The 57671-nt window shown below is 68.7% G+C and carries 43 protein-coding genes, 1 tRNA gene, 1 pseudogene and 1 CRISPR repeat array (1 of these 46 cut by a window edge); of the genes and pseudogenes, 20 read left to right on the top strand and 25 right to left on the bottom strand.

Features of this window, described 5'->3' with window-relative positions; translation table 11 throughout:
* Nucleotides 1-1380, top strand: a 1380-nt coding sequence (locus tag PKD89_RS01065; RefSeq protein ID WP_289012564.1) for a LytR C-terminal domain-containing protein, incomplete at its 5' end; no start/stop codon positions are given.
* Nucleotides 1377-1745, top strand: coding sequence for a ribosome silencing factor (rsfS, locus tag PKD89_RS01070; protein ID WP_289012563.1), 369 nt, complete (start codon nucleotides 1377-1379; stop codon nucleotides 1743-1745). The genes PKD89_RS01065 and rsfS, both read left to right, overlap by 4 nt.
* Before the next feature lie 46 nt (nucleotides 1746-1791).
* Here rsfS and PKD89_RS01075 read toward each other — a convergent pair.
* Nucleotides 1792-1864, bottom strand: a tRNA-Ala gene (locus tag PKD89_RS01075).
* 87 nt (nucleotides 1865-1951) lie between these two features.
* Between PKD89_RS01075 and PKD89_RS01080 the strand changes: the two genes are divergently transcribed.
* The 6 genes and pseudogenes from PKD89_RS01080 (at nucleotide 1952) to PKD89_RS01105 (ending at nucleotide 12338) form a co-directional block, all read left to right on the top strand.
* Nucleotides 1952-3649: an AMP-binding protein gene (locus PKD89_RS01080; protein ID WP_287389487.1), complete on the top strand. Its 1698-nt coding sequence runs from the start codon at nucleotides 1952-1954 to the stop codon at nucleotides 3647-3649.
* 98 nt (nucleotides 3650-3747) lie between these two features.
* Nucleotides 3748-5931 (top strand): ABC transporter permease subunit, encoded by a 2184-nt coding sequence (locus tag PKD89_RS01085; protein WP_324332219.1) that lies wholly within the window; start codon nucleotides 3748-3750, stop codon nucleotides 5929-5931.
* Complete coding sequence (locus PKD89_RS01090; RefSeq protein WP_289012561.1) at nucleotides 5928-8990, top strand: MFS transporter; 3063 nt, start codon at nucleotides 5928-5930, stop codon at nucleotides 8988-8990. The genes PKD89_RS01085 and PKD89_RS01090 overlap by 4 nt, the downstream gene beginning before the upstream one ends.
* The gene (locus PKD89_RS01095) at nucleotides 8987-10735 is read left to right on the top strand and encodes a hypothetical protein (RefSeq protein ID WP_289012560.1); all 1749 of its coding nucleotides are present in this window, start codon (nucleotides 8987-8989) and stop codon (nucleotides 10733-10735) included. The genes PKD89_RS01090 and PKD89_RS01095 overlap by 4 nt, the downstream gene beginning before the upstream one ends.
* A 23-nt stretch (nucleotides 10736-10758) precedes the next feature.
* Nucleotides 10759-10965 (top strand): annotated as a pseudogene (locus PKD89_RS01100) (DMT family transporter); the annotation flags it as partial.
* 122 nt (nucleotides 10966-11087) lie between these two features.
* Nucleotides 11088-12338, top strand: coding sequence for an ArnT family glycosyltransferase (locus tag PKD89_RS01105; protein ID WP_324332220.1), 1251 nt, complete (start codon nucleotides 11088-11090; stop codon nucleotides 12336-12338).
* 83 nt (nucleotides 12339-12421) lie between these two features.
* Here PKD89_RS01105 and PKD89_RS01110 read toward each other — a convergent pair whose 3' ends face one another.
* From PKD89_RS01110 to PKD89_RS01125, 4 genes are all read right to left on the bottom strand, one after another.
* A complete protein-coding gene (locus tag PKD89_RS01110) occupies nucleotides 12422-13297 on the bottom strand; it encodes a M15 family metallopeptidase (RefSeq protein WP_289012558.1) in 876 nt (291 codons plus the stop codon).
* Entirely contained in the window at nucleotides 13291-13977 is a 687-nt protein-coding gene (locus PKD89_RS01115; RefSeq protein ID WP_289012557.1) for a hypothetical protein, read from the bottom strand. Before PKD89_RS01115 ends, PKD89_RS01110 begins: the two co-directional genes overlap by 7 nt.
* Nucleotides 13978-14070: 93 nt before the next feature.
* Nucleotides 14071-14958 (bottom strand): PAC2 family protein, encoded by an 888-nt coding sequence (locus tag PKD89_RS01120; RefSeq protein ID WP_287389480.1) that lies wholly within the window; start codon nucleotides 14956-14958, stop codon nucleotides 14071-14073.
* The gene (locus tag PKD89_RS01125) at nucleotides 14955-16058 is read right to left on the bottom strand and encodes a phosphotransferase family protein (RefSeq protein ID WP_289012556.1); all 1104 of its coding nucleotides are present in this window, start codon (nucleotides 16056-16058) and stop codon (nucleotides 14955-14957) included. The genes PKD89_RS01120 and PKD89_RS01125 overlap by 4 nt, the downstream gene beginning before the upstream one ends.
* Before the next feature lie 113 nt (nucleotides 16059-16171).
* Between PKD89_RS01125 and PKD89_RS01130 the strand changes: the two genes are divergently transcribed.
* The 6 genes from PKD89_RS01130 to holA all read left to right on the top strand — a co-directional run bounded on the left by PKD89_RS01130 (nucleotide 16172) and on the right by holA (nucleotide 21867).
* On the top strand, nucleotides 16172-16879 hold the full coding sequence (locus tag PKD89_RS01130) for a tetratricopeptide repeat protein (RefSeq protein ID WP_287377633.1): 708 nt from the start codon (nucleotides 16172-16174) through the stop codon (nucleotides 16877-16879).
* Nucleotides 16880-16898: 19 nt separating this feature from the next.
* A complete protein-coding gene (locus PKD89_RS01135; protein ID WP_289012555.1) occupies nucleotides 16899-17219 on the top strand; it encodes a hypothetical protein in 321 nt (106 codons plus the stop codon).
* 90 nt (nucleotides 17220-17309) lie between these two features.
* Nucleotides 17310-18329: a helix-hairpin-helix domain-containing protein gene (locus tag PKD89_RS01140; protein WP_289012554.1), complete on the top strand. Its 1020-nt coding sequence runs from the start codon at nucleotides 17310-17312 to the stop codon at nucleotides 18327-18329.
* Complete coding sequence (locus PKD89_RS01145; protein WP_289012553.1) at nucleotides 18326-20107, top strand: ComEC/Rec2 family competence protein; 1782 nt, start codon at nucleotides 18326-18328, stop codon at nucleotides 20105-20107. The genes PKD89_RS01140 and PKD89_RS01145 overlap by 4 nt, the downstream gene beginning before the upstream one ends.
* 45 nt (nucleotides 20108-20152) lie before the next feature.
* A complete protein-coding gene (locus PKD89_RS01150) occupies nucleotides 20153-20869 on the top strand; it encodes a hypothetical protein (RefSeq protein WP_289012552.1) in 717 nt (238 codons plus the stop codon).
* On the top strand, nucleotides 20866-21867 hold the full coding sequence (gene holA / locus PKD89_RS01155) for a DNA polymerase III subunit delta (RefSeq protein ID WP_289012551.1): 1002 nt from the start codon (nucleotides 20866-20868) through the stop codon (nucleotides 21865-21867). Before PKD89_RS01150 ends, holA begins: the two co-directional genes overlap by 4 nt.
* 13 nt (nucleotides 21868-21880) lie before the next feature.
* Here the strand turns inward: holA and PKD89_RS01160 are convergent, their stop codons facing one another.
* From PKD89_RS01160 to PKD89_RS01175, 4 genes are all read right to left on the bottom strand, one after another.
* On the bottom strand, nucleotides 21881-22849 hold the full coding sequence (locus PKD89_RS01160) for a nitronate monooxygenase (protein WP_287389469.1): 969 nt from the start codon (nucleotides 22847-22849) through the stop codon (nucleotides 21881-21883).
* Between the two features lie 9 nt (nucleotides 22850-22858).
* A complete protein-coding gene (locus tag PKD89_RS01165) occupies nucleotides 22859-24136 on the bottom strand; it encodes an NAD(P)/FAD-dependent oxidoreductase (RefSeq protein WP_287389468.1) in 1278 nt (425 codons plus the stop codon).
* Between the two features lie 55 nt (nucleotides 24137-24191).
* Entirely contained in the window at nucleotides 24192-25616 is a 1425-nt protein-coding gene (locus PKD89_RS01170) for a wax ester/triacylglycerol synthase domain-containing protein (RefSeq protein WP_287389467.1), read from the bottom strand.
* Between the two features lie 91 nt (nucleotides 25617-25707).
* Nucleotides 25708-27339, bottom strand: coding sequence for a VanW family protein (locus tag PKD89_RS01175; RefSeq protein ID WP_289012550.1), 1632 nt, complete (start codon nucleotides 27337-27339; stop codon nucleotides 25708-25710).
* 145 nt (nucleotides 27340-27484) lie between these two features.
* Here PKD89_RS01175 and PKD89_RS01180 point away from each other — a divergent pair, with 145 nt between their 5' ends.
* The gene (locus tag PKD89_RS01180; RefSeq protein ID WP_289012549.1) at nucleotides 27485-28333 is read left to right on the top strand and encodes a MaoC family dehydratase; all 849 of its coding nucleotides are present in this window, start codon (nucleotides 27485-27487) and stop codon (nucleotides 28331-28333) included.
* 26 nt (nucleotides 28334-28359) lie between these two features.
* Here PKD89_RS01180 and PKD89_RS01185 read toward each other — a convergent pair whose 3' ends face one another.
* On the bottom strand, nucleotides 28360-29709 hold the full coding sequence (locus tag PKD89_RS01185) for a class I adenylate-forming enzyme family protein (protein WP_289012548.1): 1350 nt from the start codon (nucleotides 29707-29709) through the stop codon (nucleotides 28360-28362).
* Nucleotides 29710-29831: 122 nt separating this feature from the next.
* Here PKD89_RS01185 and PKD89_RS01190 point away from each other — a divergent pair, with 122 nt between their 5' ends.
* Entirely contained in the window at nucleotides 29832-30245 is a 414-nt protein-coding gene (locus PKD89_RS01190; protein ID WP_287389462.1) for a GNAT family N-acetyltransferase, read from the top strand.
* Nucleotides 30246-30259: 14 nt separating this feature from the next.
* Here PKD89_RS01190 and PKD89_RS01195 read toward each other — a convergent pair whose 3' ends face one another.
* From PKD89_RS01195 to PKD89_RS01245, 11 genes are all read right to left on the bottom strand, one after another.
* Nucleotides 30260-30757, bottom strand: coding sequence for a DUF4190 domain-containing protein (locus tag PKD89_RS01195; protein WP_324332223.1), 498 nt, complete (start codon nucleotides 30755-30757; stop codon nucleotides 30260-30262).
* A gap of 318 nt (nucleotides 30758-31075) precedes the next feature.
* A complete protein-coding gene (nucS, locus tag PKD89_RS01200) occupies nucleotides 31076-31735 on the bottom strand; it encodes an endonuclease NucS (RefSeq protein WP_289012546.1) in 660 nt (219 codons plus the stop codon).
* Between the two features lie 88 nt (nucleotides 31736-31823).
* Complete coding sequence (typA, locus tag PKD89_RS01205) at nucleotides 31824-33710, bottom strand: translational GTPase TypA (RefSeq protein ID WP_349257304.1); 1887 nt, start codon at nucleotides 33708-33710, stop codon at nucleotides 31824-31826.
* Between the two features lie 299 nt (nucleotides 33711-34009).
* Nucleotides 34010-35797, bottom strand: coding sequence for an HNH endonuclease signature motif containing protein (locus tag PKD89_RS01210; RefSeq protein ID WP_289012545.1), 1788 nt, complete (start codon nucleotides 35795-35797; stop codon nucleotides 34010-34012).
* 217 nt (nucleotides 35798-36014) lie between these two features.
* Nucleotides 36015-40709: direct repeats of the CRISPR family, unit length 36 nt; unit sequence GCCGCAACGGAGCCCCGGCCTGATGGCCGGGGAGGG.
* A gap of 170 nt (nucleotides 40710-40879) precedes the next feature.
* Nucleotides 40880-41173: a CRISPR-associated endonuclease Cas2 gene (locus PKD89_RS01215; RefSeq protein ID WP_324332224.1), complete on the bottom strand. Its 294-nt coding sequence runs from the start codon at nucleotides 41171-41173 to the stop codon at nucleotides 40880-40882.
* Nucleotides 41174-41179: 6 nt separating this feature from the next.
* Nucleotides 41180-42826, bottom strand: a complete 1647-nt coding sequence (gene cas4g/cas1g, locus PKD89_RS01220) for a CRISPR-associated endonuclease Cas4g/Cas1g (RefSeq protein WP_289012543.1) — start codon at nucleotides 42824-42826, stop codon at nucleotides 41180-41182.
* Between the two features lie 3 nt (nucleotides 42827-42829).
* Nucleotides 42830-44353 (bottom strand): type I-G CRISPR-associated protein Csb2, encoded by a 1524-nt coding sequence (gene csb2, locus PKD89_RS01225; protein WP_289012542.1) that lies wholly within the window; start codon nucleotides 44351-44353, stop codon nucleotides 42830-42832.
* Complete coding sequence (cas7g, locus tag PKD89_RS01230) at nucleotides 44350-45324, bottom strand: type I-G CRISPR-associated RAMP protein Csb1/Cas7g (RefSeq protein ID WP_289012541.1); 975 nt, start codon at nucleotides 45322-45324, stop codon at nucleotides 44350-44352. Before cas7g ends, csb2 begins: the two co-directional genes overlap by 4 nt.
* A 46-nt stretch (nucleotides 45325-45370) precedes the next feature.
* Nucleotides 45371-47728, bottom strand: a complete 2358-nt coding sequence (cas8g1, locus tag PKD89_RS01235) for a type I-G CRISPR-associated protein Cas8g1/Csx17 (RefSeq protein ID WP_289012540.1) — start codon at nucleotides 47726-47728, stop codon at nucleotides 45371-45373.
* Nucleotides 47725-50205: a type I-G CRISPR-associated helicase/endonuclease Cas3g gene (cas3g, locus tag PKD89_RS01240; protein ID WP_289012539.1), complete on the bottom strand. Its 2481-nt coding sequence runs from the start codon at nucleotides 50203-50205 to the stop codon at nucleotides 47725-47727. The genes cas8g1 and cas3g overlap by 4 nt, the downstream gene beginning before the upstream one ends.
* 490 nt (nucleotides 50206-50695) lie before the next feature.
* Nucleotides 50696-52009 (bottom strand): acyl-CoA dehydrogenase family protein, encoded by a 1314-nt coding sequence (locus PKD89_RS01245; RefSeq protein ID WP_287377305.1) that lies wholly within the window; start codon nucleotides 52007-52009, stop codon nucleotides 50696-50698.
* Between the two features lie 100 nt (nucleotides 52010-52109).
* Here PKD89_RS01245 and PKD89_RS01250 point away from each other — a divergent pair, with 100 nt between their 5' ends.
* Nucleotides 52110-53387, top strand: coding sequence for a DUF445 domain-containing protein (locus PKD89_RS01250; protein WP_289012538.1), 1278 nt, complete (start codon nucleotides 52110-52112; stop codon nucleotides 53385-53387).
* Between the two features lie 21 nt (nucleotides 53388-53408).
* On the opposite strand, the gene PKD89_RS01255 is transcribed toward PKD89_RS01250, so the two are convergent.
* Both PKD89_RS01255 and PKD89_RS01260 read right to left on the bottom strand, forming a co-directional pair.
* A complete protein-coding gene (locus tag PKD89_RS01255; protein ID WP_287389458.1) occupies nucleotides 53409-53804 on the bottom strand; it encodes a type II toxin-antitoxin system VapC family toxin in 396 nt (131 codons plus the stop codon).
* Nucleotides 53791-54021 carry a FitA-like ribbon-helix-helix domain-containing protein gene (locus tag PKD89_RS01260; protein ID WP_289012537.1) on the bottom strand — a complete coding sequence of 77 codons (231 nt, stop codon included), beginning with the start codon at nucleotides 54019-54021 and terminating at the stop codon, nucleotides 53791-53793. Before PKD89_RS01260 ends, PKD89_RS01255 begins: the two co-directional genes overlap by 14 nt.
* 95 nt (nucleotides 54022-54116) lie before the next feature.
* Between PKD89_RS01260 and PKD89_RS01265 the strand changes: the two genes are divergently transcribed.
* Nucleotides 54117-54395 (top strand): hypothetical protein, encoded by a 279-nt coding sequence (locus PKD89_RS01265; protein ID WP_289012536.1) that lies wholly within the window; start codon nucleotides 54117-54119, stop codon nucleotides 54393-54395.
* Entirely contained in the window at nucleotides 54392-54703 is a 312-nt protein-coding gene (locus PKD89_RS01270; protein ID WP_289012535.1) for a type II toxin-antitoxin system PemK/MazF family toxin, read from the top strand. Before PKD89_RS01265 ends, PKD89_RS01270 begins: the two co-directional genes overlap by 4 nt.
* A 5-nt stretch (nucleotides 54704-54708) precedes the next feature.
* On the opposite strand, the gene PKD89_RS01275 is transcribed toward PKD89_RS01270, so the two are convergent.
* On the bottom strand, nucleotides 54709-56349 hold the full coding sequence (locus PKD89_RS01275) for an ABC1 kinase family protein (RefSeq protein WP_289012534.1): 1641 nt from the start codon (nucleotides 56347-56349) through the stop codon (nucleotides 54709-54711).
* Nucleotides 56350-56420: 71 nt separating this feature from the next.
* Here PKD89_RS01275 and PKD89_RS01280 point away from each other — a divergent pair, with 71 nt between their 5' ends.
* The gene (locus PKD89_RS01280; protein ID WP_289012533.1) at nucleotides 56421-57185 is read left to right on the top strand and encodes a 3'(2'),5'-bisphosphate nucleotidase CysQ; all 765 of its coding nucleotides are present in this window, start codon (nucleotides 56421-56423) and stop codon (nucleotides 57183-57185) included.
* Nucleotides 57186-57262: 77 nt separating this feature from the next.
* On the opposite strand, the gene PKD89_RS01285 is transcribed toward PKD89_RS01280, so the two are convergent.
* Nucleotides 57263-57671: the 3' portion of a DUF6544 family protein gene (locus PKD89_RS01285; protein WP_287389452.1), read on the bottom strand. It continues 356 nt past the right edge of the window; only the last 409 of its 765 coding nucleotides appear in the window; the start codon falls outside the window, past its right edge; its stop codon occupies nucleotides 57263-57265.

The raw sequence follows: 57671 nt of genomic DNA on the forward strand, positions 1-57671 counted from the left end.
TATGACGCCGGTGACTATGACGCCGGTGACTATGACGCCGGTGACTATGACGCCGGTGACTATGACGCCGATGCCTATGACGCCGACGACTATGACCCTGCGCTCGAGGAGCCGGAGGATTTCGTGTCCACCGCTGGCGCCCCGGCGGTGGGTGCAGGCCGGCACGCTGTCAGCCGTGACGCTGACGCTGAGTCGTGGGTGCCCAAAGCCCGACGCCAGATCGGTTCCACACGGCGCTTTCTCGCCCTCAGCGCCACCTTCGCCGCATTGCTCGTCGTGTTGGTGTTCACCGGGTACCGCAGCTCGCTGCGTATGACGGGCGGGGCGTCGATCAGCCCACAACAGCGCTCGCCGAGCGAGCCCGGCTACGAGGCGGCCGTCAAGCCGACGCCGGTGACCTTCCTGGCGGTCGTCAACGACGACGGAGACCTGCGGGCGCTGTCGTTCGTCACCCAGGGCTCGGGCGAGGCGGGCGGCACGATCATCACCGTTCCCCTCAGCCTCCTGCTTGCGAACGATGACGGAGCCATGCGAATCCCGAACTACATCGAGGCCGAGGACGGCATGGACGAGCTACAGACGGAGCTCGAGAAGGCCCTCGGGTTCGGCATGACCAAGCAGTTGATCGTCACGCAGTCCGAGATCGAGGATCTGCTGGGGGGCGAGCCTCTGAAGGTCCGCAACCCGGAACAACTGCTCATCGACTTCCAGGGAACGCTCGTGCCGCAGTTCGAATCAGGCGACCTGGCCCTCGATCCCGACGGGCTGATGTCGTATGTCAACTATCTGGGGCCCGAGGAGTCCGAATACAACCGCCTCAACCGGCAGCAACTGGTGTTCGAGCAGTTGCTGGCGCTGAGCGAGCAGGGCTTTGAGCCCTCGAGCAACGACGAGAACGTCACCGCTCTCGCCGAATTGCTGACCGCAGTTGGCGCTGGGGAGTCGTCCGTGACCCAGCTACCGGTCACCGAGGGTCGCATCGGTGGACGCGAGGATGGCGGCGAGGGCCAGGGCGCCTCGTTTACCGCCCCGGACACCGAGGCGATCGATGCCACGCTGGGCGACATCATCCCCTTCCCGGTCTCGGGCTTCCCCGGGCAACGCCTGGGCGTCAAGTTGTTGAACGGCACGACCGAGCCGCAGCTGGAGCTGCGGCTGGCCGGCCAGGTCGTGGGTGCCGGCGGCGAGGTGCGGGTGGTGGGCAACGCGAAGAAGCTCGACCAGGCCCGGACGACGGTGGCGGTTTCGCGGGATGCCACCGAGGACGAACGCGCTCAGGCTCAGCGGGTGGCCGATGCATTGAACGCCGAGCTCACCGAGACCGACAACCTGGGTGAGGAAGTGCGCGCGGTGGTCGTCGTGGGCCAGGATCAGGCATGAGCCCTGGCCTGGACGTCGAGACCGCTTCGTTGGCCGCCGTTGCGGCTCGGGCAGCCGAGAGCAAGGATGGCGAAGCGATCGAGGTGCTCGACGTGTCGGGCGTCTTCGTCATCTGCGATGCGTTCGTGCTGGTGACCGGTCGCACCGAACGGCAGGTCAAGGCGCTCGCCGATGAGATCGAGTACCAGGTTCGCGAAGAGACCGGGCGAACCCCCAGGTCGGTCGAGGGGCGCGACACCCTCCGGTGGGTGTTGATCGACTACGGCGACGTCGTCATCCACATCCTGATCGAGGAGGACCGCGGCTATTACCGCCTGGAGCGACTCTATGGGGACGTGCCCCGGGTCGACCTCGCTCGGTCCTGAGCGCTCCTCAGAAGGAACGTCTCCGCCGCCCGAGCGTGGTGTGAAGTGGAGCTGATCGGAATCGAACCGACGACCTCATCCATGCCATGGATGCGCTCTACCAATTGAGCTACAGCCCCGTTGGGGAAGGTTCCACATTAGCAGTGTTTCCCCCGGCGGCGTCCAACGGGGCGGCGGCCGGACCTGCCGCCCGGCCGGTGTAACCGGTGGCCGCTCGGTCGGGTCTCATCGGCGTGCACACCCTGATCGGAAGAATCGAGCGAGCCGCCCGCAGCGGGGCGACGCTGACCCTGGCCACCCCCGAGGGATACGACACGACGACCTGGGGGGAGACCCACGCCGCCGCCCGCTCGCTGGCGGCGGTGCTGCAGGCACGTGGTGTGACGCCCGGAACCCACGTGGCCATCCTGGGGCCCACCACCCGGCCCCTGATCACCGCCATCCAGGCCACCTGGCTGACCGGTGGATGCCTGGTGATGCTGCCCCTGCCGATGCGCCTCGGATCGATCGAAGCGTTCGTCGACCAGACCCGCAGCCGCATCGCCGCCGCCGACTGCTCCCTGGTGCTGATCGACGACCAGCTCGCCCCCTTTGTCGAACGCACCGACGACGACCCGCCCTTCGCTGTGCTGCAGGAGCTGGTCACCGAGTCGGCCGAGGTCGATCCCGCAGACTGGATCCGACCCCCGGAGGACCCCGACGCCCTGGCGGTGCTGCAGTTCACCTCCGGATCGACCGCCGAGCCCAAGGGCGTGATGCTGCCCCACCGGACGATCTGCGCCAACCTCGACGCCTGCTGCGAGGCGGGCGGCCTGATCGACGACGAGACCTTCGTCTCGTGGCTGCCGCTGTACCACGACATGGGCCTGGTCGGCCTGTTGACGATCCCGATGACCACCGGGCGCAACCTGGTGCAGGCCGCCCCGCAAGACTTCTTGTCCCGACCGTCCCGCTGGATGCAGTGGATTTCCGATCATGGCGGCACGATGACCGCCGGCCCCAACTTTGCCTATGCGCTCGCCGCCCGGGCGCTGCGCCGGGCCGAGGACCTCGACCTGTCATCGCTCGAGGTGTTGCTCAACGGCGCCGAGCCGATCGACGCCGAGGTCTTCCGCCGGTTCATGACCGCCGGCGAGCGCTTCGGGCTTCGACCGGGCGCGGCCTTCCCCGCCTTCGGCATGGCCGAGCTTGGCATCGGCGGGTCCTTCTCCCAGCGCTGGGACGGGTTCCGCACCGACGTCGTCGACGCCCGGGCGCTCGAGCACGACCACCTCGCCGTCCCGGTCGACCCCCAGCTTGTTGATGATGTACCCGACACCCGGGAGCTGGCCCTGCTCGGCCAACCGGTGCCCGGCCTCGAGATGCGCGTCGTCGATCCGAAGACCGGGGCCCCACGGAGCGACCGCGAGGTCGGCGAGCTGTTGATCCGGGGTACTTCGGTGACGCCCGGCTACTACAAGAACCCGGAGGCGACCGCCGAGCTGCTTCGAGACGGTTGGTTGCGCACCGGTGACCTGGCCTACCTGCTCGACGGCGACCTGGTCATCTGCGGGCGCATCAAGGACGTGATCATCGTCGGTGGTCGCAACATCTATCCCCAGGACATCGAGCGTTCGGCATCGGCCGTCGCCGGCGTTCGGCCGGGCAACGTGATCGCCTTCGGGGTGGACGGGCGGGCCGGTGCCCAATCGATCGTCATCGTCGCCGAGCTGGGCGACGCTGATGCCGAGGCGGTCCGCAGCGAACTCGCCGACACGGTCACCCGCGACATCGGAGTGCCGCCGCGCCAGGTGGTCATGGTGGCCAAAGGGTCGGTGCCCAAGACCAGCTCGGGCAAGTTGCAGCGTTCCCTGGCCCAGTCCCGCTGGGAGAACGACGAGCTCGAGCTGGTCGACCCGGCGTAGCGTGTCCGGGCCGGCGTCGACCGGCGAGACATCGTCGCCCGGCGCTGTGAGGCGTTTGTGTACAGTGCCACAACACTCGACGATGGGGGCTGGGCGAGGTGGTAGCCGGGGGGCAGAGCGCTGCTGGCGGGGGGCCGCGAATCGCCTCAGCCGGAGGGTACGACGGGGCTGAGTGGCGCCGTCGCCTGACCCCCTACGCCGCCCCTGCGGCCCTGCTCGTCGCCCAATTGGTGTTGCTGCCCGTCCCTTTGGGAACGTTCGCTGCTGGGGCGCTGGCCGGGTTGATCGCGTCGCTCGCCGCGGTGGGCTTGGCGCTCGTGTGGCGGGCCAACCGGGTGATCAACTTCGCCACCGGCGACCTGGGCATCGTCCCGGCCACCCTGGCGGTGTTGCTCGCCGATCAATGGGGCTGGAACTACTGGGCCTGCGGCGCCGCCGGACTGGCCGCAGCGGTCGTGTTGGGCGTGGTGGTCGAGGGGCTGATCATCCGACGGTTCTTCGAGGCGCCCCGCGTGTTGCTCACGGTGGCGACGATCGGCCTGGCCCAGCTGTTGGGCTTCGGCGCGCTGATCCTGCCTCGGGCCTGGGGGGCGTCGCCGTCGGTGCGGACGCTGCCTGTGCCGTTCGAAGCATCGATCGAGATCGGCGGCACGATCTTCGACGGTTCCGACCTGATGGCGTTGGTGCTCGTGCCGGTGATGCTCGTCGTCCTCGTGCTCTGCCTCAACCGAACTGCCCTCGGGGTGGCGGTGCGGGCGTCGGCCGACCGGACCGCTCGTGCGCTCACGCTGGGTGTTCCGGTGAAGCGGCTGCACAGCCTCATCTGGACGATCGTCACCGTCGGGGCCTTCGCTGCGTTGTTCTTCACCGCCGGTACCGGGGGGCTGGGCGTCGGCTACGGCACCAGCCTGGGCCTGTTGCTGCGGGCGATCGCCGCGCTGGTGCTGGGCCGCATGACGCACCTGGGTGTGATCGTGTCGTCCTCGATCGTGCTTGGCGTCCTCGAGTTGGCGGTGCGGTTTCAAACCGGTGACGGGGCCTTGGTGGCACCGCTGTTGGCGGCGATCATCATCGGCGCCCTGTTGCTGCAGCGCCGGGGCATCACACGGGCGGCCCGCGACGACACGTCGTCGTGGAAGCTGGCCTCCGACGTTCGCCCGATCCCGGCCGAGCTGGCCGGCCGGTGGGAGGTCGCTGCGGTGCGGCTGGGGCTGATCGTCGCCGGGTTGGCGGCGCTCACCGCGTTTCCGCTCGTGTTGTCGACCGGCGCCATGTTGAAGCTGGGAGCGGTGCTCGTCGTCGCCAGCATCGGCGTCTCACTGGTGATCCTGTCCGGCTGGGCCGGTCAGCTCAGCCTGGGGCAGATGGCCTTTGCCGGTATGGGCGGGGCCGTGTTCGCCTGGGCCACCCAGAACCACGCCGTCGATCCGCTGCTCGCCATCGGCCTGGGAGCGATCGGGGGCGCCGCCGCTGCGGTCGTCGTCGGCCTTCCGGCGCTGCGGATCCGAGGGGTGTACCTGGCGGTCACCACGCTGGCCCTGGCGCTCGCCTTTTCCAACGGTGTGTTCGACAACGGCTACGTCGACTGGATCCCGACCGCCTCCTTCGCCGGCGACCGGCCACCGTTGTTGGGGCGGATCCCGATGGAGACCCCCGCCCAGCTGTACCTGCTGGCGCTCGGCTTGTTGGTGCTCTCCCTGCTGGCGGCGTCCACGTTGCGGCGCTCCCGCTCGGGCCGCGTGCTGATCGCCATCCGGGAGAACGAGGATGCCACCCGGGCTTACGGGGTGGGGGTGACCCAGGCCAAGCTGGCGGCCTTCGGCCTGTCCGGGGCGATCGCCGGCGCCGCCGGTGCGGTGTACACGTTGCATCAGGGGGCGTTCAAGCAGGCGCTGTTCCTGCCCGAGGAGAGCGTGGCCACCTTCATCGGCGTCGTCGTCGGTGGCCTGGCCAGCCTTCCGGGTGCGGTGATCGGGGCCTTCATTCTGCGGGGCACCGGTTGGCTGCTCCCGCCGCCGTGGAACCTGTTTGCCACCGCGACGGGCGCGCTGATCGTGCTGCTGGTGATGCCCGATGGGGTGGGCGGGGCGCTGGTGCGCTGGCGCGACCTGTTGTTGGCCAACCTGGCCCGCCGGCGGGGCATCATCGTGCCGTCGTTGTCCGAGCTGGGCGACCCCGACGCCCTTGAGCACCCCGTCGAAACCGAATCAGCCCCGGAACCTGAGGCCGAGCCCGAGACTGAGCCCGAGCCCGAGCCCGAGCCCGCCGAGGTGTCCCCATGAGCGGTCAGCCCGAAGCCGCGACCGCCAACGCCGGCGCCGAGGATGTGGGGTGGGCATCGCTGCTCGGCGAGTCGGTCAGCACGGTCGTCCAGCCGTCGCGCTGGTGGCCGTCGCTGCGCCACCCTATTCAGGGCCTGCGCCGGGCGGTCGGCGACGGACCGCTCAACGCGCTCGTCATCCTGTTTGGCCTCAACGCGGTCGATGAACTGGACCGCACCGGCTTTGGCATTCTCATCCCCAACATTCGCGACGACCTTCACATGTCCAACGCCGGCATCCTGTCGGTGGTGGCGCTCAGCCTGCTGGTGGCATTTCTGTTGCAACTGCCGATCGCCGTGGCGGCCGATCGCTACCCGAGGGTGCCGATCGTCATCGCCGGTGCGCTGTGTTGGGGCGTGTTCTCGCTGTTCACCGGCCTGGCGGTCGGTGCTGTGATGCTGGTGATCGCCCGCTCGGGCGCCGGCATTGGCCGGGCGACGGTCGACCCGACCCACAACTCGCTGCTCGCCGACTACTACGCGGTCGACCGGCGGTCGTCGGTGTTCTCGATCCACCGCGGCGCCAACGTGCTCGGACAGTTTGCCGGGCCCCTCCTCGCCGGCGGGCTGGCCGCCGCCACCGGCAGCTGGCGCACCCCGTTTTTCGTGTTCTTCATCCCGACGGTGATCTTCGCCATCGCAGCGTTTCGGTTGCGCGAGCCGGTGCGTGGCGGCCAGGAGCGCAAGGCTGCGGGCGGCGACGCCGAGATGATCGCGCTCGCCGAACCCAAGGCGTCCTTCGAGGAGGCCTTCCGGCTGTGCAACGAGATTCCGTCGCTGCGGCGGCTGTGGTATTCGGTGCCGTTCCTGTCGGTGTCGCTGATCGGCTTCGTCAGCCTGGCAGGCATCATGTACGAGCAGACCTACAACCTCGACGAGCTGCAGCGGGGCTATCTGGCGGCCTCGGTCGAACCGTTCCAGTTCATCGGCCTGGCGATGGGCGCAGCGATGGGCACCAAGTTGTTCCTGCGGGACCCGGCCCTCGTGTTCAAGTTTCTGCGGGTGGTCGCCATCGCCGCCGGCGTGTTTGCGGCGGCGTTTGCACTGGCGCCCACCGTGTGGCTGACCGTCGTCGCCAACATCGCGCTCACCTCATGTTTGGCGATCATCCTCCCCGGGCTGTTGGCCAGCCTGTCGGTGGCCATCCCGGCCAGGGCGCGGGCGGTCGGCTTCGCCATCGCCAGCTATTGGGCAATACCTGGGCTGTTGGTGCTGCCGCTGATCGGCTGGGTGACCGACCGGTTCGACGCCCGGGTGGGCATGTTGGTGATGGCGCCGGTGCTCGTCATCGGCGGGCTGATCGTGTCGACCGTGTCCGCCACGATCCAGGGCGACATAGCCGATGTGTGGGTCGGGTCGCTGGCCCGGGCCGAGGACGCCAGCGAACGGGCGTCTGGACGGGCCAAGTTGCTCGTCGTGCGCGACCTGCACGTCAGCTACGACAACCTGCGGGTGCTGACCGGCCTGTCGATGGAGGTGGCCGAGGGCGAGGTGGTGGCGCTGCTCGGCACCAACGGCGCCGGCAAGTCCACCCTGCTCGGGGCGATCGCCGGCTCGGTGCACGCCCACCGTGGCGCGGTCGTCTTCGATGGGCGCGACATCACCCACGCCCCACCCCAGGAGATTGCGCAGCTGGGCCTGGGCGAAATGCCGGGGGGCAAGGGAACGTTCCCGTCGCTGAGCGTTGCCGACAACCTGCGCACCGCCGGCTGGATGTTGCGCCGGAAGCCGGGCGAGTTGGCCCGGCGCATCGAAGAGGTGTGCGCACCGTTCCCCGTGCTCGGCGAGCGGATGGGCGAGCCGGCCGCCAACCTGTCCGGTGGGCAACAACAACAGCTCGCCCTGGCGATGGCACTGTTGGCCCGACCTCGGCTGTTGATGATCGACGAACTGTCCCTCGGCCTGGCACCGGTCGTCGTCGAGGAGCTGGTCGCTCTGGTGCGCGACGTCGCTGCGTCCGGCACGACGGTCATCCTGGTCGAGCAGTCGGTCAACGTGGCGTTGACCCTGGCCGACCGGGCACTGTTCATGGAGAAGGGCCAGCTGCGCTTCACCGGGCCGACCGCCGAGCTGTTGAAGCGCCCCGACCTGTTGCGCTCGGTGTTTCTCGGTGCCGAACCCGCCGAGCACACCGAGCACACCGAGCACACCGAGCCCGCCGTACCCCGTGTCTCGTCCCCGCCCCGCTCACCGCAGAGCCCGGCGCTTCGGGCGACCGATCTGGTGTGTCGCTTCGGGGGGGTCCGCGCGGTCGACGGCGTGTCGCTCAGCGTCGTACCGGGCGAGATCGTGGGGCTGATCGGCCCCAACGGCGCAGGCAAAACGACCGTGCTCGATGCGATCTCGGGCTTTGTCCCCACCGAAGCGGGCACGATCACGCTCGGCGAGGTCGAGCTGACCGGCGCCCCGGTCGCCCGCCGGGCCTGGGCCGGCCTGGGGCGGTCCTTTCAGGACGCCCGACTGTTCCCGGGCCTCACCGTCGCCGAGGCGCTGGCGCTGGCCCACGAGCGCTGGGTGGAGGTCCGTTCGACCGCCGACGCGGTGCTGCGAACTCCGCCGTTGGTGATGTCGGAGTGGAAGGTGCGCCGGGACACCGACGTGTTGATCGAGCGCTTCGGTCTGGGCGACTATCGCAACAAGTTCGTCGGCGAGCTGTCGACCGGCTCCCGCCGCATCGTCGACCTGGCCGCCGTCGTCGCCCAGCGGCCCAAGGTGGTCCTGTTGGACGAGCCCTCGTCGGGCATCGCGCAGCGAGAGACCGAGGCACTGGGCCCATTGCTCCTCCGGCTGCGAAACGAGCTGGGCTGCGCCATGGTGATCGTCGAGCACGACATGGGCCTGTTGGCCCAGGTTGCCGACCGCCTGGTCGCCCTGGAAACCGGCCGGGTGATCGCCGAGGGCCGACCGGCCGAGGTGCTCGGCCATCCCACGGTCGTGGCCAGCTACCTGGGAAGCAGCGCCGAGTTGGTGGCCCGGTCGGGGCCCCGCGTGCAAGCGACCGATGCAGGAGGGTTGTCGTGAGTGGAGATCGTACGGAGGGGCCCGGCCCGATCGCCCGCTGGGGCCCCATGGTTGCCATCCTGGGGGCGATCGCGCTTCTCGTCGGCGTCGTGTTGGTCGCCGAGCCGATCGCCGACGCCCGGGCGACCGGACCGTCGAGTGCGCCCGAACGCGGGGCCGGCGACACGACCGAGATCGAGCTGCCGCCGGGGGTGATGACCTTTGAGCAGGCCAAGGCCAAGGGCACCCTGGACGACTACGACTTCGGTGATCGCTGCGATCCGGCCACCGGCACGCTCGCCCTGCCGCTCGCTCCGCAGCAGAACTGCTTCGCCAAGTTCTCGGGCGACAACGGCGGCGCCACCGCAACCGGGGTGACCGCAGACAAGATCAAGGTGGTCGCCTACCTCAACCAGCCCAACGACCCGATCCTCGAGTTCATCTACGGACAGATCGGCCTGGAGACCAAGCCGGGCGAGGCCGAGAAGGCCTACGACAACTTCAACGAGATCTTTGCCTCCTACTACGAGTTCTATGGTCGCGAGGTGGAGATCATCCCCTACATCGCCACCGGCAACATCCAGGACTCGGTGGCCGCCACCGCCGATGCCGAGACGATCGCCCGCGACATCAAACCGTTCGCCGTGATCAACGGGCCCCAGCTGTCCAACGCCTTCGCCGACACGATCTCGGCCAACGGCATCGTGTGTATGGGCTGCACCTCCACCGGCGACGACGAGTTCTACGGAGAGCGTGACCCGTACCAGTGGGGCGTGCAGAAGACGCCGACCCAGAACCTGGTGCTCGTCGCCGAGTACCTGGGCAAGCGGCTCATCGACCGCCCGGCCAAGTGGGCGGGCGGCCCGCTGAAGGACAAGCCCCGCAAGATAGCCATGATCGCCGCCGAGGGGACCGAGCAGAACGACGCCCCCATCGAGATGTTCACCAGCATCCTGGCCGAGGACTACGGCGCCGAGCTGGCCAACATTCAGCGCTACGACGACCCGCTGGCGCTCGGCACCACCGGCCGGGCCATGCTCAGCCAGTTCAAGAGCGAGGGCATCACCTCGATCGTGTTCGTGGGCGACCCGATCGCCCCCCAGACGCTGACCCGCATCGCGTCCGAGCAGGATTACCACCCGGAGTGGATCACCAGCGGGTCCTCGCTGGTGGAGAACAACGTGTTCAGTCGCACCTACGACCAGGACCAGTGGGCCCGCGCCTTCGGCCCCACCAGCCTGTTCCCCCGGGTCGACGGCGGAATCGGCACCCCGATCGGCCTGCACAAGTGGTACTTCGGCACCGAGCCGCCGGGCGGCGCCGCCGCCCTGCTCACCGTGCCCAACCTGCAGGTGTTGTTCGGTGGGCTCCAGGGCGCCGGGCCCGACCTGACCGCCGAACACTTCCGCGACGCGCTCTTCACGGCACCGATACTGGCCGGATCGCCGATCGCCCCGCAGATCAGCTTCGGCAACCGGGGCTTCTTCCCCAACACCGACTACGTGGCCCTTGACGACATGACCGAGATCTCGTGGGACCCCGACGTGATCGCACCCGACGAGGGGGGCAAGGAAGGCAAGGGTGGTTGGCGCTACTCCGACGGCGGCAAGCGCTATCTGCCTGGTGAGTGGCCCGACGACGAGCCCCACGTGTTCGATGCCGAAACCGGGGTGACCAACTTCGAGGCATTCCCCACAACCGCCGAGGAGCCGCCCGCCGACTGGGCGCCGGTCTCCGGACCCCGCAAGGGCAAGACCTACCCTTAAGCCTCACCATGGGCATCAACTGGGTGTTTCTGCTGTTCCAGGCGATGGGGGGCGAGGGCGCCATCCCGGTCGGCACCGCCTATGCGGTGTGGGGAGCGATCGGCGCCATCGGCACGGTCATCGCCGGGATCGTGTTGTTCAACGAACCGGTCACGTTCTGGCGGATGTTTTTTCTGTCGACGCTGGTCGTTTCGGTCGTCGGCCTTCAGGTCGTCAGCGGCGAGTCGTGAGCGCTGGTCGAACAGCCGTGAACCGAGAATCGCATTCGCCCGAGCGCCCGTCGGTCACGCCGAACGCGCGTGCGTGGGAGAGCCCGCGTGGGTGGGCGCTGAGCCTCGCCCTCATCTCGACCGTGGCGGTTGCCGCCCGGGTGGCTTATGTGCTGTGGGTGCTCGGTCCGGTCCGCTCGGGCCTGGACGCCATCTGGTACCAGTTGCAGGGCGGCTCGATCCTGGCGGGGACGGGATATGTGGTGCCGACATCGCTGTTCGAGGGCGAGCTGACCCCGACGGCCGCTTTTCCGCCCGTGTACCCGGCGTATCAGGCGCTCTGGCAGTGGATGTTCGGCCCGGGCGCAACGGCGGTTCGCATGGCCGGGGTGGTACCCGGGGTCGTCACGGTGGTGCTGGTCGCCATCCTGGGCCGCGCACTCGCTGACGCACGGGTTGGGCTGCTCGCAGCCGGAGCGGTGGCGCTGAGCCCGACGCTCGTTGCCGCCGACTCCTCGACGATGAGCGAGAACCTCACGGTGCCCTTGGTGTTGGCAGCGCTGGTGCTGGCGCACCGGGTGCTGACCAAGGGGATCGGCTGGACATCGGTGATCGCCCTCGGTGCGGTGTGCGGCGTGGCCGTTCTGACCCGCCAGGATCTTGCGCTGATCGTGGTGCTCGTCGCCCTTCCAGCGGTGTTGGCGAGCGCCGGCACGGGGATGCGAGCCAGGCTGTCTGCGGCTGCGCTGGTGGTGCTGGTGGTGGTGGCTGTCGTGGGGCCATGGATGTGGCGCAACCATCGGGCGGTCGGCACCTACGCCGTGTCGACCATTTCGCCGAGCAGTGCGTTGGCGGGGTCGAACTGCGATGCCACCTTCGGCGGACCCGGTCTGGGCAGCTGGAGCTTCCCGTGCGTCGTGGACGCCACACCCACCGGAGGGGAGCCGGAGGTGGAGGTGGCCGATGCCCAACGCACGCGAGCCACCGAATACGTCAGGACTCACCTGTCCGGCGTGCCGCTCGTGTTGGCGGCGCGAACGTCCCGGGTGTGGGCAGCCTGGGATCCGCGGGATCTCGCCCGCCGTGACGCGGACGAGACCCGTCGCTACGGGTGGCAGGTGGTGAGCCGTCCGCTCGACGCCGTGCTGGCCGTGGTCGGGGTCATCGGCCTGGTGCGCCTGGGCAGGCGCCGGGCGTGGGGTTGGGAGTGGCTCATCGTGGCGGCACCGTTGGTGATGGTGTCCGTGAGCGCTGCGGCGAGTTACGGCAACCCGAGGTTCAATGTGACGGCTCTGCCGGTGTTATCGATCGGCGCGGCGTCCCTCCTGACAGGCCTGATCGACGCCAAGCGCTCCGACGCTGCGGTTCGGGACGATCCGGTCAACCGCCCTTAACCTCCCGGTCCGCCGGGGGTCAGAGCAGGGTTGCCAGGGCGCTCGATCCTCGGGGTCGCGGTCTCTGCCGTTCCAGGCGGGTCCTACCTGCCGTTGACCGAGAAGTGCTGGTAGTCGATGACGCCCGACCAGTTGCCACCCCACTGCCATCCGGCCTTGGCGAACGCCGCCTCGACGCCCCCGCCGGAGCTGATCACCCCCTGGCCGTCCTCACTGCGGTCGAGGTACGGCTCGCTCTTCGAGTGTGAGGTGGTACCGGTGGCGGTGACGTAGGGGTTCTCCAGCGGGTTCAGGTCGAGTGCTGTGCCGTAGGAGTGCTGGGAGAACTCACCGCCCCCCGTGCGCTGGCGGCAGTTGAACGCCGAGGTGTTGTCCGCCTCGATCGAAGCGTAGTCATCGGCGCCGTCCTCCGGATTGCCGGTGCCACCGAAGGTGTGAACTGGCACCATCTGGCGGATGGCGAAGCCCTGCTCGAACAAACGCCGGAATACCCCGGCCAATCCATCGGCGACGTCGCGGTGCACGATCAGGGTGCCGACGTCGGTCGTGCCGTCGAAGGTCCAGTGGGTCACGGTCAGCCGACGTAGGTCCTCGAGTGGAACAGGACAACCCGGCCGCCACGACACACCGGTCATAGCTGATCCCAGCTCAGGGTCGATTGGGGCCACGTTGGAGGAGAAGGTCGGGCCCGGCTCGCTGGTCGGTGCCGCACTGCTGCTCGCTGCGATGCTGGTGGTCGGCTCGATGGTGGTTGCCGTTTCGACGGTGAGAGCCGAGCCTTCGGCTTGGGCCTCGGGGGTGAAGTCGGGTGCCGACGCGACCGGGGGATCACCGACGTCGCCAGCCTCAGTCGTTGTGGTCCGACCGCAGCCGAGAGCGGCCGGCGCGGTCGTCAATGCGAGGGCGGCCAACAACGCCGCGGCGGCGCTCGGCCGCCTCCGCAGTCGCCGGATCAGCACGACACGGTGATGTCGGTCGGCGACCATCCGGGGGCATCGAGAAACGCCATCGCCAACCAGTGCCCGTCGGTCGACCTGGCCCAGACGTCGGTCGAGGATCCCAGCACTGAAGACTTGACCGACTCGCCCCGCTGCTGGCATTCGATGGTCACGGTGTCGTTCTCGTACAGCCGACCGAGTTCAGACCCGTTCGAGGAGGGGCCGGTGCGAAGGGACACAAAGCAGTCGCCGGTGCCGTCTGCACCGCAGGTGCGGCTGACCCTCGCCGTAATGGCCGGTGGTTGAGTCGGAGGCGGCGCTGTGGAGGGGACGGTCGGTGGGGGCAGCGTGGGGGCAGCGGCGGTGGTCGGGGAGGCCATTGTCGAGTCCGGCGATTCGATCCTCTTCCCGGTGGCTCCGGAGCCGTCATCCTCGGTCGAGCGTCCCCCGAGCTCAGCCTTGCCGGTCTCGGTCTCGGTCTGGTTCTGGGCGGCGGTCACGCTTGGCTCGGGGTCGGATTTGGTCAGCACGAATGCCAAAAGCGCACCGCCACCGATCAGCAGCACGCCGGCGCTGATCCCCAGCGCGATCCAGATTCCGCGACCCGACCGACCACCGGTCGGCGGAGTGGATGCCGGGTACGCGATCGTCGGCTGGTCGCCCGAGGTCCCGCCGGATGGGTGCAGGGGTTGCGGCGACATCGGCGACGGTGATGTCGCACGGGCCGATCGTTGCTGGCGGGAACCGGGCATGCAACATTGTGTTCACACCTCTTGGCTCATGACCAGGTCAAATCAGTCCTCGGGGTCGCGGTCGCGCAGAAACTCCTGAAACTCGGCGGCCAGTTCCTCGCCGGAGGGCAGCGGACCGTCGAGCGACGTGAACGCGGCATCGGCGCTTTGACCCTCGTCCCACGCCTGTTCCAACTGCTCGACCAGGGGTTGATGCTCGGGGTTGGACTCCAGCAGGGCATCCAAGCGCAGACGGCTGGCCTTCACTTCGCCCCCGAGGCCCTCGAGCGTGAAGCTGAGACCCGCGTACTCCATCACACCCTCGACCAGTGCCCTCGCCGCCGCCGGTGAGGGCAGGTTGGAGGCGTAGTGGGGCACCTGGGCCCACAGCCCGAACGACGGGATACCCGACGCGTTGAACTCCTCGTCGAGTGCGGCGAACACGCCGGCGGGCACCTCGAGGGTGCCGCGCTGAAGCCCGGGGAGCGTGTCGGAGACCTCCTGTGAGGAGGTGGTGATGCTGAGCCGGCTGGCACGGGTGTGGGGCACCGGCGCGGGGTAGGCACCCAAGCCGATCACGCGCTTGACGTCGAAGCTGAGCGCCAGCTCGACCGTCGTGGCGATGAACGAGCGCCACAGGCGGTCGGGCTCGGCCCCGGTGAGGAACAGCACGTCGTTGCCGGCGGCGTCGGTGCCGCCGCGCAGCTCCAGCTTGGGCCAGTCCAGGTCGGTGACCACCCCGGCGAGCAGGTGCATCGTGGGGCGGCGGGCCCGGTAATCGAGCAGTTCATCGGAGGAGAAGGTGGCGAGCGTTGACACGCTTGCCTGGTCGGACATGACCTCGGCGGCGGTGTCGGCCGCACCCCCGGCATCGATCCAACCATCGAGCGCGATGATCAGGGTCGGGTCGTTCAACTCCGGTCGAAGGAGGATTTCCACCAGTTCACTCATGATGACGCCTCCAGCGATGAGGATTCCAGGGATTGATACGCCAGCTTCTCGATGCCTTCGATCATGGTTCGGAACCCTTCGGCCCCTTCCCGGCCGGCGTCGCCCATGGCGCCGCCGGCGTACCTGGCGTACACGCCGGCGATGATGCAGGCGAGCTTCCAATAGCCGAAGGCGATGTAGTAGTCGATGCCCGACAGGTCCAGGCTGGACCGCTTGGCGTAGGCCGCCAGCAGATCCGCCCGTCGGGGAAACCCGGGCAGGGACACCGTCGACACCTGGGGGAGCGCTGCCGCATCCCCCGGGTCGGGCCAGTAACACATCAGCAGGCCGACGTCGGCGAGGGGGTCGCCCAACGTGCAGATCTCCCAGTCGAGCACGGCGATCACCGAACCGTCGGGGCCGAGCATGCAGTTGTCCAGGCGGTAGTCGCCGTGGACGATCGAGTCCTGTTGCTGGGGCGGCACCGCCAGGGCCAGCCGGTCGTGCAGGGCGCCCAGGTCCGGCAGCGCACCCTCGGCGACCTGGGTGCGGCTCTGTTCGAACTGGCCGTTCCACCGCTTCAGCTGACGTTCGAGGTAGCCCTCCCGACGGCCGAGGTCCCCGAGGCCCACGGCGTCGATGTCGACCGAGTGGATGCGGTGCAGCACCTCGACCAGGGAGGCGCCCGCCCGGGCGCGCTGATCGGGTGTCAGGTTCGTGGCGGTCGCCTCGTCGCGGGCGACGACGCCATCGACGTAGTCCATGACGTAGAACGGAGCGCCGTTGACCGAGTCGTCAGCGCTGAGGCCGACGATGCCGGGGACGGGCACGTCGGTCGGGGCGAGCGCCGAGATGATCCGGTGCTCGCGTCCCATGTCGTGGGCGGTGGCCAGCACCTGGCCCAGGGGCGGTCGGCGCAACACCCAGTGCCCGTCGGCAGCATCGGTGACCGAGTAGGTCAGGTTGGAATGACCGCCGGTGATCAGCGAGAAGGCGAGCGGCGGGGTGAGCCCCTCGATGTGCTCAGCCATCCAGGCCTCCACCGCAGCCGCATCGATGCCCTCGGGCACGGTGCTTTCCGCTGCAGTGCGGTCTGTCGGTGCACGGTTCTCGTCGCTCACGGTGACCTTTCCGAATTTTGATGTTCCCCGGCCACGCTACCGCTTGGGACCCGAGCCCACCGATGCGCTCATATGCTGGTGAGCCCGTCCGGCAAACAAAGCGAGCTGTCCCCATGGTCGACGTCACCGATGCCACCTTCGAGACCGAGGTGCTGGCACGTTCCGAGCAGGTTCCGGTCGTCGTCGACCTGTGGGCGCCCTGGTGCGGGCCGTGCAAATCGCTCGGCCCGATCCTCGACAAGGTCGTCGGCGAGCTGGGCGACAAGGTGGCGCTGGCCAAGATCAACGTCGACGAGAACCCGCAGGCCTCGCAGGTGTTTCGGGTGCAGTCGATCCCAGCGGTGTTCGGCCTGGTCGATCGCCAGGTGGCCAACAGTTTCACCGGCGCTCAGCCGGAGGCCAAGGTGGCCGAGTTTGTCCGCAGCCTGTTGCCGCCGGATGAGGCCGAGGCGGTGAACGCGCTGGTCGAGCTGGGCGACGAGGCGTCGTTGCGCACCGCGCTGAGCATGGATGCAGTCCACGAGGGCGCTCGGTTGGCGCTGGCCAAGCTGCTCGTCGCCGACGGGCGAGCCGAGGAGGGCCTGGCCCTGATCGATGGCATGTCGGATGCCAACCTGGAGGTACGTCACGTGCGGGCGTTGGCATCGGAGGGCGGAACGGTGTCGGTCGCCGGCATCGAGGCTGAGCTCGGATCCCTCCTCGACCGGGTGAAGGCCGACGATGACGCCCGCTCGCGGTTCCTCGAACTGCTTGAGTTGTTGGATCCCGACAGCCCCGCCACCGGAGAGTGGCGACGCAAGCTGTCCGCCCGGTTGTTCTAACGATGGAGCGGGTCTCACCGTGAAGCTGGTGCGCCGCCCCGGGTACTACGCGCTGGAGGGCGGCCCGGTGCCCCCGGGCTCCGCCGCCATCACGATTGGTCCGGTCGTGTCGATGCGCAGCGACGTGGTGGGCCACGAGCGGCTGGAGGCCCACGAGGCCGTGCACGTTCGCCAGTGGCGGGTACGGGGATGGCTCGGGTTTCTCGTCGGGTACCTCGGCGAGTACCTGCGGGGTCGCCTGATCGGCCGACGTCATCACGACGCCTACCTGCATCTCAGCGCCGAGTGTGAGGCGGAATGGGAGGCACAGCGCCTGGTGCGGGGCCTGCCCATCCGCTGATCGACCGGGCTGCCGGGGCTGCCTCGGGGAGCGCGGCCCGGGGCGAGATCCCCAGTGTCAGCGGCGGTCGGTTTTTCTAGGTTGGGCGCCATGGACGATCCCTTCGACGCGTTGGCGCCCCCAACAGGGCGCAACCGGCGGCAGGGAAGCGGTGCGGCCGACCGCTTCGCCGCCTGGTGGGACCGCGTGCGCCAACGCTCGGGGGCCGTGGGCGGCGTGTCGGCACATGATCCCGGGGCCAACCCAGTGCGGACCAACCCAGTGCGGACCAACCCACTGTTGGCACATGCCCTGGTGATGAGGATGCTGGCGACGCTCGGCATCGTCGGGGTGCTGGCGGTCGGGGCGTGGTGGCTGTCTCAGGGTCGGGCTCCGCCGGTCGAGCTGCCCAGGGCACCGTCGGCGGCCGCTTCGGCCGAGGCCGCTGGCTCCGCACCCGTCAGCTCGCTTCCCGCTGGGGGCTCAGGTGGTGCGGTGCCCGCCGGCGGCTCGGCCACCCCGCCCGGTCCGGCAACCCCCGGCAACTCGGCGGCCCCGGTCTCCTCGACAGCCGAGGGTGCGGACACCGCCAACTCCCTGACGCCCCAGGAGGTGGTCGTGCACGTGGCCGGCCAGGTGCATCACCCCGGCTTGTACACGGTGAACGTCGGCGGCCGGCTGGCCGACGCGATCAGCGCCGCCGGCGGTGTCACCGCCCAGGCCGACCTCGATCGGGTCAACCTGGCCGAGCCGCTGATCGACGGAGCGCGCACCTACATCCCGGCGGTGGGCCAGATCGATGCCCCCGCCACCATCCCCCAGGGAGGGCAGCATCCTCCGGGAGCACAGCGTCCTCAGGAGGGAGAGGGCGGGCCCGGAAGCCCGTCGGGGACGCCGGGAGCGTCGGGCGAGGGATCGGCCGGCGCACCGGGCGAGGGTGCCCTGGTCAACATCAACACCGCCGACGAGGCGGCGCTCGACGAGTTGCCCGGCGTCGGACCGGTGACCGCCGAAGCCATCGTCGAGTACCGCAACCAGGTGGGCAGCTTCTCCCAGGTGGAGGACCTGCTCGAGGTGCGGGGCATCGGTGACGCCAAGCTGGAGGCGTTGATCGATCTGGTGACCGTGTGACGCCGGAGCCCGCCGAGGTGGAGCCCGGGTCCGCCGGTCGTTCGTCGGTGGGCGAGCGGCTCGCCGACGCCCGCGCGCCGCTGGCGGTGGCGACCGCTGCGCTCGGCGGGGCTGCGTTGGGCCCGTTTGCCCGCCGAACCCTTGGGGCGGCATCCCGGTCGGCGGCGATCGTCCTGCTGATCGTGGCCGCCCTCGTGTTGCTGTGGGCCTGGCGGCGCCGGGTGGCGGCGGGTGTGGCGGTGGCGGCGGCGTTGTGCACGGTGGGCCTATCGATTCGTGCGCTCAACCCGCTCGACGACCTGCGGCCGGGGAGGGTGGAGGGCCCGGCGGTGCTGCGCAGCGATCCCAGCCCATTCTTCGGAAGCGTCGAGGTGGTGGTTGCCCTCCGGGGCCGCCGACTGCTCGCCAGCATCGAGAGCCCCTCCGCCGGCGAGGTGGCCGGGTTGCAGGTTGGCGACACCCTGCGGGTCAGCGGACGGACCAGCCGCTTCGAGCATCCGACCGGGTGGCACCGCTCCCGACACCTGGCCGGGGAGCTCCACGTCGATTCGGTGTCCGACATCGAACCGGGGCGAGGCGGCTTTGCGCTGGCATCGGGCGTGCGTGAACGCATCCGTGCGTCGGTGGAACCGCTCGACCCCGACGCCCAGGCGCTGGTGCTCGGTGCTGCTCTGGGTGATGACCGGTCCCAGTCCGATGCTCAGCGCGATCGATTTCTGCGCTCCGGCTTGACCCACCTGCTCGTCGTCTCCGGGCAGAACGTGGCACTGATGCTGGTGCTGTGCGCCCCGTTGCTGGCCCGGGTGCCGGTGTCCCGTCGGCCATGGGCCACCGCGGCCGCCGTCGGCTGGTTCGTGCTCATCGTGCGGCCCGACCCGTCGGTGCTGCGGGCCGCGGCGGCGGCGCTGGTCGTCGCCATGGCCACAGGCCGGGGCCAACGGTTGAGCGCACCCACCGTCCTGGCCGGGGCGCTCACCGCAGTGGTGCTCGTCGACCCGCTGGTCGTCGGGTCGCTGGGATTCTGGCTGTCGGCCGCCGCCACGATGGGGTTGGTCGTCGGCCTCGGGAGTCATCGGGGCAGCGACTGGAATCCTGCGGCGGTCGGCCGGGCCACCCTGGCGGCTCAGGTGGGGGTGGCGCCGGTGCTGGCGGTGGCGGGCCTGGCCGTGCCGGTGGCCTCGTTTCCCGCCAACGTCGCTGCCGGCGCCCCGGCCGGGTTGCTCACCGGGTGGGGCATGACGCTCGGGCTGGTCGCCGGCTCGCTGCCGGGGCCCATCGCATGGGTCGCCCGCCTGCCCGTCGTCGTGGCGGCGTGGTGGGTGGACAGCGTGGCCCGCTGGTCGGCCCGGCTGCCGCTGGGCCGCTTCACCCCGGGTGAGATCCTGGCCGTCTTCGTCGTGGCGGCGCTCAGCTGGGCGACGTGGCTCTCGGTCGGCCGGCTCCGGCATCGCCGGCTGGTCCTGGCCCCGTTGGTCGCACTGGTGTGCTGGGCCGGCTGGCCACGGACGGTGACCGGCGGCGCAGTACCGGGCGGCTGCCTGCTGGCCGACGAGGCAGCGACCGTCCTCGTGCTGCGTCAAGCGCCGCCCACGCGTCGCCTGCTTCAGGCGCTGGCCGAGGCAGAGGTGCGCCATCTCGACGTGATGCTCGTCGCAACGGGAGGGCTGCGCCTGGCCGAGACGGCCGTCGCGGTGCGCGACGCTGTGCCGGTGGGTGAGGTGCGGGCCCTCGACGAGGGGTTGTCCGAACCGGCGTGCCCGGACGCCGTCGACGGGTGAACCGCCTGCGGGTGGTGGCGTTCCTTCGGGCTACGGTGCAGCACCGTGGCAGCAGGCGAGAAGGCACCCGTCGTGGGCACGAACACGCTGATCGCCACACCGCTGGCGCGCCCACCGTGGAGCGCCGCCGCCGACGCTCGGGTGATCGTCTGGAATGATCATCCGACCGGATCCGACCCGGCGGTCATCGCCCAGGTGAGCGACGTCGGGTCGCTCGCAGCGGCGCTTGGCTGCGGGGTTGCCGCGGTGTGGGTGGGGCACGACGTCGGCCCCGCCGCAGCGATAGACGCATTGGGCCCACCCGGTGCGCTCGGTGCGCAGTACCCGAGCACCATTCAGCTGATCCTCGAGGTCGGGGTCCACGACAACGGCAACGACAGTGACAACGGTCCCGGCGTCAGCGTCGAGGAGGAGTTGGCCGGTCTGGCACGCCTGGCGGCGGCGCAGGGCCTGGCACCCGGCCGGCTGGTTCCGGCGGTCCGCGCCCAGCCCCGTGTCGACCTTCCCGCCGCGTTGGCGTCGTGGCGGGCCGACCCCCACCTGCGACGCCACCCCCTGATCGTCGTCATCCCGACGGCGACCCCCCCGGCCACCGGCGCAGGGCTGGTCGCCGCAGCGGTGATGGCCGGGGCGGCGGTGGCGACCGACGATGTGCGCGCCGCCAGCAGGGTGCTCGAGGTGTTGCTGGCCATCGAGCAGCACCGACACACCGATAGGCCCGGCGACCGTGCCCGGCCCGACGACGAAGGAGAGCTGCGATGACCACGACGCCCCCACCGGTGTGGCTGGTACGCGGCGACGACACCGTGCTGGTCGAGGATGCCGTCACCAAGCTGGTCGACCGGCTGATCGGCGACGACAACCGTTCCGAGACCCTCGACGTGTTTTCCGGGACCGATTACGAGCTGGGGGCGGTGGTCATGGCCGCCGAGACGCCCTCGATGTTTGGCCGGCGCGTCCTGGTGGCCCGGGAGGCCGGTCGCTTCGGCACCAACGAGGACGTTGCCGAGCTGTTGCGCTACCTCGACTCGCCGTCGGATCAGTCGGTCATCGTGATCGCCTGGGAACGCCCTGCGGTTGCGGGGTCACGTCTGGCCACCACGCCCCGCAAGCTGCTCAGCGCGGTCAAGGCCGCCGGCGGCCTGCTCGAGACCAAGGCGCCTGGGGGCGGCAGGGCCCGCTCCCAGTGGGTGGGGGAGCGCCTGGCCGATCTGCCGGTCCGCCTCACCCCCAAGGCGAAGTCGCTCGTGCAGTCCACCTTCGGTGAGGACCTTGGCCGGCTGGTCGGCCTAGGCCAAACCCTCCGTGGCGTCTTCGGTGAGGGAGCGCTGGTCGACGAGGCCGATCTGGTGCCCTACCTGGGCGAGGCCGGATCGGTGCCGCCGTGGGACCTCACCGATGCCATTGACGCCCGTAAGTCCAACGTCGCAGTCGAGAATCTCAACCGGATGATCCAGGGCGGAGATCGGCACCCGCTGCAGATCATGGCCTCGCTGACCACGCACTATCAGCGCATCGCAGCCCTGTCGGGCGCCGATGTGCGCACCGAACGCGACGCCGCCGACCTGCTCGGGATCAAGGGGTCGACCTTTCCCGCGAAGAAAGCGCTCACCCAGAGCCGGCGGTTGGGGCCCGATGGTGTGGCCCGCGCCATCGCACTGCTCGCTCGCGCCGACGTGGACCTCCGGGGGGCCTCCGGCCTGGAGCCGCAGACGGTCATCCAGGTGTTGGTGGCCCGGTTGAGCCGGTTGGGGCGCTGAGTCGTCCGAGTCGTTAGGCAAGCAGCCTCGACGCTCGCCCGAGGATCTCCTCGGCATCGACGACCATTCCGGTGACCAGGTCGGCGGCGGGCACCAACTCGGTGAGCGATCCGACGCCCTGGCCGCAGGGGAAGAACTCGCGCTCGGGGTCGACGCCCTCGGTCTCGGGGCCGCCGCCCAGGTGGTTGGCGCCGTCCTCGAGCGACTTGAGGAACTGGCCGGGGAAGGGTTCGGCCACCCCTCCCTGCTCCTCGAAGCCCTCGGTGTAGCGGTTGCGCACCACCCGGCAGGTCTTGCCGGTGTAGGCCCGGGTGACCGTCGTGCCATCCTCGCCGGTATTCAGCAGCGTGTCCTTGTAGCCGCTGACCGCCCGCGCCTCGGGCGTGGCGATGAAGCGGGTGCCGACCCACACCCCGTCCGCACCCAGCGCCAGGGCGGCGGCCAGGCCCCGTCCGTCGACGATGCCGCCGGCGGCGACGACTGGCACCTGATCGCCCACCGCGTCGACCACCTGTGGCACCAGCGCCATCGTGGCCACCCGGCCGGTGTGGCCGCCGGCCTCGGTGCCCTGGGCGACGACCAGGTCGCAACCGGCGGCGACCGCGTCGACAGCGTGGCGCACCTTGCCGCACATGTTGACGACGAGCAGGCCGGCGTCGTGGCACTGCTCGACCACGTCGCGGGGCACACCCAATCCGGCGACAAACACGCTGGCACCACCGGCGATGATCGCCCGCACCTTGTCGGTCATGTCCCCTGCGGCGGTGAGCAGATCGACGCCGAAGGGTTTATCGGTGGCGGCGGCGGTGCGGGCGATCTCCTCGACCATCACCTCGTCGGACATCGTCGAGGCGCCGAGACAGCCGAAACCGCCGGCGTTGGACACGGCCGCGGCCAACTCGTGGTAGCTCACCCCACCCATGCCGGCAAGCATGACGGGTGCCTCGATGTCGAGCAGTTCGGTCAGTCGAGTGGAGATCATCGCCTGAATTTAGCTGCGCTGGCCCGCCGGTTCCTTCGGGTCTGTTTCCGGATGACGGTCGTAGGCCCCGTCGGGGGTGAACATGCCCCGTCGCCAGCGGCGGGGGGTGGCCAGCAGCGCACGGGGGTAATCCTCGAACAGCCAGCGGGCGAAGTTGCGGCGGGTCCACCCGGAGAGGCCGGCCAAGGCGATGGCGGCCCGAGCGCCCTTGCGGTGGGTGAGCGCCCGCGAGAGGGTGACCGACATGCGGTGGTCGGCGACCAGCGAGGCCCGGGCAGCGGCCTCGTAGGCCGCCTCGGCCCCTCTGCCCGCCGGGTGGTGAGCGGTTCCGAGGATCGATTCGGCGGCAAGGCGGCCGGTGATCAGCGCCTGGCCGATGCCCTCCCCGGTCAGCGGATCGCCCACAGCGGCGGCGTCGCCGACGTACAACACCCGGTCGCCGGTGAGGGCCGGGCCGCCGATGCGGGCCGGGATCGGCCAGGCCCGGTGCGGTGACTCGGGCGTGGCGTCGGGGCCGAGCAGCTCCCGGATGTGGGGGCGCTCCAACAGCGCGGGCCACGTTCGGGCCATATCGGGGACCCTCGACAGCTTGTTGCCCGGGGCGACGCCATCGTGGCGCATGATGCCGAAGCCCACGTTGGCCCGGCCGTCGCCCAGCGGGAACGACCAGAAGTAGCCGGGCAGAATGTCCGCTTCGAAGCTGACCCACAGCTCGGTGGCGGCCGGCCCGGTCACGCCGGTGAAGTACTGGCGAAACGCATGCCAGTCGCCCCGGTACTTGGGCAGCACGTCGCCGGCCAGCTTGCGGGTGGGGGACCACATGCCATCGGCGGCGACGACGTAGCCGGCGTCGATCCGGCGTCCGGTGCTCGTCGTCACGGCCACGCCGTGGGAGGTGCGCTCCAGCTCGGCGATGCCCTCGCCCTCGATCACTTCGATGTCGAAGGTGCGCGCGTGGTCGAGCAGAGCGGCATCGAGCTGTTCGCGCCGGGCGACGACCGCATGAAGGCTGCGGTCCCGCGGCAGCGGAAAGCGCACGCTGTTACCGCTGGGGGATCGAACGACAACGTCGTCGACCGGCGTCCAGCTGGGCACTCCGTCGGGGCGAAAGCCTAAGGCCTCCAACTCCCGCAGGGCACTGGTCGTCAGGCCGTCGCCGCAGATCTTGTCGCGGGGAAAGGTCGCCTTGTCGACGAGGGCGACCCGAGCGCCGGACCGGGCCAGGGTGATGGCGGCTGAACACCCGGCGGGGCCGGCGCCGATGATGACGGTGGGCTCGGTTTGCACCGGCCCAGGCTACAAGCGCCTTGGTCGGCAACATCCCCGCCCCGACCTGGTGGCCTCACTCCGCCGCCGCTGAGGGGACGACGGAAAAGATCTCTTCGAAGCCCAGCTCGATGCACTGCATCAGGACGTCGGGGTCGGGCACGGCCACCGGGTCGATGTTGACGCCGATGAAGCAGTCGTCCGCATAGCTGACCAGCGTGAAGTTCATCGCCGAGCCGGCGTTGGGGCCGAATGCGTACTGGGACAGCATCCGTTGGCCGACGAGGTAGAGCGGGATCGGCGCACCCGGGACGTTGGAGGCCGTGAAGTCGTTGCCCTTCAACATGGCGCCGAACAGCGCCGACGTCATCGAGGTCGGCAGCCGGTTGAGCCCGTTGGACAGCAGCTCCATCAGGTCGTTGGCCGGCTCGTCGCGGGCGTGGAGCACCACGGATCGCAATTGCTTCATCATCTCGATCGGCTCGTCGGGGTGCATTGGCACCTCGACCCGGGCCGGGATGAAGGCGTTGCCGGCGGTGTTTCCAACCGTCTGGTTGCGGACGTTGATCGGCATGTTCATGCGCAACGACTCGACGTTGCGGGCGTGGGCCTCGTGGTAGCGACGCAGCCCCAGCGCCAGTCCGCCGATGAACGCGTCGTTGAGGCGGCCGTGGGCCGCCTTTGCCGCCGCCTTGGCGATCGGCAGCGGAAACTGCAGGGTGGCGAAGCGAACCGAGAGCGACCGCTCGGTGATCAGCGGGCTGAGCGGCGACGCCGGCTTGACCAGGCGAAACACCGATTCGGTGAGCTCCTCGGCCCCGGCCAAGGCTCCGACCGGGTCGGTGATGACCCCCATCGCCCCTCCCAGGCCGCGCTTGGCCCAGGAAGCGAACAGCGAGGCACTGCGCTGGGTTTCGTAGGTGACCGCATCGGCCACCCGCTCCGGCTGGCTGAGCACATGGATGTCCGGAGCGTCGGGCAACTCCGGCTTGGGGTCGTCGGGTGCGAGGTCGAACAGCGCCAGCTGCAGCTTCATCCCGCCGACGCCGTCGGTGATCGAGTGGTGGATCTTGAGGATCAGTGCGGTGGTGCCGTCCGCCAAACCATCGACGATGGTGGCCTCCCACAGTGGCCGTGCCCGATCGAAGCCCTGCATGCCGGTCGGCTCGGCCATCGTCAGCACGTCGGCCAGGGTCGCTCCCTCGGACACGGTGACGAAGCGCAGGTGGTAGGAGAGGTCGAAGTACGGGTCGAACTCCCAGCGGGGCGGGGCGATCGACAGGGGGTTGGCCCGCACGCGTTGGCGGAACCGGGGGATCACACGGCTGAGGTAGTCGATCTGGTGGCGCACCCGATCGTGGTCCAGTCGACCCTCGAACGTGCTGACGGTGACGATCGTCGAGCGCAGCAGTGGATCCTTTTCTATGCTCCACATGAGCGCGTCGCTGTCGCTCATCCGGTCGTCGAACTCGAAGGACTCGATCTCGTTCAGCTGAAGCACGGCACCTCACAAACCTGGGTAGAACAGCGCGGGAGTGCGCTCATCCTGTCGGAATGTGGGACCGGTGTCACATGCGAGGCGGACAGCCGAGTCAGTCGGCGGCCGTCTCGGGCTCCTTGCACACGTAGCTGGCGTTGAACGTGTCGTTCGACTTCGCACCGGTTGCGATGACCGTCTTGGTGCGCGTCGTCGTGATATTGCCGCAGCGCAGCCCACCCTCGCCCGGCTTCTCGCCGGTCTGACCGGTCTGGTCGGCCTGCACCCACTTGGTGGAGTACAGGTCGACCGTGATCGACGTGTCGGTGTAGGACGGCCAGATCATCACGCCGTAGGGACTGGGGTTGGTGATCTTCAGGTCGACGCCGGGGTACGACAAGGTTGCCTCGCGGCCGAACGGGTACCGCGAGATGAAGACCGAGTGGGCCTTGTACTTCGGGATGTCCATGCCCGCGAAGAATGAGGCGTTGAACAGGGTGGTCGCGAACTGGCTGACGCCTCCGCCTGTGTCCTTGGTAAACACTCCGTCCGAGATCACCGGGGCTGACACGAAGCCCTTCGCCTCGGTGCGTTCGCCGACGAAGTCGTTGATCGAGAACGATCCGCCCGGCGGGATGTAGACGCCGCGCGTCAGGTCGGCGATGCGGTGGATGTTCTGCACGCGGGGCTGCCCGCCGGGGTGCTCGGTGGTGAAGGAGGACACCACCTCCTTGACGCCGGCCTTGGATGCCTCGTCCACGCCCTGGGCGGCGCTGAACTTGGTCGTTGGCAGCTTCACTTCGTGTTCGGCCTTCTCGATGGCCTGGGCAAGTACGGTGCCGGCCGTCTTGTCGCAGCAAACCACGGCGTCGGTGCCGGCCACCGGCGTGGGTCCGTTGGGGCCCAGCGTGAACTTCACCCCGGTCGGGTTGGACGGCGTCGGCAGTTGGTCGGCGACCACCAGCCCTGCGACCTTGGCGTCGACGGTGAGCGTCGGGACGTTTTTGACTTCCTTGACCGAGAGCATCGGCACGATGTCCTCGGCGTTCAGCTCGGCGCTTTGGTCTCCTGCTTTCAGCGTGAACGGAGTGCCGAGCACGTTGTCCAGGTGCCCCTTGAGGAAGGCGACGACCTGGTCGCTGATCGGGGTGGGGATCGTCTCGCGGTCGGCGGTGAGCTCGATCGTCTCGCTCAGGCTGTCGAGGGATCCGGACAGTTGGCTGGTGATCGACGAGGTATCAATCTTCCGTCCCGGGATGCCGGGGATCATCTGGGCGGTCGCATCGGTGAACTCAATGCGCGGGTTGACCGGATCGGTCCGGCGGTCGCCTTCGAGGGCGACCACGGTGGAGTTCAGCTTGTCGACGTCGGTCGTCAGCGCCACCGGCAGCTCGTAGGAGTCGAACAGCTTCGACAGCCAGCGGACCGCCTTGGCCGGGCTGTAGCCGGCGTGGCCCTGGGCGAGGGCACGGTCGACGGTGGCGTCGACGTCGATTTCGTAGCCCAGGTCTCCGGCGGTGGTCTCGATCGACAGGTCCTCGGCGCTGATCGTCACGGGTGTGTCCGGGAAGTCGGCGGCGAGTTCGTTGACCTTCACTTCAAGTTCGGTCCGGTTCAGCCCGCCAACGGATTCGCCGGCGACCGAGACGTTTCGTGCCACGCGACCGTTTTGCGCCGCTCCGTCGACCAAGTAGGCCGCCGACAACAGCGCCATGGCGATGAGCGGAATGATGCTGGCGATTAACACCGCTCGTCGAGAAAGACCCACTGCACCACTATCGCGGATGGGAGGGCAAAAGTGGCGTCAATGGGCGCCCTGACCTGAGAGAATGGCGGTTCATTGAGCACTCCTCCGAGGGCATCTCGGAGGTCGAGTGGATCAGGGGGGCCTGATGGCCATCAATCCGAGCGCAGTGGGATCGACCAGCGCGCCGACCGAGTCGTCGTGGACGACGAAGGACTCGCTGCTGTACGCGGTGGGGATCGGGGGCGGCACCAACGACTTGGCATTCACGACCGAGAACTCGATGAACGTCGACCAGCGGGCGTACCCCACCCAGGCGGTGGTGTTGGGCGACGCCTCCGGGGCCTTCGCCAACATCGGCAGCTTCAATCCGGCGATGCTCGTCCACGGCGAGCAGGCGATCGTCCTGCACCGGGAGTTGCCGGTCGAGGGGACGGTTTTCACCGTCGGCGAGGTGACCGCCGTCTGGGACAAGGGGTCGGGTGCGGTCGTCGAGGTCACGTCCCGATCGTCGACGGCTGACGGCGAGGCGCTGTTTGACAAAGTGATGTCGGTGTTCATCCGCGGCGAGGGGGGCTTTGGTGGTGAGCGCGGCCCGTCGGGTCCCCGCAACGCCGCCCCTGAGGGTGTCGCTCCCGACGAGGAGGTGACGCTGGCGACCCGGGAGGATCAGGCACTGATCTACCGGCTCTCCGGCGACCGCAACCCGCTGCACTCCGACCCGGGCTTCGCCCAACTCGCAGGCTTCGATCGGCCGATCCTGCATGGCCTGTGCACTTACGGTTTCACTGGCCGTGCCCTGCTCGATCGCCTCTGCGACGGCGACCCTTCCCGCTTTCGGTCGATGGAAGGCCGCTTCACCTCGCCGGTGTTCCCCGGCGAGCCGCTGACCATTCGGATGTGGCGAAGTGGTGCCGACGCAGCACTGTTCACCACCCACGGCGGGGACGACCGCGTTGTGCTCGATGCCGGCCGGGTGAGCTTCGACCCCGCCTGAGTTCTGGCGCTGATCGAGGTGGTGGCTCAGGGCGCCGACGGCAGGTCGTCGGCCAGGGTCGATCGGCGCAGCTTGCCGGTCGAGCTGACCGGCAGCGCATCGGCCACCAGCACCCGCTTTGGGCGCTTGTAGGCGGCCAGGGCCTGGGTCGCCCGGTCGATGACCGCTGCCGCCAGCGCCTCGGGATTGCCCTGGGGGTCCTCGGGAACGATGACGGCGGTCACCGCCTGCCCCCACTCGTCGTCGGGCGTGCCGAAGACCACCACCTGGTCGACGCCGGGCACCCCTCGCAGCTCCCGTTCCACCTCGGCCGGGTAGACGTTGACCCCGCCCGAGATGATCAGGTCGTCACGGCGTCCGTCGAGGTACAGGTGGCCGTCGACCATCCGGCCGAGGTCGCCGACGGTGAACTCCCAGCCCGTCGGCGTCGGCCGCCAGGCTTCGGCGGTGCGCTCGGGGTCGTCCCAGTAGGTGAAGTGCGCCCATCGCGGCGTTTCGCACCAGATATGACCCGCGTCATCGACGCTCAGCGATCGGTTGGGCCGGGCCCGTCCCACCGAGCCGGGGGCGACGCGACGATCCTCGGGTGACTGGACGGTGAACTGCCCCTCGGTCGAGCCGTAGAACTCCCACACCCGATCGTCGCCGAAGCGGCGACGCGCCTCGGCGGACACCTCGGGGGGGCACGGGGCGCCTGCGTGGGCGACGAGGCGCATGCGGGTCCAGCGGCCGTCGGCGTCGGCGGTGAAGAGGCGCTTGAGGTGGATCGGAGCGGCGAACGTTGCCGTCGGGGCGTGCTCGAGGATCGCCGCCAGCGTCCGCTCGGCGTCGAACGGGCCGGGGACGACCACCGAGCCGCCGGTCAGCAGCGCACAGGCGGCGAAGCGCAGCGGTGCGGAGTGGTAGAGCGGCCCGATCTGCACGTAGGTGTCGCCTGGCCCGAAGCCCCACAGGTCGATCTCCTCGGTCCACAGCGCTTCGGCATCGGGCTCGGAGAGCACCCCGGAGTAGACACCCTTGGGACGTCCGGTCGTGCCGGAGGTGTAGGCCATCGGGCGGCCGAGCGGCCAGCGGGCCAGAGAGGATTCCCGATGGTGGTGCGCCGCCTCGCCCACTTCGGCCTCGCCCATCACCAGCGTCGGTCGGCAGTCGTCGAGGATGTAGGCACGCTCGTGCTCGAGCAACGACGTGTTGATCAGCACCGGGATGATTCCCGTGCGCAGCGCACCGATGGCGACGGCCAGGTAGTCGAGGCTGCTCGGCGCGATCATCGCCACCCGGTCGCCCGTCGTCGTTCCGGCATCGGCCAGCCAGGCGGCCGCCCTGGCCTGGGCACGGGTGGCCGTTGCGCAGTCGGCGAACACCTCCCTCGTCATCGCCTCAGGCTGCTCGCCCGGGCGCACACCGTCAACCTGCCCGGGTCCCCGTCGACACACCGAGCTCAGCCGGCTGATGGATCGCGCCGAGCGGCCCGGCCAACGTCGTACGCTCGACGCCCATGGAGCTCCGCCCTCTGACCATCGACGACGTCGACGCCGTCCTCGCCGCCGGGCATCTCTTCGACGCCCCTCCCACCCGGGAGTGGACCCGCCGGTTCCTCGAGCGAGACGGGCACCACTTGGTGCTCGCCGAGGAGGACGGGCGGGCGTTGGGGTTCGTCAGCGGCATGGAGATCACCCATCCCGACAAAGGCACCGAGATGTTGTTGTACGAACTCGGGGTCGATGGCGCGGCGCGGCGTCGTGGGGTGGGTCGGGCGCTGTGCGAGGCGCTGGCCGAGCGGGCGCGAGCGGTTGGGTGTTACGGCATGTGGGTGCCGATGAGCACGACCAACGAGGCGGCGGCGGCGACCTATCGTGCCGCCGGGGCGCAACCGGCTCAGGAGGCCACGATCGCCGTTTGGGAGTTCTGAGCCGACGGCCGTCGTTAGTATCCGGATGTGCCGGAGTAGCCGAGCAGGACGGCGAAGAGCACCGCCATCGCTGCGGCGCCCAGCGTGCCGATCCACCCGACGATGACGCCGGCCAGGGCCAAACCTCGGCCCGATTGGCCCGAGGTTTTGATGCGCTTCAGCGCCACGTGGCCGGTGATGGCACCGGCGGGCGCGAGCACGGCCAGGAAGAAGCACAGGAAGATGCTCAGCGTGCCGACGATCGACAGCACCAGCGAGGTGATCGCCAGGTTGTTGGTCGGGGAGGTCTGCACGTACCCACCCGGCGTCCCCGGCGGGGCGTAGATGGTGGCGCCTTGAAACCCGGGCTGTGTTGAGGCACCCGGGTATTGGGACGGCGGCGGGTAGTGGGGCGGTGGCGGGTAGTGGGGCGGCGGTGCCTGACCCGGCCCCGAGAGTGGAGGTCCCGAGGGCGGTGGGCCAATGAGGCCCTGCGGGCTGGCGTAGCCCGACCGGTCGGCCTGGGGTGGCATCGGTCCCGGATGCTGGGTTCCCGGTAGCGGTGCTCCGGGAGGTTGCATCCCAGACGGCGGCGTCGTTCCAGGCTGCGCGGTTTGGGGTAGGGGAGCGATGGTGAAGTCGTCCAACTGGGCGCCGCATACCGAGCAGGCGCTCGCTTGGTCCAGGTTGGCGCTCTGGCAGTGACGGCACGTTTGCATGGTGACCTCAGTTGCGAGCGGCCGACCCTACTGGCCCATGCAGCGAGCCTCACGGTTCCAACGCCGTGTTCGGCTGCATTCAGGAGGTCATCGGCCGTGAGGGCATCGCTGCCGTGAGAGCAGCGCCTGCTGCTAGAACAGCGCCTGCTGGGGCGATTCGATGCCTCGCAGCGCGTCGTAGTCCACTTCGACGCAGCCGATGTCACGCGAGGCTGCCAGCACCTTGGCCTGCGGCTTGATGCTCTGGGCGACGAAGATGCCCCGCAGCGGGCGCAGCGTCGGGTCACGCTCCATGCGGGACAGATACCGGGTCAGCTGCTCCACGCCGTCGATCTCGCCGCGACGCTTCACCTCGATGACCACCGCCACCCCCTCGAGGTCCCGACACAGCAGGTCGACCGGACCGATGTCGGTGGAGTGCTCCCGACGTACCAACGTCAGGCCGTCCTCAATGCGGGTCGGGTCTGCTGCCAAGAGTTCTTGGAGGTGGGCCTCGACCCCGTCCTTTTGCAGCCCGGGGTCCACCCCGAACTCCCATGAGGAGTCGTCGATCACCTCATCGACCGTGATGCGCAGCGTGTCGCCCTTGGGGTTGGTCACCCGCCACTCGCCGGGTTCCTCGATCAGGCGGTTGGGGGCGTTCATCCAGTTGAGTGGCTTGTAGGCGCCGCCGTCGGCGTGGATCGCCACGCAGCCGTCGGCCTTCACCATGATCAGCCGGACAGCGCTGGGAAGGTGCGCGCTGAGGCGCCCTTCATAATCGACCGAACAGCGTGCGATGACCACCCTCATGGGTGCCCTGACCTCATGGGTCAACCGTACCGTGGGGAGCGGGTCGGGTCAGGCGTCCGCTGTGCTCCTCAGGCGTGCGCTTTGCTCCTCAGGCGTCCGCCTTGGCCTTCTTGGCGGCACGGGCCCGGATGTTGGGGTCGAGTTCGACCTTGCGCAAGCGGATCGACTCCGGGGTCACCTCGACGCATTCGTCGGTGGCGATGAACTCGAGTGCTCGGTCGAGGCCCATCGGCATGGGCGGCGTGACCTTCTCGGTGTTGTCCGAGCCTGAAGCGCGCATGTTGGTCTGCTTTTTTTCCTTGCAGATGTTGACGTCCATGTCGTCGGGGCGGCTGTTCTCGCCGACCACCATGCCCTCGTACACCTCAACGCCGGGTGGCACGATCAGGGCTGAACGCTCCTGGATGGCCACGATGGCGTTCATCGTCGTCGGGCCGCGCCGGTCGGCCACGATCGAGCCGGTGCCCCGGCTGCGGATCTTGCCGGCCCACTTCTCGTAGCCCTCGAACACGTGGTTGAGAACGCCGGTGCCCCGGGTCTCGGTGAGGAACTTGGTGCGGAAGCCGATCAAGCCGCGTGCCGGCACGATCCATTCCTGGCGCACCCACCCGCTGTCGCCGTGGCTCACCTCGTTCATGCGCCCGCGGCGCTCGGACAGCAGCTGGGTGACGGTGCCGGAGAACTCTTCGGGCACGTCGACGGTCAGTCGTTCGAAGGGCTCCTCGCGGACGCCGTCGATCTCCTTGATCAGCACCTGCGGCTTGCCGACGGTGAGCTCGAAGCCCTCACGGCGCATCGCCTCGATCAGCACGGCCAGCTGGAGTTCGCCGCGGGCCTGAACCTCCCAGGCATTGGGCGCCTCGGTGGGCAGCACCCGCAAGCTGACGTTGCCCAACAGCTCGGTGTCGAGGCGGTTCTTCACCAGGCGGGCGGTCAGCTTCGAGCCTTCCTTGCCCGCCATCGGCGAGGTGTTGATGCCGATGGTCATCGACAGGCTGGGCTCATCAACCGTGATCACCGGAAGCGGACGGGGGTCGTCCGGGTCGGCGATCGTCTCGCCCAGGTTGATGTTCTCGATGCCCGAGACGGCCACCAACTCGCCCGGCCCGGCCGAATCCACCTCGACGCGCTCGTGGTTCTCGGTGACGAACACCGAACCGGTGCGAGCCGAGACGATCGTGCCGTCGGCCTTGCACCAGGCGACCGGCTGGTTCTTTTTGATCGTGCCAGACACCACCCGGCACAGCGCCAGGCGACCGACGAACGGGTTGGAGTCCAGGTTGGTCACCCAGGCCCGCAGCGGGGCGTCCGGATCGTGGCTGGGTGGCGGCAGGTGATCGACCAGCGTGCGCACCAGCGGCTCCAGGGAGTCTTCCTGGGTGGTGGGATCGAGCGAGGCGGTGCCGGCCTTGGCGTTGGTGTAGACGATCGGAAACTCGAGGTGGTGCATTTCGGCCTCAAGGTCCAAGAACAGCTCCTCGACCTCGGAGACCACCTCAGCCACGCGTGCGTCGGGGCGGTCGACCTTGTTGACGACCACGACGGCGGGCAGGTCGAGCTCCAGCGCCTTGCGCAACACGAAGCGGGTCTGAGGCAGCGGGCCTTCTGAGGAATCGACGAGCAGGAGGACGCCGTCCACCATCGTCAGCGCACGCTCCACCTCGCCGCCGAAGTCGGCGTGGCCGGGGGTGTCGACGATGTTGAGCTTGACCTCGCCCGCCTTGCCGCCGCCGTGCTCCGCTGACAGCGGCCAACGCACAGCGGTGTTCTTGGCCAGGATGGTGATGCCGCGTTCGCGCTCCTGGTCCATCGAATCCATCACCCGGGTGGCGTGGCCGTCGGCGGCGTCGCTCTCATCGGGCTTGTGGTGCGCTGACATGGCGCCGGCCTGGCCGAGCAGGGCGTCGACCAGCGTGGTCTTGCCGTGGTCGACGTGGGCGATGATGGCGACGTTTCTGAAGCCCTCGACGGGCACGGAGCCTTCGTCGGTGCGGGAGAGGGCAGGGGACGGTGAAATAGACACGGGGCCTCGACTGTGGAGAGACGTCGCCGGCCGGTTGGCTGCGCGTTGCGGGGCGGTGAAACCGATGGTGGACTGCGGCGCGCACGACGTGAGATTTGGGGGGTGTCCATCCTACCCGCTGATCGCCACGCGTTCGCGTCGGTTTCGTGATGGTCGTTCGTCACCGGGGTTGGATGGCAACACGCTTCGCTTGGTGCAACCGAGACATCGCCGCATCCCTGAGGTTGATCGCCCAGACAACGCCGCTGCGGCTACTCCCTGAGAATCAGAGGTCGCGTGTCGAACGTTGGTGGGTCGAGTACCCACCAGGGTCGCGGTAGGTCGTGGGGTCGCCGCGATTCGGCTGCGGGCTGCGTGGCAGCTTCGGCAGTGCCGTTGCCAGTGCCAGTGCCGTTGCCAGTGCCAGTGCCAGTGCCAGCGGGGGCTCCGTCGCCCGAGTGGTGCGGGGTGCCGCCGAGGATGGGGGAGAGGTCGGGCGGCCTGGCCGGTACCGGGCTGGGACCCGGGAGGATCGACCATCGTTGCAAACGTTCGCCCGTTGCCCCGAAGCGGTGGGTGGCGGGATCTCCCATACCCGCGTTGCGGGCCGTGTCGGTCAACGCGCCGGTGTCGGTGCTGGACGGGGCCTTCGCCGGCCGGGCGCAGAGCGGGGTTCCGTCGGCGTTGGTGAAGCCCAGGCCGCTGTACGGATCGCCGGTGATGTGGACGAGCCCGTGATGGTGTGCGCGGTGATGGGCCTTGCACAGGGCGGCGAGGTTGCCGGCGTCCGTCCGGCCGCCGTCTTCCCAGTGGATCAGGTGGTGAATCTCCAAGCCCCGGGTGGCCCCGCAGCCGGGGATGACACAACACCGGTCCCGGCGCAGGATGAGGCGTCGCAACCGCCGGGAGATCACCCTCGTTTGGCGTCCGACGTCGACTGGGCGGCCATCGCGAAACCCGATGCCGACCAGGTTGGTGTCGCACAGGATCTGGCGGCGGAGCACATCGGGAAGGGGCTGGGTGGATCCTTCGGCGTAGAGGTGGCCAAGTTCGTAGTGGTAATGCACCAGGGTGCGGTCGGTCGGCTGCCCGCCTGCGGTGTCGGCGTCGGCGTGATCGAGGGCACGCCGTGCCACGTCGACCAGCGCGTCGGCCCAGGTGAGGCGAAGGCGTTCGTCTGGATCCTCGGCTGCCTTGAACGCTCGGTCGCGTGCCTCCTGGAGGGCGGTCTCGATGAGTGCGCCGTCCTCGGGGCTCAGGTTGGCGTTCAGCGACCAGCGGCCGTCGTCTCGCTGCGTAAACCCGAGACGGGGTGGCGGGTTGGCGCTGGTCGGCTCGTCGGCGGTCGTCTGGCTGGCCTTGTCATCGCCGGAGGCGTCGTCCTCTCCGGCCTTGTCGGCCTGCTTGTTGGGCCCGCTGTTGGGCGGGGGACGGACCGCATGGGTGCACGTACGGAGCTGGTCGAAGGTCATGTTGATGGCGTAAGCGACGTACGTGGTCTGGTACTCCGACGGGATGCGTCCGCAGATCAGGTGGGCGGCCTCAAGGCTGATCATGCCAGCGACCAGAGCATCGACGACCTCGGGGTAGGTTTCTGCCTTCTTGGCCACCGCGATCACCCGGCTGATCGTCGCGGTATTGGTGGCCCAATGGATCGCCAGCCACTGGCGGGCCGACAGGACGCCGCCGCCCTTCCACCAGCCGGTTTCGAGCACCCGACACACCGACAACACCATGCGGCCGTGCGTGGCGTTGATGATGCCACCCAGGCTTCGAACGGCGTCGTCGAGCCGGCTGCCCTCCAGTTCGTCGATGATGCCCTCGGGGCCGGCGAGCGCCAGCGCCTCGTCGGCGCGCAGGCGGGCTTCGACCGAGGCGACCATTCCGCTCGGCGGGGCGGCAGCCTCGATGAGCGCATCCGCCCCGCCCGTGGCGTTCGCGGTGGGACCGGACGCTGCCGGCCCCGTCCGGAGGTGCGTCGGAGCGGCGGGTGGTGGCGTGTTCGCCTTGGGCGCAGAAGTGACCGCCGAGATTTCGCCCGGTACGAGTGACTCGTACATATGTTCGATTATCCGCCTCGAACGGGCACTCGTCAAGCAATTTCCGAACGGATATTGGCGGGCCGAGGGCACCCTGGGAAGCTGACCTAAAGCGGCGGCGCTCGTGGTCTGTCAGCTCGACCTCAGCGTGGCTCTTTTGGGCGCATGATGTGTTTCTGGAGGATTTTCGAGTGTCGTCGAGGCCTCAACGTGATGAGTAGGCGAGCATATGAGCATCGCTGCAATGGAGCCCCGGCCTGATGGCCGGGGAGGGCGGCGCTGGGGATCTACCTGGTCGTGAAGTTCATCGGGCCGCAATGGAGCCCCGGCCTGATGGCCGGGGAGGGAAGTCCTAGCGAACTTCCGGGACACGTTCATTCTCGCGCCGCAACGGAGCCCCGGCCTGATGGCCGGGGAGGGCCGAGCTGATCTGGGGTGTCCCCGGTCTGGAGAAATCGGCCGCAACGGAGCCCCGGCCTGATGGCCGGGGAGGGATCCATTCGAGGGCAGCGATGTCATCGGAGCCGAACTGCCGCAACGGAGCCCCGGCCTGATGGCCGGGGAGGGCGGGAACCCAGGTCGTCCACTCGGCCTCGAGCTGCCGGCCGCAACGGAGCCCCGGCCTGATGGCCGGGGAGGGCCTGGACACGCAGCGACGCTCCGATCGCCGCAAGGGGGCCGTAACGGAGCCCCGGCCTGATGGCCGGGGAGGGAGCCAAGCTCACCCAGGACCAGGTCGTCGAGCTACAGGTGCCGCAACGGAGCCCCGGCCTGATGGCCGGGGAGGGACCCTGACCATGTTGATCGCCGACGACGGGACGACACGATGCCGCAACGGAGCCCCGGCCTGATGGCCGGGGAGGGGCTTGCGCTTGCCTCGGGCGTCGAAACCCAGCCGCTCACGCCGCAACGGAGCCCCGGCCTGATGGCCGGGGAGGGAGGACACACGTCGGCAGCGCACTGCCCGGTCGAACTGCTGCCGCAACGGAGCCCCGGCCTGATGGCCGGGGAGGGCAAGGTGTGGGCGTGTGCCCGCACCACCTCCCCGTGGTCGCCGCAACGGAGCCCCGGCCTGATGGCCGGGGAGGGCCACGAACTCATCCGTACCCATCTGGAAGATCAGATGGCCGCAACGGAGCCCCGGCCTGATGGCCGGGGAGGGGTGAGGAAGTCATCGTGGGCTATGCGTTGGGAGGTATCGCCGCAACGGAGCCCCGGCCTGATGGCCGGGGAGGGCACCGAGCTGGGCGCCCGCCTGGGAGAAAGGCTGGCACGGGCCGCAACGGAGCCCCGGCCTGATGGCCGGGGAGGGTACCGCCGCCGGGCGCTGTGTGGCTCGCTTCGCAAGACTGCCGCAACGGAGCCCCGGCCTGATGGCCGGGGAGGGACAACAGCGAGGCGATGCCGACCGTGTACTTGTCACCCCAGCCGCAACGGAGCCCCGGCCTGATGGCCGGGGAGGGTTCGGATGGTGCGGATATCAAACTGCATCAGGAGTGGTGGCCGCAACGGAGCCCCGGCCTGATGGCCGGGGAGGGGAGTAGCGCTCGATTCTCGTCGATGCCGGGAGCGAGGCCGCAACGGAGCCCCGGCCTGATGGCCGGGGAGGGCCATTGAACAACGCCAGCACTCCCTGCTTCTGCTGGTCCGTGCCGCAACGGAGCCCCGGCCTGATGGCCGGTGAGGGGATGGATGGGGAGACGGCCGCCATGGGTGAGGCGTTCTCGCCGCAACGGAGCCCCGGCCTGATGGCCGGGGAGGGAGCCCTTCCGGGTTGGAGAGCGTCCGGCCCGCCATCGCGCCGCAACGGAGCCCCGGCCTGATGGCCGGGGAGGGTTCGCTGCGATCATGGGCGGCACGATCATCACGTCGCTGCCGCAACGGAGCCCCGGCCTGATGGCCGGGGAGGGCTGCACACCATGATCCGGACAACCCGAGAACAGCTGGCCGCAACGGAGCCCCGGCCTGATGGCCGGGGAGGGCAGGTGATGCAGTCACACTCGCCGCAGTCGCAGTTTGTCGCCGCAACGGAGCCCCGGCCTGATGGCCGGGGAGGGGGCTCGGGTGGTTCAGGTGGCGTCCATGAAGACAGCGGGCCGCAACGGAGCCCCGGCCTGATGGCCGGGGAGGGTCAGACCGAGCCCGAGCCCGCACCAGAGCCGAAGGTCGCCGCAACGGAGCCCCGGCCTGATGGCCGGGGAGGGAACCAGTATTCCGCCGCGAATACCAGCACGAGGTCGACTCCGCCGCAACGGAGCCCCGGCCTGATGGCCGGGGAGGGAGCCCGACGTGACCACCAAGGGTGCCCAGTACAGCGCCGCAACGGAGCCCCGGCCTGATGGCCGGGGAGGGGCCGCACCAGCCGTCGACCATGCCGCTTTGAGCCGTGCGCCGCAACGGAGCCCCGGCCTGATGGCCGGGGAGGGCATGACATGGAGCACCCCGCCTATCTGGCCACCTCGGAGCCGCAACGGAGCCCCGGCCTGATGGCCGGGGAGGGGCTTCCCAGCTAGGCCACCACCAACCCGCTATTCCTGCCGCAACGGAGCCCCGGCCTGATGGCCGGGGAGGGCGACGCGCCGCCGGTCGAGATGCTCGCGGTGTGCCACTGCCGCAACGGAGCCCCGGCCTGATGGCCGGGGAGGGTTGATGTTCTGGCCGCAGCACTGGCTGACCAGCTTCCAGCCGCAACGGAGCCCCGGCCTGATGGCCGGGGAGGGGGTACTTGGGCGAGGTCATGCCTGGCGACATGCTGGACGAGCCGCAACGGAGCCCCGGCCTGATGGCCGGGGAGGGGTGGGCGATCGTCGAGATCGCACCGGACACCCGCTTGCCGCAACGGAGCCCCGGCCTGATGGCCGGGGAGGGCGGCTCACCAGCTAGGAGCCATCACCATGCCAGTCGGCAGCCGCAACGGAGCCCCGGCCTGATGGCCGGGGAGGGCCGTTGAATGAGGTGGTCGGGTCCGATGACGTCGAGGCGCCGCAACGGAGCCCCGGCCTGATGGCCGGGGAGGGTGAACGCGGTCACAGAGCAGGAGCGGGTGGTGCAGTTGCCGCAACGGAGCCCCGGCCTGATGGCCGGGGAGGGTTGTGGGCGCCGACGACCTCGAGCTGGACGTGATGCGGCCGCAACGGAGCCCCGGCCTGATGGCCGGGGAGGGGCACAACCAGCAGCCGATGCCCAAACCGATCGCCTGGCCGCAACGGAGCCCCGGCCTGATGGCCGGGGAGGGCGGCTCATGTTCGGTGGTGCAGCGGATGGCGGCAAATGCCGCAACGGAGCCCCGGCCTGATGGCCGGGGAGGGCCGCCGTCCCGTCGAAAGATGTGATGCCCGTGCTGAAGCCGCAACGGAGCCCCGGCCTGATGGCCGGGGAGGGGGACGGCAAACAACCCGCACCGACAGGAGCGCACGTCGTGCCGCAACGGAGCCCCGGCCTGATGGCCGGGGAGGGACGACCCTGGCCCCAGCGGCGCCCGTCGTTGTGACCGTGCCGCAACGGAGCCCCGGCCTGATGGCCGGGGAGGGATGCCGAGCTCGATCGCGTTCGCTTCGATCTTCCCGGTGCCGCAACGGAGCCCCGGCCTGATGGCCGGGGAGGGAAGATCACCGAGACCACCGACCGCATCAAGACCCAGCTGCCGCAACGGAGCCCCGGCCTGATGGCCGGGGAGTGACGTCCACAAACGGCGGCCGTCCCGCTGGTAGGTCGGGCCGCAACGGAGCCCCGGCCTGATGGCCGGGGAGGGTCTGCGATTGCGATGAGTGGTTGGCAGAGCGCGACGCGCCGCAACGGAGCCCCGGCCTGATGGCCGGGGAGGGGTGGCGTTGGCCATGGAGGTCGTCCCGGCTGAACCACCGCCGCAACGGAGCCCCGGCCTGATGGCCGGGGAGGGCACTGCCGGGTCGAGGGTCATCCGGCGTTGTCGGAAAGTGCCGCAACGGAGCCCCGGCCTGATGGCCGGGGAGGGACGATCACGTCGACGGGGCCGTCGGCGTGCGGTGGAGCGCCGCAACGGAGCCCCGGCCTGATGGCCGGGGAGGGCCGGCGGTCACCCCGTACTCGTCGGCGATCCATTGCAGCCGCAACGGAGCCCCGGCCTGATGGCCGGGGAGGGCCATCGACGCGTGCGCGCCACCGGCGACCCGTGCCGCGCCGCAACGGAGCCCCGGCCTGATGGCCGGGGAGGGCACGATCGACACGTGCGCCGCCGCTGAGGAAGGCTAAGGCCGCAACGGAGCCCCGGCCTGATGGCCGGGGAGGGAACAAAGTCGCCGACCTGGGACGCGACTACATCAAAGCGCCGCAACGGAGCCCCGGCCTGATGGCCGGGGAGGGTCGCCGGTGGCCACGTCGCCGATCACGAGGTCGTAGACGCCGCCGCAACGGAGCCCCGGCCTGATGGCCGGGGAGGGCCAAGGCACTCCTTGAGGCGGTCAAAGCGGTCGCCGTCGCCGCAACGGAGCCCCGGCCTGATGGCCGGGGAGGGTCCCAAGCATCGGATGCTGCACGGTCGTGTCCACGGTCGCCGCAACGGAGCCCCGGCCTGATGGCCGGGGAGGGGCTACGGCGGCGCTGATCATCTCCGGCTCGAGGGCGTCGCCGCAACGGAGCCCCGGCCTGATGGCCGGGGAGGGAGGTGCAGAACGCCAACCTCACGAGCACTGGTATGACGCCGCAACGGAGCCCCGGCCTGATGGCCGGGGAGGGGCAGCAATCCGCGGCGACGGCGGCTGGTGCATCGTCACGCCGCAACGGAGCCCCGGCCTGATGGCCGGGGAGGGGTGGGGCTGGGCCCTCGTAGTTGGGGGCGATCGTGTCGCCGCAACGGAGCCCCGGCCTGATGGCCGGGGAGGGCCCACCGATGTTCCCATGGCGGCGCACCCTCCTCAACGCCGCAACGGAGCCCCGGCCTGATGGCCGGGGAGGGGGCCCCTGTTGGGGCCCTATGGGACGACTGGCATCCCGGATGCGATTTCGAGCGGTTCGTAACTAGACCTGCGATTAGGGCAGCTTCAGTTGTCAAGGATCAGATGGGCTCCAGTCACGGCTTGGCTTTCGAGCGCTGCGGGGCCTGCCCGCCATGACTGGAGCGCTCGACTAGAAGATGACAGGTCCGCTTTGCGGCATGCCCCTCGATCTTCCCATGAACTCCACACTGGATGCGCCCCTAGACCCCACGGCTCCTAGATCGGCGAAGCAGACCGAATCTTCCCGGTGGTGGATCTGCGCGTCTAACAGATCCTGTAGGCGGACACGCTCGACGTCGTCGAGGTCGCAGAGGAACACCGAGAGCTGAATCCACTCACCGTGACCTTGCATGATCTTGTACACCTGCCTCCATCGAACCGGCGAAGCGATGTCGTAACACACCACGTAACGGCGACGTCCCACACTTCCTCATCTCGTCACGAACGGCTCGTAGCGTTCGATCTCATCCATGAGCCATCCGGCGAACAGGCGAACCTGAAGCTCGATGAGTCGTCGGTACGCCACCTTGTAGCCGAAAATCGGATGAGTGACCTCCACATCCATTCGGCGTTCGTAGGCGGCGATCAGCTTCCTTCGCCCCTCTGCGGTCAAGGCCACCCCGCCACCGCGGACCAAGAAGTGGTGTGGCTGGATCTCCTCGTTGTTGATCACTGAGATCACTACCGAGTCACCGACAAGCGGGCGGAATTCTTCGGCGAGATCCAGAGCCAACGACGGTCGGCCAAACCGGGGCTGGTGGTAGAGGCCACAGTAGGGGTCGAGTCCTACGACCGTGATGGCCCCCACCAGGTCGCGCACGATCAACCCATAGACGAACGACAACAGCGCGTTGACCGGGTCCTTGGGCGGCCGCCGGTTTCTACCCCGAAACTCGAATGTCCCGCCCGGAAGTTCGCGTGGTGTCAGCATGTCCGAGAAAGCGGAAAAGTAGACGCGGGCGGCATTGCCCTCGGCACCCAACAGCGCATCCTGGCTCTCGACGGAGCGCAACGAACGCACCATGCGGGCAAGCTCCTTGAGTTCTGGACCAACATCGGAGCGGGCGTTCCGCCGAAGCAATGTGCGGCAATTGGAGATCTTGCCGCGCACCATCTCTCTCGCCGGCTGCAATGGTCGTCCTTCTGCAGCGAGCACCTGGCGCCGTCGTAGCTCGACCGAACCGCTCCAGCCACTGGTTCCTACGCCGTCGAGCCAACCGCCGGTGGAGAACCAGCCAACGGTGACGTCCCGGCGCATCAAGGTGCGCAGGAGTTGCGGCGAGATGGATATGTTGCCGTGAAAGGAAACGGAGGCCACGTCTATGAGGCGGATCGACCCCAACTCGTCTTCCCCCCGTCGCACGACCAGACGCTCACCCTTCTTCGTGAGCTGGGCGCCTTGTTCCGTGACGTGCAGCGGTCGGGCAGATGGGGCACGAGCCAGGTAGCGGCGAGTGGGGGTGGCTTGGCGGCCCGACAACATGTTCTTCTCGTCGGGTAGGCAGATCGACACGAGTGAACAGCGTGGACACTTGGGGCTGTCGACCAACGGAGGCGGCGGGATCGGTTCGCTGGCGGTCTCACGTAGATCGAGAATCATCCTGAGTGTGACTGCCACCAGGTCGTCGTCGATCTCGACGACGACGCGTCGGCGCACGGCGGCGTAGTACAACTCGCCGACGTCGCAGCGGTAGCCCTGGTCGCGCAAGATGAGGGCCTGCACGCAGATCTGCACCCGATCGGTCAGCCAAGCGGATTCTTCGTAGTGATCGGGCGGGGGCCGACCCTTCTTGGTGTCGATAGGTCTCACGCTGGAGCCGTCACCCTGGAGGAGGTCGATGACTGCGGTTAGGCCCAGCCGATCTGAGGTGACGCTCAGGGAGGTGGCAGAAAAGGGCAGACCATCTCCGGCAACCTTGCCGCGGGGGCGATCAACACGGCGATGCTGGCGGTCTCCGTCTGCCGTGTCTGCGTTGTCGGCCCACTCCCGGCCGACCCATTCGAGATGAAAGAGCCGTGGGCAGTAGGCAAACTCGTTGACCATCCGCGCTGGAATGACCTCGGGCAATATCCCCATGGCTCAGCCAGCCTCTCCCACCGGGAGGAACAGCCCCATTCCCAGATGGCTGAGGGCGCCTAGGGCCAACGGGCCTTGCTGGGGCGCCTCAAAGACGATTTCCAGCCAAGTGGCAGATTTGGCGTCCTTCAGCGTTCGGCCGATGCGGTGCCGACGGTAGCGTTGTGCTGCGGTTGGTGGTCGGTTAAGAAACTCGACCGATGCGGGTGCTGGGAGACCCCGATAGTGCAACTCTCGGCTCATCCGCCGCCTGGCGAATCGAAGCGAGACCCCGCCCAAGCGTTCCGTATCGGCCAGGTCCTGGCGGTTGGGACGGCCGGTTGGAATCATCGGCGTCGCCGAACGCCATACTCGGGACGGTCCGACGAGGTCAGGCACCACCTCGTGGGGTTTCCCCAAAGCGGCGAGCGCAACACGGAACTGAGACAGCCCCCGCACCGCTTGGCGTTCGCGTTCGGCGGTGCTGCGGTCGCCCCGGGTTCCTGGTCCTCGGCCTGGAGGGTAGATATCGCTGATTGAGGCAAGTGCCGCGACTTCCTCGGGGCCGAATCCCTCCGGCGCCCAGGCGACAATTCGGTCGATCCGTCGATCTGGTCCGGGTAATGCAAGCAGATGAAGGTGTTGGTGGTCATCGCTGCGGTGGTCGTCGTGCTTAGGGTGCTCGACCTTTGCGAGGTGTCCTGCAAACGTCGGACTGGCCGCGTGCTGCTTCCTGCGACCGAAGTGGCTCTGAAGCGCACTGCGCACACGCTCGGCCACCACTAGGGCGAGTTCATGGCTGGGCGCCGGGCGGCCAGCGACCGATAACACGGCGACCTGCGGTCGATCAACCGTGCTGATCGGAGGTTGGGCTATGCGGCCGCCGATGTCTTCCTCGGGCTCGATCCGGTAGCGCGCCAAGACCGACGCCTGCGGCTGGGCGTAACCTGCCGCTCGCATGGCGTCCGTCTGGACCGTGATCGACGCAAGGTGGATCGGCAACTCCGGTGCCAAAAGGCGGTGGTCGCCGCTCTGATCGGGGAACGCCGAGAGGGTCTCTTCGGAAGCGACCAATTCAGCACGGTCGCTGTCCGAGATGACACTCGCCTCGCAGATGCTGTCGGCCCGACCCAGATAGCCGAGGCGTTCGAACAGCGTTGTGGCCGCCTTGAGTCCAGACTCCGATAACTCACCCGACCAGCGAACCTCGAGCACGGCGGCCGGGTCGACCGCCCTGAAGGTGTCGAGGACCTTGGCCGTATCGTGATTTTTCGGAAGCTGTTGTGCGCTCCCCGGGTAGTAGTGGCGGGTACCGGCAGCCAGCGAACGGGGGAGGGCATAGGTGGGGTGGTCGCCGACCACGTTGAGCACTTCGAGCACGGCCTCCTCGCTCAGCTCCGGACAACGGTCGTGCCAGACTGCTACCAGCGCCCGAACCAGGCGCCAGGGCGATGGTGGCCACTCGATCGCCCCCTCGTTGACGTGACGATCCCATGGGGTGGCGTGGTAGCGGCCGAGTGGAAACGAGATCGAGACGCGCAGGCTCACTTGGGGCCCTTCGGCGTCTTGGCCTTGCCGCCTGACCAGATGACCTCGATGGGGCCCTTGGTGGGCATGAGGTCACCACTGGACGCGATCCCCGCTCCGATTCGATCTTCCAGCTCGGGCGTTCCGGGCAGGTCATCGAGGGCGGAGGAATCGACCGGCTCCAGGTCGCAAGCGGTGCGCAGTCGCATGCCGCCCTCGATCAGGAAGCGAACTTCCCAGAGGGCCAGCGCCTCGAGAAGGTCGCGGGCTCCGTCGGGTAGGCCATAGGCACGGAGTTGAGCCAGGTCGAGCACGAACGTCGCCTCGATCTCTCGTGCCGTGAACTCCATGCGATGGAATGGAACGGTGCCATAGCCCTCGGCAGTGCCGCCCTCCGCTTCGCCCAGCGAATGTCGAACTCGGTCGAACTTCACGCCGCCCGATACGGCCTCGGCGACATCGTGGGCCTCGACCACGCCGGTGATGGCACGCGACACCTTTGGCTGGCCGGGCCAGGCTGAATCGGCGAAGAACACGCCGTGGACGAGGCACAGCGGATCGAGGGCGAAGATCGCGTGGGCGATCTGACGTGGCGCCAGCGGGGTGTCGTCCCGCAACTCCAGGCGATCCTTGATCACCTCGGTCATGCCGACCCCATCCAACGTGGACTGCTTGACGAAGGCGCTGGCTAGCCGGTGAGCCTCTGTGCGGCTTGAGGTGACGTATCGGCCGTCGTCTGCGGCGGTCACCCGAACCCACGGCAGGTCCGAGATCAGATCGACGGGTGCCTGGTCGCCTTCCGACCACAGCGTTCCCTCCAGCCGATTGGCCATCGACTGGTTGGACTCGACCAGCACACACTGCTGAGTAGAGCCGTCGGCCATCGGACGCTGGAACGTGGCAGGTCCGAGATCAGGGAAGCCTGTCGGCTGGAAGCGCGAGCCTGAGATAGGTCGCATCGGAACTCGTAGAACGGTTCGCTGCGTGGTCATGAATTTGCTCCTCAGTGGTTGTTTGATGATTGCGGAAAGTGCCGAATTAGGCCACGACAGGCTCGTCCGGGCGCTCTGCCGGTTGGTCGCCGGCGCCGGGCTTGGGCGGCTCAGCCCCAAGGGGCGGCAGTGAGTTGGCGGTCAGGAGTTGGGCGAGGTCGCGTGTAGTAGTTGGCACCAGCAGGGCTGCGAGCACCTGCCGGGATGCGGCGGCGTCGACCGGGTGTCCGACGGCCGACATGTTGAGTACTGGCGGAGAGCCGGCCATGGCGTACCGGTTGCGGGCGTCGGCGATGACCGACGGGGCCGAACCAGCCCGTAGCCGCGCCGGCCAGGTGGGTGGCATGACGGGCACCACAGGACTGCGGTCGCCCGGGTTGAGGTTCACCCCACCGGTCCATGGAGCGAGGAATCGCCAGAGCGGGCTGGACCCGGGGGCTCCCTGATGACCACGAGGGCGCTCAGAGGGCGGCTCCCGATCATGGGTCTTCTGCTCCCAGGGACTGCGCGGCCGACACAGCAACAGCGCCTCCAACCACTCGGTCAACCGAATGGCGTCACATTGGCCGGCAGCGAACTGTTCCGCGTGGGATGCCGGGACTCGCCAGGCCCAGACGCCCTCGAACTGGGGCCGAATGCCGCGAAACGGAGGGCGTAGCGCCTCGTCGGCCGTCGCCAACGGGTTGCGTCGCGTCCGAGCCCGCAGCACCATCACGTCAGACAACACGCTGGGGAGTGGCCGCTCACCCAGACCGGGAACCGGCGGACCGTTGCGCGCCCAGGTCAGCCGTTCGAAGCGTCCTCCGGACGGTTCAGTAGCCCGCAGGCAGTCACGCAACGTTGTGGGTGCATTGTCCAAGGTCTCGGAGAGATGCGAGCGGTCTCCTTGGCTCGGAACCGAATCCCGGCCCATCATCAACGCGGCAGCGACGCCGAACTCGACTGATCCGTCGTCCAACGCTGGCAGCCAGGCCTGGGTGCTGAGCAATGGTATTGGTTCGAGCGAGGCGCTCTCGAGAAACGTGGCCGACCGGGAGGCTGCACGCTCTGCCCGGGCAGCCTCGACTAGGAGCGCACGAAGTCTGCTCGGTGTGGGGTTGGAACCTGCGGCAAAGAGTGCCCGGTTGAGCCGGTTTCGGGCCGATCGAACTCCGGCGGGTGTTCGGTCGTCTCCGACGCGATTCAAGTGCTGCACCCATCGGTCCAGCTCGGCGGTGAGTCGAACAGTTGGCTGGTCCTCGATGCGGTGACGGCCGACGTGCACTGCAACGGGTGATTGACCATTGCGTTCGATAAACCCAAAGCGTTCGAATCGGTCCAGGCCCCGGTCAACTCCGAAGGACTTAAGCGCGCGAACGGCGTCGGTGCTGCTGCGGGCCTGGCGGCCCCGCCATTCGAGGCGACCCTCGCCCGCCAGCGTGGTGAGCTCTGTCAAAGTCAACGGTCGGTTCCACACAGGTGCCCAGAACTCACCCTTCGCTGGCTCCGCTTGCGCAGCAGACGCATAGTCGGCAGCGACACCCGTCACGTAAAAGGGCGCAGACGCGACGCCAGAGTCTGCACCCTGGCGACGGCTCATCGCCGATGCAAACGCGAGGGTGCCGTGCAGGCCGAGCACATACACCCAGGGGTTCACCAAAGCTCGGCCGTCGCCTTTCCGACCCAGGTTGGAACCGCCAATCCCGGCACCGTCGTACTGCCCTGGCGTACCTTTCGCCCGGGGCTGGGGGGATGAGCTGAAAACCTCCGCCAGCCACTGGTTGGGGTCGGGAGCCGAACCCCGCTTGGGTGGTTCCGCTAAACCGGTGAGCGCTTCGAGGTGTTCGCCGTAGTTGAGCACCAGGTCGAGCCTGCCGATGTTCCCTCCCGTTCCAAGCAGCGCCGGGTATCGGACGTTCTCGTCGGAGATCACGACAGCTGCGTCGAGGAAGTCAAGTGCCTCGTCTGGGAGGGTATTGCGGAGCACTCGAATGGCTAGAGCCTTTTCGTCGCCGCTCAAATTGTGAGCCCAGCCATGCGCTTGAACTGCGGCATCAACAGCGGTGATCACTTCGCGATACAGCTGCAGTCTCTGCTGGGTTGAGTTGCGGAACCGGGCCCACATTCGGGTGCCACGGGTGTTCGCCGTCGGGTGAAACCCGCCGACGTCGCTGCCGTTCCACGGCGCTACCAGCGGGGCGGGCACGGCGTCATCTGCAAGAAAATGCCGGATCTCGGCCTCGCTGAGGATGGAGTTCACGACCGGGGTCGAACCCTCCCAGCGCAGGGTCGCCGTCGGGTCTGCCTGGCCGGCGACGAGGCGGTGCAGACCGATGGCGGCGAGGTACTCACCCAGGATTGAGCTGCTGAGCCCATCCAGAATGATGTGATTGCGCGGGCCGTCGAGATGGTGGTTGCCGGTCATGACCGCACCTCCGTCGTGTCGCTGGCAAGCCAGTCCGCTATCCGGACAATCGCTTCGAGAAAGCCGAGTCGGAACGGCCCGAGATCGTCTCGGATAACCAGGCCCGAGGTCAGTGAGGTCCACGATTTGCCGGTTTCGGTAGAACCAGCATCCATAGCATCCAGACTGAGTGTGAGCGGCCCGACGGTCTGGCCGTCGATGGTCACCGCCGGCACAACATCTCCGTCGATGACTCCGAGGGCGATGCGCGCACCGGCCGGATGCTCGGCGTCGTCTGGTAGTTGCTCGTCGGGCATGGCGCGGATGGCCAGGCGCACCTTGCCATGGTGTGCGGCGGTCAGATAGCAGATGAGGTCTCTTTCCGCGAAGCCGTCGAGCAGCGGTGACGCCTGGCTCAAGAGCGCCAGGGCTGAGACCAGTTCGTGGCGGAAGTGTGGCCGACTATGTCCCGGCCCGCGTTGGGTCGGTGACTTGGCCCACGGGCCAGGAATTGGAATGTGCTCCCCCTTGGCCGAGTTCTCCAACGTGGTCTGAAAGACGGGATGTGCTTTACCCAAGTCGTGCAGCCTGGCTGCACGAATCCCGGCTACGCGTTGGTGCTCGTCGAGCCCCGGCGTCTCTAGCGCATCAAGCAACTGCTCGGCGTCCCGCCCAGCGTCGACCAGGTGCTCCTCCAGGCTCATCCAACGATGGCGGTTGAACGAGGCCACATCGTCGCTCTCGCGCTCATCGAGGGGGGCGAGGTGGTCAGCGTCGGCCGTTTGTTCGCCACCTAAGGGCATCTCGTCGGACCAGGGTGGTTCGACTGTGTGCCTCGAAGATGGGTCCCAGCCGAGGTGGCTCTGGTATCCGCCCAGGGATTTCTCGACGAGCAATACCATCCCCGGCCTTAGCCGCTCTCCGCCCAGGTTGACCCACGTGGTCTTGCCTCGGCCGAGGTGCTCCAGGCGATGCGCCACTCGACCTCCACCCTGGCGTTGCCTCTTGATCCACTTCCCCAGTTCGCCCACCGGCACCTGGCAGAGTTCGTCACGCGTCGGCGTGGGTTGGGCTGACTCGCTCAGATCCCTCCAGCACACCCAGACGCTCAGGTCGTCACCGCTGCGCAGAAACGGCGCTATGTCCAGGTCGTTGCCAGTGAGGTCGGGGGTGGTGTCGAAGAGCCCGAGCAGGTCTCGGCGGCGCAGCACCAGCGGCTCCTCGCCACCACTTTCCGGAACCTCCAACCCACCGAGTTGTCCGGTACTGATGAGGTCACCGCTCAGTTGGGCGAGCTGGGCTTCGGTCGCGCCGACGTCCTCGGCTTCGTAGGGCGCTGGATTGTTTGGCGGATCCCACAGGAGCACTGCCTCCTCGATCAATCCGGTTCGGTTGCAACGCCCCGACCGTTGAACGATTGATGACCAGGGGGCTACTTCTGTGAACAGCGTGGTGGCGTTGAGATCCACCCCCGCCTCGACCACCTGCGTGGTCACCACCACGGTTCCGGCGGGAGAGGGATCGGCCAAGACCCGGGCCATCTGGCGGGCGCGGTCGGCTGGACGGAACCGCGAGTGCAACAAGACCAACTCGGTCTCGGAAGGAACCGCCTTGGCCAGTCTCTTGTGCAACTCGCGCGCCACGTCCACCTGGTTGACGACTACGAGGGTGAGGGTGCCCGGGCGATGGCGTTCAACCACTGCGTCCGTTCGCAGGCCCGGCAGGTTCCGCTTCTCAGGTCGTTGGTCGAGCGAATCGTCTCCCAACCACCGTTCGATCCGGCGTTGGGCGTTGAGCCGTTGGGCGAGCGTGTCGATCACCTCGGTGGGCAGCAGTGCGAACGGTTCGGCTGGGGATGGGTTATCGACCGTGGCGAGTCGTTTGGTGTCGAGCGTGGCCGACATCCAGGTCGTCGAACAGCCGATAGCGGTGCCCATTTCACGTCGAAATGCATCGAGCTGCCGACTCGTGGTGGCGGCGGCCCCCATCAGTTGCACCTCGTCGAGCACGTAGTGGCAGTCGTTGTTGAGCAGACCGAAGTCCACCGGCCAGGCGAAGCGGTTCATGGCGTAACCGCGGTTGAGGGTGCGCGAGAGCACCATGTCGAGCGTGCCGATGATGACGGCGTCACGGTGTGGTGCCAGTTGCCACCTGCCCACCGACTCGCCGCCCATCAGGACGTGGACGGGTAGGTAGTCATCGGAGCCTGAATTATTCCAACCAGCGCTGTCGGTCCAAGCGATCAACCTTCGCAGGGTCTGGTCGACCAACGACCGCTGCGGCAACACCATGACCAGGCGGCGAGGCGTGTCAGAGCGAACGGTAGCGTCGGGGTGGAGCCGTCGTCGGTAGGCCCAGGCCATGAAAACGGCCTCGGTCTTGCCGCACCCGGTGGGTATCTCAAGCATTTCCGGCAGCCCCTCCTCGACCAGCCGGTGCTGCCAGTTGTAGGGCGGAAAGCCTGTGATGCGTTCGAACTCCGACGAGATGTCACTCATGTCCCGTTCCTTCACCCCAAGGATTCGAAGTGAGGCGCACATGTGAGCGGCCGCTCGGTCCTGATGCGTTTCGCAGGTTCATCGGTCTGGACTCCTTGGGCTGAATCTGGGCAAGCCGGTCGAGGCACGGAGTTGCAACCCGCCGTTGCGAGGCTTCGTGAATACCATGGCACAAGGGTGTGACAAGGAGCACCGGCCGGCCGAAAAGTCCAGCTTGCGGGGGGCGACGCGCCGCTATCGCCCGCCCGCGTCGAAGCGGCCCTCTCCCTCTCCTCCGTCGCGTTCAAGACCTGGCTGCATGCCGTTCAGAGTGCGGTCGGGCTCTCATCCTCGGACCAGTGCCCTTGTGCAGCCCGGAATTCGGGGCGCATGCCGCCTGAAAGAGGGTTGAAAACGCGAAGATCCCGCTTCCGAGCCCCCTGCGGGTCAGAATCAGGGATCTGCGTCGTGCTCAGTCGGACGGCTTGGCCCAGCCCGCCGATCCGACGCTTTACTCGGCGCCCTTGGAGGTTCGCAGCTCGTTGAACGGCAGGGTCTTGTCGTTGCGCGGTTCCGACGGCAGGCCGAGCACCCGCTCGCCGATGATGTTGCGCTGGATCTGGTCGGTACCGCCGTAGATGGCCGGCCCGGGGGCGAACAGCACCATCTCGGTGATGGCGCCGTCGTAGGGGGCCGAGTCGCCGGCCAACTGGCCGGCGGGGCCCAGGATGCGGGGGCCGAGGTCGATCGTGGCCCGCATCATGTCGCTCATCATCAGCTTGGACAGGTTGGGGAGTCCGGGAATCTCGATGCCGATCGCCTTGGCCGCCTTGGCTCGCCGGTTGGTCATCTTGGCCAGCTCGACCAGCGTGTGGAGGCGCATCAGATCGTCGCGCAGTACGGGGTCGTGCAGCGCCGCCCCGGTGGTCGCTGCCATCTTGAGGATGGCGCTGGGCCCTCCGCCGGCCATCGCCGAGCCGGAGCCGGACGTGTCGCCCCGCACGAAGTCGCCGACCCGCTTCTCAAGGTGGCCGTGCACCGTGCCCGGTACCGCCGAGCTGACGGCGCCGGTGCCGCCGGCGCCCAGGCCGGCCCGCTCGAACATCAGCGTGGTGTTGGCCACCGCCCAGCCGCGTCCCTCGCCGCCGATCAGCGCTTCGTCGGCTACGCGGGCATCGGAAATGAACACCTCGTTGAACAACGCCCGCCCGGTCATCTCCTTGAGCGGACGAACCTCGATGCCTGGCTGGTGCATGTCGATGGCGAAGTAGGAGATGCCGCTGTGCTTGGGGACCGTCGGGTCGGTGCGGGCCATCAGCATGCCCAGGTCGGCGATCTGTCCGGCCGAGGTCCACACCTTCTGGCCGTTGATGATCCACTCGTCGCCGTCGCGCACCGCCGAGGTACGGATCGCCGCCAGGTCGGATCCGGCCTCGGGCTCGGAGAACAGCTGGCACCAGGCCTCGGAACCGTCGACGATCGTCGGGATGTAGCGCTGCTTCTGCTCGTCGGTGCCCTGGGCGATGATCGTCGGCCCGGCCAACAGCAGTCCGAGGCCGCCCGGGGGGCCGATCGCCCCGGCCTTGGCGATCTCCTCGGCGACGACGACCGCCTCACCTCGCGACAGGTCGCGTCCGTACCACTCGGAGGGCCATGCGGGCACAGACCACCGGGCGTCGCGGAGCTTGGTCCACCACTCGCCGACCGACAGCTCCGGATCCCAATTGGAGGTGACCCACGAGGACACCTCGTCGCGAAGCTCGGGGTGGTCCCGGCGTGAGGACTTGGTGGGCGTGTCGGTGCTCTCGGTGCTGGCGTCGCTCATGGATCAGATAATAACGACGAGCTCGAGCGCGGACTAGACCGCGCGGTCAAGTGATCTGGAGCGGCGATCCGGAGCGCCACCACCTATACGATTTCCGATCGTGACGCCGCCCCCCATGCCCCCACTCCCGCTCGCCAGCGATGAGGTGAGACGACGGTCCGAACTGCGCCGAATGAAGACGGTTGCGGTCGGTCTGCTCCTCGTCGCCACTGCCGTGTTCGTCGCGACCGCGATCGCCGGCGACGACGCTCCCGGGTGGGTGGCCTACGTGCGAGCCGCCGCCGAGGCGGGCATGGTGGGCGGGCTGGCCGACTGGTTTGCCGTCACCGCGCTCTTCAAGCACCCGATGGGCATCCCGATCCCGCACACTGCGATCATCCAGAAACGCAAGGACGACATCGGCGCCGGGCTGGGGTCGTTCGTCTCCGACTACTTCCTCACCGCCGAGGGCATCTCCGAGCGCCTGGGGGAAGCTCAGGTGTCGGCCCGGGTGGGCGCCTGGATGGCCGAGCCGGTCAACGCCGAACGGATGGCCCGCCAGGTGCTGACCGTCGGATCCAGCGTCCTCGACGCCGTGCGCGACGACGAGGTGCGCGACGTGATCGAGGACGCCGTCGTACGTCGTCTGCGCACGACCTCCACCGGCCCGGCGGCGTCCCGGGTGCTCGAGCTGGTCGTCGCCGAGGGCCGTCACCAGGACGTGCTGTCGGTGATCCTGCGGCGCCTGGGTGAGGTGCTCGAGGTCAACCGGGAGACGCTGCGCACCCGTCTGTACACCGAGTCGCCGTGGTGGGTGCCCAACACGGTGGACGACGTCGTGTTCGATCGCCTCCACGCCGTAGCCACCCGCTACCTGTTCGATTTGGCCACCGACCCCAACCACCAGCTTCGGCTCTCGATCGACGACCAAGTTGAGCAACTGGTGATCGACCTGGCCAACGATCCGGCGACAGTGCGTCGGGCCGACGAGCTGCGCGACGAGCTGCTCGATCACCCCCAGCTGCGGGAGTGGACCAACTCGATCTGGGTCGACCTGAAGGAGCGGATCAAGGAAGCCGCCGCCGACCCCGACGATGCGACGCTCGAGCGTGTGTCGGACACGATCGCCCGGGTGGGCAGGCGGCTGAGCGACGACCCGGCGCTGAGCGCCAAGACCGACGCATGGGTGACCACGACTGCGGTGTCGCTGGCCGAGCAGTCCCGCGATCAGGTGGGGGCCTACATCGCCACGACCGTGCAGCGTTGGGACACCGCCGAGGCGGCCGAACGCATCGAGCTGCAGGTGGGGCGGGACCTGCAGTTCGTCCGCATCAACGGCACGGTGGTCGGGGCGCTGGCCGGTGTGGTGATCTACAGCGTCGGCCAACTGCTGGGCTGACGCCATCCGCTCCGGTCGATCCTATGGAAACTCGATCGCGCAGCGGATGCCTGGCGCGCGACCGAGCCGTCGGTCAGCGCTGAGCAGCGTGCAGTCAAGCGACTCTGCCAATGCCACGTAGCACGCGTCGTAGGGAGTGACGTTGTGGCGAAGCTCCCAAATCCGAGGGAGCAACGCCTCGATCGTGAACACCTCCACCGGCAACGCGAACAGGTCGGCGGCCGCCTGCTCGGCTCGATCCGGTGTCAGGGTTGCGGTCGCAGCGTGCACCCGCAACACCGAGAGCACCTGGACTCGCATCAGGTCCGGTGCGACGAGGAGCTCGCCCCGCAAACGTCTTCGGTACCGCTTTCCCTCGCTCCCCTGGCCGTCGTCGGCGACGAGGGGAGCGATGACCGAAGCATCAACGACGAGCACGGGCCGACTCGAGCGCAGTCAGGGCCTCGGCAGAACTCAAGCGCCCTCCCGCCCTGCCCTCTATGCGGTCCAGAATGTCGTCCTGTGATGGCCTGGCTGCGATGGCTTCCAGCTGCTCGCTGAGGAATTTCTGCAGAGATTTGCCGGACTGTTTCGCCCGACGGGTCAGCTTCTCGTGGGTCGCTTCCGGCACATTGCGCACCTGAATGTTCCGCATGCATGCACTTTACACCCATGACGGAGACCTGAGGTCGGAGCGGCCAGCTGCAGGGCCGAGGGTAGGGATGGTGTAACCGGGTTATACTTTCGGGCATGGCCAAGGTAACTATTCACGTCCCAGATGACCTCCATCACCGCATGGAGGCCGAAGTGCTGCGTCGCGGGACCACCAGATCGGGCCTGTGGGTGGAGGGAGCCCGGTCGGTGCTGGAGCAGAGCGGGTCGCGCTCCGACTTCTACGTGCGTGCCGCAGCGGCCATGGGTGACCCGGAGTTCCGCCGCTACCAGGAGCGGTCGTTCGAGGCGCTTCGAGCTCGCCCAGCAACACCGCCCATGGAGGACGACATCGAAGCGCCGGAGCACCTCCGATGATTGCTCGGGGCCGGATTTGGTGGACCCGGCTGGATAAAGTTCGGCCTGCGGTCATCGTCTCGTCCGACGACGTCTGCGATCTGGAGTTCTGGCAGATCCACGTGGCCCCGATTACGTCGGCCGCCTGGCACGAGGACTTTCCGGCGAGCGTGCCGGTTCGTCTCGTTGAGGTTTCGTCATCCAGTTACGTGTCGACGCTCGATACGCAACTGGTGGCCCGATCGCACCTCGTAGAGCACATCGGGCAACTTTCGAGCGTGGAGATGCAGGCGGTGGATGCGGCGCTGAGGTCGGTGCTGGGGCTGTAGCCGCTCTACCGCTTGCCCATACGGCCGCGGATCATGTCCCGGCGGCGGCGCAGCTCCTCGTGGGTGAGCGGGTTGGGGTCCTCCTCGGTCATGCCAAACGCAGCCCGCACCGCGGTCTCGTCAACTGCGATCTCCTCGCCCGCAAGCAGCCCCATCTGCGCGGCGAGCACGTCGCCGTGGCGGCCGGCCATCGAGGCAAACAGGTTCATCACCTCGGCCATGATGTCCAGGTCGGGGGCCAGGGTGGCGATGGCTCCGTCGAGGAACACCAGGTTCTTGACGTACAGCATGAGGATCTTCGGCAGCCGGGCACCCATGCCCAGCAGCGCCTTGGTGATCCGCTGCAGCTCCGCCATCATCTCTTCCTGAGACATCTGGGTGGGGTCGAACACCTCGCCGTCAAGGCGCAGCTCCTCGATCACCCAGTCGAGGTCGACGTCATCGGGCAGCGCGCCCAGGTCGCGGAACGCCCCGAGCTGACCCTTGATGTCGCCGGTGGCGCCGGTGATCATCAGGCGGAGGAACGCCATGCGCTCCTTCTCGGTCATGCGGGCGGTGATGCCGAAGTCGAGCAGCGCGATGCGCCCGTCGGCGAGCACGAACAGGTTGCCGCCGTGCAGGTCGCCGTGGAAGATGCCGTGCACCATGGCGCCCTCGGTAAAGCCGACCATGCCGGTGCGGATCACGTCGCGGCCGCTGATGCCGGCGGCGATCATGCCCTCGATGTCCTCCCAGCCGTAGCCCTGAAGGCGTTCCATCACCAGCACCCGACGGGTGACGAGGGTCGGATGGGGCCGGGCGACGACGAAGCCCCGCTGGTCGAGGTGGGCGAACACCTCGGCCACGTCCAGCATGTTCTCGGCCTCAAGACGAAAGTCGAGTTCCTCGGTGATCGTCTCGGTGAACAGCTCGACCAGGGCCGGGGGGTTGGCCAGCGCCGACACGGGGATCCGGCCGATGAGGAATGGCGCCAGCCAGGCCATGACCTCGAGGTCTCGGTACACCGCGGTGCGGATGGTGGGCCGCTGCACCTTGACCACCACCTCCTCACCGGTGAGCAGGGTGGCCACGTGCACCTGGGCGATCGACGCCGCAGCCAGCGGTGTGCGCTCGAAGCGGGCGAACACCTCCTCGAGGGGACGGCCCAGGTCGGTCTCGACCACCTGGCGCACGACGTCGAAGTCTTCGGCGGGCACCTTGTCGCGCAGCAGGGCGAACTGGGCGACGAGCTCGTCGGGGAAGATGCCGGCCCCCGAGGAGATGATCTGCCCGAGCTTGATGTAGGTGGGGCCGAGATCCTCCGCGGCCTGGCGCAGCCGCCGGGACAGCCCTTCCATCCGTGGTCCGCGGTCCTTGGCACGGCGTTCGTGAACCACCCAGCTGCCCAGCGCCCAGACGATGCGGCTGCCCACCGTGACGAGCCGCCCGAGCGGGGGGATGCGTTTGGGCGTGGTGAGGCGGGGCACCTCGCGGGCGAGCGCGGTGCGGATGACGCCGAGGCCGACGTCCCAGTCGAGCTCGTCCCGGTCGATCACCCATGGTCCGGACTCGGTGAAGGCGTAGCGGGCCAGCTCGGGGGTGAGGGGCTCGTTGCCGTCGTGGGGCGTCACATCGGAGTTTTGGGGCGCGTGGGCGGGGCTGACCATGACCCATGATCCCCCGCGCCGGGGGTGGGTGGCGAGGCGGGCCTCTACAGTGCGTTCCTCAGGAGGAACCGATGGCCGAGAGCGATGATCATGAGCTGGCCCACCGGCTGGCGACCGAGGCCGGTGCCATGCTGGTTGACCTTCGATGCCAGCTCACCGAGGAGGGGGCGACGCCGGCCGGCTTGAAGGCCGCCGGGGACCGCTCCGCCCATCTGATGCTGATGGAAGCCCTCGCCGAAGCGCGGCCCGACGACGCCGTGCTGTCCGAGGAGGGTCGGGACAACCTGGGCCGATTGGACGCCGACCGAGTGTGGATCATCGACCCGCTCGACGGCACCCGCGAGTTCTCGGAGGTGCCGAGGATTGACTGGGCTGTTCATGTGGCGCTGGTAGAGGACGGCCAGCCGACCGCTGGGGCGGTGGCGCTGCCCGCCGTCGGCGTGACCCACTCGACCGCTCAACCCCCACAGATCCTGGCCGAACCCAATCGGCCACCCCGTCTGGCCGTGTCGCGCAGCCGTCCGTTGCTCGAAGCGATGGCGTTGGCCGATGAACTTGACGCCGACCTGATGCCGATGGGATCGGCTGGGGCCAAGTCGATGGCGGTCGCCACCGGCCTGGTCGACTGCTACCCACACGCCGGCGGTCAGTACGAGTGGGACAGCTGCGCTCCGGTTGCGGTCGCCCGGGCGGCCGGCCTGTGGTGTTCCCGGCTCGACGGTTCACCGCTGCGCTACAACCGCCCCGACCCGTGGCTGCCCGACCTGCTGATCTGCCATCCGGGGGTGCACGACCAGGTGGCGGCCACGCTGGCCGACTTCGGCTGGAGTTCCTGACCGGAGGGATGGTCGCCCGGCGCCCGGGGGTGCTCATCAGGTTGGGTTGCCCCGGACGAAACGGGTGCTGGGCGCGCTCAAGGTGAGAGCGCCGAGTCCAATCGGGCGGTGAAGAACTGCCCGGTGGCCCAGCCGTCGGTGTTCCATCCCCAGCCCACCCGGCATCGGTCGGCGAGCCGAACACCGTCGGGGGTCACGAACTCGTCGTCGAACTCGCCGCCGAACGGCTCCAGCCGGGGCGGCTTGGTCGAGCCGTTCCAGCGATCGAGGCCGGCTGACCTCAGGCGACCTTGATCGTCGACGGTGACCTCGACGTTCGACGTACCCCCGGGGTGGGCAAGGGTGACGATGGCGCGGTGCTGATCGATGGGGGTCCACTGCGCCCCGGACTGGGGAACGAGCGCCTGGGGGAGCCACGCAACCGTCTCGGCGGCCAGGCGCCCGGCGCCGCTACGGGCGATGTCGGGGCCGCTGGAACGCACCACC

Origin of the sequence: Candidatus Neomicrothrix sp. (assembly GCF_035329545.1) — a bacterium.
GTDB lineage: Bacteria > Actinomycetota > Acidimicrobiia > Acidimicrobiales > Microtrichaceae > Microthrix > Microthrix subdominans.

What these genes read in the sequence shown, in the direction of transcription:
- rsfS (WP_289012563.1), top strand. Translation starts at nt 1,377, where the DNA reads ATGAGCCCTGGCCTGGACGTCGAGACCGCTTCGTTGGCCGCCGTTGCG.
- PKD89_RS01090 (WP_289012561.1), top strand. Translation starts at nt 5,928, where the DNA reads ATGAGCGGTCAGCCCGAAGCCGCGACCGCCAACGCCGGCGCCGAGGAT.
- PKD89_RS01115 (WP_289012557.1), bottom strand. Translation starts at nt 13,977, where the DNA reads ATGTCGCCGCAACCCCTGCACCCATCCGGCGGGACCTCGGGCGACCAG.
- PKD89_RS01120 (WP_287389480.1), bottom strand. Translation starts at nt 14,958, where the DNA reads ATGAGTGAACTGGTGGAAATCCTCCTTCGACCGGAGTTGAACGACCCG.
- PKD89_RS01130 (WP_287377633.1), top strand. Translation starts at nt 16,172, where the DNA reads ATGGTCGACGTCACCGATGCCACCTTCGAGACCGAGGTGCTGGCACGT.
- PKD89_RS01140 (WP_289012554.1), top strand. Translation starts at nt 17,310, where the DNA reads ATGGACGATCCCTTCGACGCGTTGGCGCCCCCAACAGGGCGCAACCGG.
- holA (WP_289012551.1), top strand. Translation starts at nt 20,866, where the DNA reads ATGACCACGACGCCCCCACCGGTGTGGCTGGTACGCGGCGACGACACC.
- PKD89_RS01160 (WP_287389469.1), bottom strand. Translation starts at nt 22,849, where the DNA reads ATGATCTCCACTCGACTGACCGAACTGCTCGACATCGAGGCACCCGTC.
- PKD89_RS01180 (WP_289012549.1), top strand. Translation starts at nt 27,485, where the DNA reads ATGGCCATCAATCCGAGCGCAGTGGGATCGACCAGCGCGCCGACCGAG.
- PKD89_RS01185 (WP_289012548.1), bottom strand. Translation starts at nt 29,709, where the DNA reads ATGACGAGGGAGGTGTTCGCCGACTGCGCAACGGCCACCCGTGCCCAG.
- PKD89_RS01190 (WP_287389462.1), top strand. Translation starts at nt 29,832, where the DNA reads ATGGAGCTCCGCCCTCTGACCATCGACGACGTCGACGCCGTCCTCGCC.
- PKD89_RS01195 (WP_324332223.1), bottom strand. Translation starts at nt 30,757, where the DNA reads ATGCCACCCCAGGCCGACCGGTCGGGCTACGCCAGCCCGCAGGGCCTC.
- nucS (WP_289012546.1), bottom strand. Translation starts at nt 31,735, where the DNA reads ATGAGGGTGGTCATCGCACGCTGTTCGGTCGATTATGAAGGGCGCCTC.
- PKD89_RS01210 (WP_289012545.1), bottom strand. Translation starts at nt 35,797, where the DNA reads ATGTACGAGTCACTCGTACCGGGCGAAATCTCGGCGGTCACTTCTGCG.
- cas4g/cas1g (WP_289012543.1), bottom strand. Translation starts at nt 42,826, where the DNA reads ATGGGGATATTGCCCGAGGTCATTCCAGCGCGGATGGTCAACGAGTTT.
- cas7g (WP_289012541.1), bottom strand. Translation starts at nt 45,324, where the DNA reads ATGACCACGCAGCGAACCGTTCTACGAGTTCCGATGCGACCTATCTCA.
- cas8g1 (WP_289012540.1), bottom strand. Translation starts at nt 47,728, where the DNA reads ATGACCGGCAACCACCATCTCGACGGCCCGCGCAATCACATCATTCTG.
- cas3g (WP_289012539.1), bottom strand. Translation starts at nt 50,205, where the DNA reads ATGAGTGACATCTCGTCGGAGTTCGAACGCATCACAGGCTTTCCGCCC.
- PKD89_RS01245 (WP_287377305.1), bottom strand. Translation starts at nt 52,009, where the DNA reads ATGAGCGACGCCAGCACCGAGAGCACCGACACGCCCACCAAGTCCTCA.
- PKD89_RS01260 (WP_289012537.1), bottom strand. Translation starts at nt 54,021, where the DNA reads ATGCGGAACATTCAGGTGCGCAATGTGCCGGAAGCGACCCACGAGAAG.
- PKD89_RS01265 (WP_289012536.1), top strand. Translation starts at nt 54,117, where the DNA reads ATGGCCAAGGTAACTATTCACGTCCCAGATGACCTCCATCACCGCATG.
- PKD89_RS01270 (WP_289012535.1), top strand. Translation starts at nt 54,392, where the DNA reads ATGATTGCTCGGGGCCGGATTTGGTGGACCCGGCTGGATAAAGTTCGG.
- PKD89_RS01275 (WP_289012534.1), bottom strand. Translation starts at nt 56,349, where the DNA reads ATGGTCAGCCCCGCCCACGCGCCCCAAAACTCCGATGTGACGCCCCAC.
- PKD89_RS01280 (WP_289012533.1), top strand. Translation starts at nt 56,421, where the DNA reads ATGGCCGAGAGCGATGATCATGAGCTGGCCCACCGGCTGGCGACCGAG.